General features: G+C 71.6%; 41 protein-coding genes and 1 tRNA gene (1 of these 42 running past the window's edge). 17 read left to right on the top strand and 25 right to left on the bottom strand.

From position 1 onward, the window contains the following. The 10 genes from VHW64_RS06630 to dnaA form a co-directional block, all read right to left on the bottom strand. A partial coding sequence (locus VHW64_RS06630; protein ID WP_329649724.1) for a hypothetical protein occupies window positions 1-1,334 on the bottom strand: 1,334 nt, incomplete at its 3' end. Window positions 1,335-1,416: 82 nt separating this feature from the next. Continuing rightward, window positions 1,417-1,493, bottom strand: a tRNA-Ile gene (locus tag VHW64_RS06625). Window positions 1,494-1,577: 84 nt separating this feature from the next. Continuing rightward, entirely contained in the window at window positions 1,578-2,330 is a 753-nt protein-coding gene (locus tag VHW64_RS06620) for a DUF3566 domain-containing protein (protein WP_329649723.1), read from the bottom strand. Window positions 2,331-2,336: 6 nt separating this feature from the next. Further along, a complete protein-coding gene (gyrA, locus tag VHW64_RS06615; RefSeq protein ID WP_329649722.1) occupies window positions 2,337-5,015 on the bottom strand; it encodes a DNA gyrase subunit A in 2,679 nt (892 codons plus the stop codon). Window positions 5,016-5,067: 52 nt separating this feature from the next. Further along, window positions 5,068-7,221 carry a DNA topoisomerase (ATP-hydrolyzing) subunit B gene (gyrB, locus tag VHW64_RS06610; protein WP_414690463.1) on the bottom strand — a complete coding sequence of 718 codons (2,154 nt, stop codon included), beginning with the start codon at window positions 7,219-7,221 and terminating at the stop codon, window positions 5,068-5,070. 229 nt (window positions 7,222-7,450) lie between these two features. Beyond that, window positions 7,451-7,996, bottom strand: a complete 546-nt coding sequence (locus VHW64_RS06605; protein ID WP_329649721.1) for a DUF721 domain-containing protein — start codon at window positions 7,994-7,996, stop codon at window positions 7,451-7,453. Then, entirely contained in the window at window positions 7,986-9,143 is a 1,158-nt protein-coding gene (gene recF, locus VHW64_RS06600) for a DNA replication/repair protein RecF (protein ID WP_329649720.1), read from the bottom strand. Before recF ends, VHW64_RS06605 begins: the two co-directional genes overlap by 11 nt. A 15-nt stretch (window positions 9,144-9,158) precedes the next feature. Further along, window positions 9,159-10,070, bottom strand: coding sequence for a phosphogluconate dehydrogenase (NAD(+)-dependent, decarboxylating) (gnd, locus tag VHW64_RS06595; protein WP_329649719.1), 912 nt, complete (start codon window positions 10,068-10,070; stop codon window positions 9,159-9,161). Window positions 10,071-10,095: 25 nt separating this feature from the next. Next, complete coding sequence (gene dnaN / locus VHW64_RS06590) at window positions 10,096-11,253, bottom strand: DNA polymerase III subunit beta (RefSeq protein WP_329649718.1); 1,158 nt, start codon at window positions 11,251-11,253, stop codon at window positions 10,096-10,098. A gap of 415 nt (window positions 11,254-11,668) precedes the next feature. After that, the gene (gene dnaA, locus VHW64_RS06585; protein ID WP_329649717.1) at window positions 11,669-13,117 is read right to left on the bottom strand and encodes a chromosomal replication initiator protein DnaA; all 1,449 of its coding nucleotides are present in this window, start codon (window positions 13,115-13,117) and stop codon (window positions 11,669-11,671) included. Between the two features lie 500 nt (window positions 13,118-13,617). On the opposite strand from dnaA, the gene rpmH reads away from it, so the two are divergent. The 8 genes from rpmH to VHW64_RS06545 all read left to right on the top strand — a co-directional run bounded on the left by rpmH (window position 13,618) and on the right by VHW64_RS06545 (window position 19,084). After that, window positions 13,618-13,755 (top strand): 50S ribosomal protein L34, encoded by a 138-nt coding sequence (gene rpmH, locus VHW64_RS06580; protein WP_135267396.1) that lies wholly within the window; start codon window positions 13,618-13,620, stop codon window positions 13,753-13,755. Between the two features lie 75 nt (window positions 13,756-13,830). Beyond that, complete coding sequence (gene rnpA / locus VHW64_RS06575; protein ID WP_329649716.1) at window positions 13,831-14,205, top strand: ribonuclease P protein component; 375 nt, start codon at window positions 13,831-13,833, stop codon at window positions 14,203-14,205. A gap of 6 nt (window positions 14,206-14,211) precedes the next feature. Further along, window positions 14,212-14,448, top strand: a complete 237-nt coding sequence (yidD, locus tag VHW64_RS06570) for a membrane protein insertion efficiency factor YidD (protein ID WP_329649715.1) — start codon at window positions 14,212-14,214, stop codon at window positions 14,446-14,448. A gap of 3 nt (window positions 14,449-14,451) precedes the next feature. Continuing rightward, complete coding sequence (gene yidC, locus VHW64_RS06565; RefSeq protein ID WP_329649714.1) at window positions 14,452-15,579, top strand: membrane protein insertase YidC; 1,128 nt, start codon at window positions 14,452-14,454, stop codon at window positions 15,577-15,579. A gap of 89 nt (window positions 15,580-15,668) precedes the next feature. Further along, window positions 15,669-16,205 (top strand): protein jag, encoded by a 537-nt coding sequence (locus VHW64_RS06560; protein ID WP_414690465.1) that lies wholly within the window; start codon window positions 15,669-15,671, stop codon window positions 16,203-16,205. 97 nt (window positions 16,206-16,302) lie between these two features. Further along, on the top strand, window positions 16,303-16,944 hold the full coding sequence (rsmG, locus tag VHW64_RS06555; RefSeq protein WP_329649712.1) for a 16S rRNA (guanine(527)-N(7))-methyltransferase RsmG: 642 nt from the start codon (window positions 16,303-16,305) through the stop codon (window positions 16,942-16,944). Between the two features lie 275 nt (window positions 16,945-17,219). After that, window positions 17,220-18,161, top strand: coding sequence for a ParA family protein (locus VHW64_RS06550; RefSeq protein WP_414690462.1), 942 nt, complete (start codon window positions 17,220-17,222; stop codon window positions 18,159-18,161). After that, complete coding sequence (locus VHW64_RS06545) at window positions 18,158-19,084, top strand: ParB/RepB/Spo0J family partition protein (RefSeq protein ID WP_329649711.1); 927 nt, start codon at window positions 18,158-18,160, stop codon at window positions 19,082-19,084. Before VHW64_RS06550 ends, VHW64_RS06545 begins: the two co-directional genes overlap by 4 nt. Window positions 19,085-19,190: 106 nt before the next feature. Here the strand turns inward: VHW64_RS06545 and VHW64_RS06540 are convergent, their stop codons facing one another. After that, entirely contained in the window at window positions 19,191-20,405 is a 1,215-nt protein-coding gene (locus VHW64_RS06540; RefSeq protein ID WP_329649710.1) for a pyridoxal phosphate-dependent aminotransferase, read from the bottom strand. 56 nt (window positions 20,406-20,461) lie between these two features. Between VHW64_RS06540 and VHW64_RS06535 the strand changes: the two genes are divergently transcribed. Then, window positions 20,462-21,109, top strand: a complete 648-nt coding sequence (locus tag VHW64_RS06535) for a GNAT family N-acetyltransferase (protein ID WP_329649709.1) — start codon at window positions 20,462-20,464, stop codon at window positions 21,107-21,109. Here VHW64_RS06535 and VHW64_RS06530 read toward each other — a convergent pair. The 8 genes from VHW64_RS06530 to VHW64_RS06495 form a co-directional block, all read right to left on the bottom strand. Further along, on the bottom strand, window positions 21,003-21,599 hold the full coding sequence (locus VHW64_RS06530) for a DUF2231 domain-containing protein (protein ID WP_329649708.1): 597 nt from the start codon (window positions 21,597-21,599) through the stop codon (window positions 21,003-21,005). The two genes, VHW64_RS06535 and VHW64_RS06530, sit on opposite strands and share 107 nt — an antisense overlap. Window positions 21,600-21,773: 174 nt before the next feature. After that, complete coding sequence (gene trxA / locus VHW64_RS06525; protein WP_414690461.1) at window positions 21,774-22,115, bottom strand: thioredoxin; 342 nt, start codon at window positions 22,113-22,115, stop codon at window positions 21,774-21,776. 93 nt (window positions 22,116-22,208) lie between these two features. Continuing rightward, window positions 22,209-23,216: a thioredoxin-disulfide reductase gene (trxB, locus tag VHW64_RS06520; protein ID WP_329649731.1), complete on the bottom strand. Its 1,008-nt coding sequence runs from the start codon at window positions 23,214-23,216 to the stop codon at window positions 22,209-22,211. A 94-nt stretch (window positions 23,217-23,310) separates the two neighbouring features. Further along, window positions 23,311-23,988, bottom strand: a complete 678-nt coding sequence (locus tag VHW64_RS06515; protein ID WP_329649706.1) for a hypothetical protein — start codon at window positions 23,986-23,988, stop codon at window positions 23,311-23,313. Next, a complete protein-coding gene (gene sigM, locus VHW64_RS06510; RefSeq protein WP_329649705.1) occupies window positions 23,985-24,707 on the bottom strand; it encodes an RNA polymerase sigma factor SigM in 723 nt (240 codons plus the stop codon). Before sigM ends, VHW64_RS06515 begins: the two co-directional genes overlap by 4 nt. A 3-nt stretch (window positions 24,708-24,710) precedes the next feature. Next, window positions 24,711-26,540, bottom strand: coding sequence for a protein kinase family protein (locus tag VHW64_RS06505; protein ID WP_329649704.1), 1,830 nt, complete (start codon window positions 26,538-26,540; stop codon window positions 24,711-24,713). A 66-nt stretch (window positions 26,541-26,606) separates the two neighbouring features. After that, window positions 26,607-28,301: a murein biosynthesis integral membrane protein MurJ gene (murJ, locus tag VHW64_RS06500; RefSeq protein WP_329649703.1), complete on the bottom strand. Its 1,695-nt coding sequence runs from the start codon at window positions 28,299-28,301 to the stop codon at window positions 26,607-26,609. Beyond that, window positions 28,298-30,508: a DUF6049 family protein gene (locus VHW64_RS06495; protein ID WP_329649702.1), complete on the bottom strand. Its 2,211-nt coding sequence runs from the start codon at window positions 30,506-30,508 to the stop codon at window positions 28,298-28,300. The genes murJ and VHW64_RS06495 overlap by 4 nt, the downstream gene beginning before the upstream one ends. A gap of 501 nt (window positions 30,509-31,009) precedes the next feature. On the opposite strand from VHW64_RS06495, the gene VHW64_RS06490 reads away from it, so the two are divergent. After that, on the top strand, window positions 31,010-32,485 hold the full coding sequence (locus tag VHW64_RS06490) for a CCA tRNA nucleotidyltransferase (RefSeq protein WP_329649701.1): 1,476 nt from the start codon (window positions 31,010-31,012) through the stop codon (window positions 32,483-32,485). A gap of 23 nt (window positions 32,486-32,508) precedes the next feature. On the opposite strand, the gene VHW64_RS06485 is transcribed toward VHW64_RS06490, so the two are convergent. Together VHW64_RS06485 and tmpA are read right to left on the bottom strand one after the other, a co-directional pair. Further along, a complete protein-coding gene (locus VHW64_RS06485; RefSeq protein ID WP_329649700.1) occupies window positions 32,509-33,075 on the bottom strand; it encodes a phosphonate degradation HD-domain oxygenase in 567 nt (188 codons plus the stop codon). After that, entirely contained in the window at window positions 33,072-34,196 is a 1,125-nt protein-coding gene (tmpA, locus tag VHW64_RS06480) for a 2-trimethylaminoethylphosphonate dioxygenase (RefSeq protein WP_329649699.1), read from the bottom strand. The genes VHW64_RS06485 and tmpA overlap by 4 nt, the downstream gene beginning before the upstream one ends. A gap of 75 nt (window positions 34,197-34,271) precedes the next feature. Between tmpA and VHW64_RS06475 the strand changes: the two genes are divergently transcribed. Further along, window positions 34,272-36,383 carry a RecQ family ATP-dependent DNA helicase gene (locus VHW64_RS06475; protein WP_329649698.1) on the top strand — a complete coding sequence of 704 codons (2,112 nt, stop codon included), beginning with the start codon at window positions 34,272-34,274 and terminating at the stop codon, window positions 36,381-36,383. Window positions 36,384-36,506: 123 nt separating this feature from the next. Here VHW64_RS06475 and VHW64_RS06470 read toward each other — a convergent pair whose 3' ends face one another. Next, a complete protein-coding gene (locus tag VHW64_RS06470) occupies window positions 36,507-37,592 on the bottom strand; it encodes an inositol-3-phosphate synthase (protein WP_329649697.1) in 1,086 nt (361 codons plus the stop codon). 15 nt (window positions 37,593-37,607) lie between these two features. Beyond that, window positions 37,608-38,255, bottom strand: a complete 648-nt coding sequence (locus VHW64_RS06465) for a PadR family transcriptional regulator (RefSeq protein WP_329649696.1) — start codon at window positions 38,253-38,255, stop codon at window positions 37,608-37,610. A gap of 224 nt (window positions 38,256-38,479) precedes the next feature. On the opposite strand from VHW64_RS06465, the gene VHW64_RS06460 reads away from it, so the two are divergent. The 3 genes from VHW64_RS06460 to VHW64_RS06450 are packed head-to-tail and all read left to right on the top strand — an operon-like array spanning window position 38,480 to window position 43,039. After that, a complete protein-coding gene (locus VHW64_RS06460; RefSeq protein WP_329649695.1) occupies window positions 38,480-40,843 on the top strand; it encodes a transglycosylase domain-containing protein in 2,364 nt (787 codons plus the stop codon). Further along, entirely contained in the window at window positions 40,840-42,312 is a 1,473-nt protein-coding gene (locus tag VHW64_RS06455; RefSeq protein ID WP_329649694.1) for a glycosyltransferase family 87 protein, read from the top strand. Before VHW64_RS06460 ends, VHW64_RS06455 begins: the two co-directional genes overlap by 4 nt. Window positions 42,313-42,319: 7 nt before the next feature. After that, complete coding sequence (locus tag VHW64_RS06450; protein WP_329649693.1) at window positions 42,320-43,039, top strand: TIGR02206 family membrane protein; 720 nt, start codon at window positions 42,320-42,322, stop codon at window positions 43,037-43,039. Between the two features lie 68 nt (window positions 43,040-43,107). Here the strand turns inward: VHW64_RS06450 and VHW64_RS06445 are convergent, their stop codons facing one another. Together VHW64_RS06445 and VHW64_RS06440 are read right to left on the bottom strand one after the other, a co-directional pair. Continuing rightward, window positions 43,108-44,157 (bottom strand): alanine racemase, encoded by a 1,050-nt coding sequence (locus tag VHW64_RS06445; protein WP_329649692.1) that lies wholly within the window; start codon window positions 44,155-44,157, stop codon window positions 43,108-43,110. Window positions 44,158-44,164: 7 nt separating this feature from the next. Then, entirely contained in the window at window positions 44,165-45,346 is a 1,182-nt protein-coding gene (locus VHW64_RS06440; RefSeq protein ID WP_414690464.1) for a lipid II:glycine glycyltransferase FemX, read from the bottom strand. Between the two features lie 286 nt (window positions 45,347-45,632). Here VHW64_RS06440 and VHW64_RS06435 point away from each other — a divergent pair, with 286 nt between their 5' ends. The 3 genes in view from VHW64_RS06435 to VHW64_RS06425 are tightly spaced (at most 37 nt apart) and all read left to right on the top strand, a layout consistent with a single transcriptional unit that may run on beyond the window. Continuing rightward, window positions 45,633-46,115, top strand: coding sequence for a hypothetical protein (locus VHW64_RS06435; RefSeq protein ID WP_329649690.1), 483 nt, complete (start codon window positions 45,633-45,635; stop codon window positions 46,113-46,115). Window positions 46,116-46,152: 37 nt separating this feature from the next. Further along, entirely contained in the window at window positions 46,153-47,763 is a 1,611-nt protein-coding gene (locus tag VHW64_RS06430; protein ID WP_329649689.1) for a S8/S53 family peptidase, read from the top strand. 4 nt (window positions 47,764-47,767) lie between these two features. Next, window positions 47,768-49,391: the 5' portion of a CHAT domain-containing protein gene (locus VHW64_RS06425; RefSeq protein ID WP_329649688.1), read on the top strand. The gene runs 827 nt beyond the window's last position; only the first 1,624 of its 2,451 coding nucleotides appear in the window; its start codon is at window positions 47,768-47,770; the stop codon falls past the right edge of the window.

The following is a 49,391-nucleotide window of genomic DNA, read 5'->3' as shown; positions in this document are numbered from 1 at the left end:
GTGACCACGGTGTAGCCGTCGGCCTTGAGGTAGGCGGCGTACGACTCGACGGGCTCGTAGTCCCAGTAGGGATCGCTCGGCTGGATGACGATGGTGCGGGCGTGCAGCTCGTCGGCCGCGTGCTCCACGTGGCTGATGGTGGCTTGGAACTGCGACGTGGTCGCCGCGTTCTTCTGGGCCACACTCCGGCCGTAGGCAGCGCCGACCGTCAAGGGCAGCGCCAGGACGACGGCCAGCAGCACGGTGAGCCGGCGCGCCTGGGGCGAGCGTCGAACAAGCCACCCCGCGTAGCCCCACAGCAGCACCATCGTGAGGACCAAGGGATACAGGTAGCGACCCTCGATGTCGCGAGCGGCGCCGGCGTTGAGGTAGATCTGCGGCAGCGCCAGCATCAGCACGCCAACCAGGACCAATGCGGCCGGCTTCATGTCTCGGGAGCCAGAGCTCTTCTGGAGCACGACGATCAGGCCCACCAGGATCGGCAGTGCCGCACCGACGGTCTCGTAGAGCGCGACGTGACCGAGAAAGCCGGCCACCGACCCGACGGTGTGCACCTGCGGATAGAGCGATCCGTACCTGTGGACCTTGAGCTCGATGGCGGTGAGGTCGACGAGGGCGGCGGCCCAGACCCCGCCCGCCACGGCCCAGTCCCGTCGGGTGAGCCGCGACCAGCCGAGGACGACCATGACCAGGCACAGGCCCGGGCCGACGGTGACGAAGCTCTCCTTCGCCAACCCTGCCAGCGCCAGCAGGAGATAGCCGGCCCACGCTTCGTGGGGCCGGGTTCGCCCGCGCAGAGCCGGGACCAGCACGAGCATGACCCCGGCCGCGGTCAACGGCATGGCGTAGGCCTCGTTCGGTCCCAGTCGGGTCCAGGTCTCGACCTGCGGGCCGCAGAACGGCAGCGCCGAGATCATCGCGGCCAGGACCGGGTGCAGCACCTTGCTGAGGACGACGTACAGACAGACGAGCGTGATCGTCGCCAGCAGGAGCCGGTCGACATACCACATCGTCGGATGGCGGCCCCACAGCGCTGCCTCGAGCGCCTGGCCGGTCCAGTAGAGGGGACGGAAGCGACCCACGGGCTCGGAGGTGAGGTTGCCGACGGTCGCCGGGAGGTGTGCCCAGGGCAGGCGTCCGCTCGGCGCGGTCATGTCGATGATCGCGTGGTCGTCAGCCATCCCGAACGGCGCCCGCAGGGTGGGCCACAGGGTCCACCACAGCCACCCGACCACGCCCACCAGGGGCAGCCACCAGGTACCTCGTGACGCCGGGCGCGGACGCACCGCTGCGCTGATGCGCGAGATCAGCTGCTGGCTCCCCGGAGTTGGCACGGTCGCAGCGTAAGGTTTTGCGTTCCGCCCGGCAGCGATACCGAGACATTCCCGCTCACGGATGGTTCCGAGATCGATCGAATGGTGGGCCTAACAGGACTTGAACCTGTGACCTCTTCCTTATCAGGGAAGCGCTCTAACCGTCTGAGCTATAGGCCCGGGAGTGGTCGGCAGACCGGTGCGAGACATTACCGCAGCCGCGAGAGGCCGACCGAATCGGTGGTCTCGGGGGTCGGGGCTCGCTCAGCTGTCCTCCGACAGGGTGACCTCGATGCCACCGAGCAGCGAGGCGGCCATGTTGTAGAGGAACGCCCCCAGCGTCGCGATCGCGGTGATCAAGATGACGTCGACGACCGAGACCAGCATGGTGAAGCCGAGGACCCGCGACATCCCGAGGTAGTCGCGGATGTCGAACGTCGAGACGTTGTTGCCGCTGGAGACGGTGTCCGAGACGGTGTTGTTGATCGAGGTCCACACCCCGGCGGCGTTCAGCACCGACCACACCAGGAAGACCGAGACCACGGTCACGATGCCGAAGGCGATCGAGAGCAGGAACGACACCTTCATCACCGACCACGGGTCGATCCTGCTCAGCCGCAGGCGCGCTCGCCGCGCGGTGCGCACCGGCGCAGGCGCCGCGCCGGTACGGCCTTTGGTCGCCGAGGGCCGGCCGACCTGGACGGGGGCCGTCGGCTCCGGCAGCGATGAGTCGGGGACGGGCGGCGCGGTGCGCGTCTGCGGCTCGGGGGCGAGGACCGGGGCAGGGGCTGCGGCAGCGGCCTCGGCGGTGGAGTGGTCCTCGCGCAGCTCGGGTGGCATCGGCGGGAGCACTCGGGCGGACTCGCGGGACGGAGCCGGGCTACGACGCTCGGCGGATGCGGCGGTGATCCGTCGCTGGAGGCGCTCGGCCAGCGGGACTCGCGTGGTGTCGTGACGGTCTCCGCGCTGGTCGGGGCGCGTCTGGACAGGGGTCTGCTCGGCAGAGCGCTCTGTCATCAGCCCTCACTCTCCTGGATCGACTGCGGGTCCGGCCTCGGACTCCGACGACACCGGGGAAGACGTCGTCTCGCTCTCGATTGTTGCATCCGGTGCCACATCCGGCGATTCTCCGTCCGTCGCCGCGACGTCCGAGGCTTCCTCGAGCACCTCGTCCGGCGACTCGACCGAACGGGTGACCACCGCCACGGCGTCTCCCTCCTTCGGCGTCACGAACTTCACGCCCATCGTGGCGCGTCCGGTCGCCCGGAAGTCTTCGTTGATCGGGCTGCGAACAACCTGACCACCTTGGGTGATGGACAGGATCTCGTCGCCGTCGACCACGATGAAGGCGCCGACCAGACCACCGCGGTCCTCGTTCGCCAGCGACATCGTCTTGATCCCGAGGCCACCGCGCGACTGCTGGCGGTAGTCGGTGATCCGCGAGCGCTTCGCGAAGCCCCCGTCGGTCATCGTGAACACGTACTGCGGCTTGACCGCGGCGAGAGCCTCGGCCGCGACCTGCTCGGCGCGGAACACCGACATCGAGAGCACCTCGTCGCCGGTGCGGAACTTCATCCCGGTCACCCCCGACGTCGCGCGGCCCATCGGTCGCAGCTGGGTGTCGTCGGCCGGGAACCGGATCGACTGACCCTTGCGCGAGACCAACAGGATGTCGTCGTCGGGCGAGACCAGCTCGGCGCCGATCAGCTCGTCGTCGTCCTCGCGGAAGTTGATCGCGATGACCCCGGCCTGGCGCGGGGAGTTGTAGTCGCCGAGCCGGGTCTTCTTGACCAGGCCGTTGCGGGTGGCGAGCACGAGGTACGGCGCCTGGTCGTAGTCGCGGATCGCCAGCACCTGGGCGATGTCCTCGTCGGGCTGGAAGCTCAACAGGCCCGCGACGTGACCGCCCTTGGCGTCGCGCGAGGCCTCCGGCAGGTTGTAGGCCTTGGTGCGGTAGACCCGCCCGGCAGTGGTGAAGAACAGCAGCCAGTGGTGGTTGGTCGTGGCGATGAAGTGCTGGACCACGTCGTCACCGCGCAAGGTCGCGCCGCGCACGCCCTTCCCGCCGCGCTTCTGCGTGCGGTACTGGTCGGCGCGGGTGCGCTTGGCGTAGCCGCCGCGGGTGATGGAGACGACGAGCTCCTCGTCGGGGATCAGGTCCTCCATCGAGAGGTCGCCGTCGGCGGCGATGATCTGGGTACGCCGGTCGTCGCCGAACTTCTCGACGATCTCGGCGAGCTCCTCGGAGACGATCGAGCGCTGACGCGGGACGTTGGCCAAGATGTCTCGGAGATCGGCGATGGTCAGCTCGATCTCGGCCAGCTCGTCGATCGTCTTCTGCCGTTGGAGGGCGGCCAGCGCACGCAGCTGCATGTCGAGGATGGCCGTCGCCTGGATCTCGTCGATCTCGAGCAGCCCCATCAGCCCCTGCCGGGCCTCGGCGACATCGGGCGAGCGCCGGATCAGGGCGATCACCTCGTCCAGCATGTCGAGGGCCTTGACCAGCGCGCGCAGGATGTGGGCGCGCTCCTCGGCGCGCCGCAAGCGGTGCTCGGTGCGCCGCCGGATGACGTCGATCTGGTGCTCGACCCAGTTGCTGATGAACTGGTCGACCGACAGGGTGCGCGGCACGCCGTCGACCAGCGCCAGCATGTTGGCGCTGAAGTTGGTCTGGAGCTCGGTGTGCTTGAACAGGTTGTTGAGCACCACACGGGCCACCGCGTCGCGCTTGAGGACCACCACGAGCCGCTGACCGGTGCGGGAGGAGGTGTCGTCACGCACCTCGGCGATGCCCTGGACCCGGCCGGAGTCGGCGAGCTCGGCGATCTTCAGCGCGAGGTTGTCGGGGTTGACCATGTAGGGCAGCTCGGAGATCACCAGCGTGGTGCGGCCCCGGGCGTCCTCGTCGATCTCGACGACGGCCCGCTGCTGGATCGAGCCGCGACCCGTGCGGTAGGCCTGCTCGATGCCCTGGCGGCCCACGATCAGCGCACCCATCGGGAAGTCGGGGCCCTTGATCCGCTCGATCAGGGCGTCCTGGAGCTCCTCTCGCGAGGCGTCGGGATGCTCCAGCGCCCACAGCGCGCCATCGGCCACCTCACGGAGGTTGTGCGGCGGGATGTTGGTGGCCATGCCCACGGCGATGCCCGCCGAGCCGTTGACCAGCAGGTTGGGGAAGCGGGCCGGCAGGATCGCCGGCTCCTCGGAGCGGCCGTCGTAGTTGGGACCGAAGTCGACGGTCTCCTCGTCGATGCCCCGGACCATCTCCATGGCCAGCGGCGCCATCCGGCACTCGGTGTACCGCATCGCGGCGGCGGGGTCGTTGCCGGCCGAGCCGAAGTTGCCCTGGCCGTGGATCAGCGGAGCCCGCATCACCCAGGGCTGGGCGAGCCGGACCAGGGTGTCGTAGATCGCGCTGTCGCCGTGGGGGTGGTACTGACCCATCACGTCGCCGACGACGCGGGAGCACTTGGAGTACCCGCGGTCGGGCCGGTAGCCGCCGTCGTACATCGCGTAGAGCACGCGCCGGTGCACCGGCTTCAGCCCGTCGCGCACCTCCGGCAGGGCCCGACCCACGATGACCGCCATCGCGTAGTCGATGTAGCTGCGCTGCATCGACTCCTGGAGGTCGATCGGCTCGACGCGACCACCGCCGTCACCGCCGGCGCCGCCGCTGATCAGGTTGCTCGGGGTCTCGGTCATTCTGAGGCTCTCTACCCTTGTCTAGTCTTGGCGTTAGATCGTCGTATCCGGGCTAGATGTCGAGGAACCGGACGTCCTTGGCGTTGCGCTGGATGAAGCTGCGCCGCTGCTCGACGTCCTCGCCCATCAGGATCGAGAAGATCTCGTCGGCCCTGGCGGCGTCCTCGAGGGTGACCTGGAGCAGGATCCGCGCCGACGGGTCCATCGTCGTCTCCCACAGCTCGTCGGCGTTCATCTCGCCGAGGCCCTTGTAGCGCTGGACGGGGTTCTCCTTCGGCAGCTTCTTGCCCTGGGCCTTGCCGTCCCTCATCAGGGCGTCGCGCTCGGTGTCGGAGTAGACGAACTCGTGCTCGTTGGGCTTGTTCCAGCGGAGCCGGTAGAGCGGGGGCTGGGCCATGTAGACGAAGCCGTGCTCGATCAGCGGCTTCATGAACCGGAACAGCAGCGTGAGCAGGAGCGTGTTGATGTGGTGACCGTCGACGTCGGCGTCGGCCATCAGCACGACCTTGTGGTAGCGCAGCTTGTCGAGGGTGAACTCCTCGTGGATGCCGGTGCCGAGCGCGGAGATGATCGACTGGACCTCGGTGTTGGCCAGCACCTTGTCGATGCGGGCCTTCTCGACGTTCAGGATCTTGCCGCGGATCGGGAGGATGGCCTGGATGCGCGGGTCGCGGCCCTGCTTGGCCGACCCGCCGGCCGAGTCGCCCTCGACGACGAAGACCTCGCACTCCTCGGGGTTGGTCGACTGGCAGTCGGCCAGCTTGCCGGGAAGGCCGCCACCGCCCAGCAGGCCCTTGCGGCCCCGGGCGAGGTCGCGCGCCTTGCGAGCGGCGATGCGGGCGCTGGCCGCGGCCTGCGACTTGCGGACGATGTCCTTGCCCTCGCTGGGGTTCTCCTCGAGCCAGGCACCGAGCCGGTCGTTGACGACCCGCTGGACGAAGCCCTTGGCCTCGGTGTTGCCCAGCTTGGACTTCGTCTGGCCCTCGAACTGCGCGTCGGTGAGCTTGATCGAGATGATCGCGGTCAGGCCCTCCCGGATGTCGTCACCGGAGACGCGGTCCTCGCGCTTCTTGATCAGCCCCCACTCCTCGCCCCAGTGGTTGACCAGGGAGGTCAGGGCCGCACGGAAGCCCTCCTCGTGGGTGCCTCCCTCGGGGGTGTTGATCGTGTTGGCGAAGGTGTGCACCGACTCGTTGAAGCTGGTGTTCCACTGCATCGCGACCTCGAGGCTGAGGTCCTGCGTGCCCCCCTGCGCGCCGGCCGCCTGCTCGGCCTCGAAGGAGATGATCGAGGGGTTGGCCGGCGTCTTGCGCTTGTTGAGGTAGTCGACGTAGTCGACCAGACCACGGTCGTAGCGGAAGGTCTGCTCGATGCCGCCGCCCTGGCCCTGGTGGATCGCGTCGGCACCGGACTCGTCGATCTCGCTCGGCACGGTGTCGTCGCGCACCGCCTCGAGCACCTCCTCCGCGACGGGCCGCTCGTCGCGGACGACGATCTCCAGACCCTTGTTGAGGAAGGCGTACTCGCGCATGCGGGCGGCGATCGTCTCCAAGGAGTACGTCGTGGTCTCGAAGACGTCGGACGAGGCCCAGAACGTGACCGTCGTGCCGGTGCGCTCGTCCGGCTCGAGCTCGCGGAGGTCCTCCAGGTCGCCCTCGGGCACGCCGACGCTGAAGCTCTGCCGCCACTCGTGGCCACGGTTGCGCACGTCGACCACGAGCCGCGACGACAGCGCGTTGACGACCGAGACGCCGACCCCGTGCAGACCGCCGGAGACCTTGTACCCGCCGCCGCCGAACTTGCCTCCGGCGTGCAGGACGGTCAGCACCGTCGTCACCGCCGGCAGCTCCTGGCCCTCGGCGGTGTCGGTGGGGATCCCGCGGCCGTTGTCCTCGACCCGGATGGCGCCGTCGGCCAGCAGGGTCACGACGACCCGGTCGCAGTACCCGGCCAGCGACTCGTCGACCGCGTTGTTCACGATCTCCCAGACCAGGTGGTGCAGGCCGCGCTCGCCGGTCGACCCGATGTACATGCCCGGGCGCTTGCGGACCGCCTCCAGCCCCTCGAGCACCGTGATCGCGGACGCGTCGTACTCCACGCCGTTGGGCGGCTCGGGCAGGACTGCGGCGGTCGGGCGAGGCGTGGTGGACTCGGTCGTGGACTGCTCGGGAGCCTCGCTCACACGCACCTCTTCGGCTGGGGCCACGCAGGCCTGACAGGGAACAGGCCGCGCAGCAGTTCAGCTCGCGGCCTACGGATCCATACTAGCCCTTCAGGGCCCGTCTTCCACGTTGCGGTCCCCAGCCGGGGGGTGTCTGTGGATGAAAATCGGCCCCACACGGCTCGCTAACCCGGCTGGGAGCGCCCAGCGGGGGGTCGGACGGGTCCCTATACGTCCGCCCGGGCCGCAGATCGGCATATCAGGGCGCCCGTGCTCATCCGTAGGTGTCGCGCGGCCCGCGTCCGTCGCGGACCGACCTGGGGCCGTGCTTCCACGACGGCGCGTGCGGCCCGAGCACCTCGATGACCACGACCGTGCCGTGCCCGAGGTCGTCGTTGAGCCGGCGTACGACGGCGGGTGCCAGCAGCTTCAGCTGGGTCGCCCACGCCGTCGAGTCGGCGCGCACGACGAGCTTGCCGTCGGCGAAGGACTCGGCGCGGCTGTGCGCTCCGACCTCGGCCCCGACCAGCTCCGGCCAGCGGGCGAACATCGCGGCGACCTTGAGGTCGACCTGCCAGCCGTGGTCGTCGACCACGCGGGTCAGCGCGATGTCGAGCGTCTGCGGGTCTCGGTCGTCCGGGTGGGCCCCGGAGAGCCGGCCGGCCCCCGGCGCCCGGCGCGCGCTGCGGCGTACGGCGGCCTTCCGCCTCGGTGTGGACCGGGCGGTGACCCGGGCCAGGGTGCGGGCCAGGTCGAGGCCGTCGGCGGGGCGGTCGGCCCCGGTCTCCTCCGGCGGCGCCTGCTCGTCGTCAGCGGTCACGGGTCACCTCGCCCCCGGCGACGACGTAGCGGCTGCCGGCCAGCTTCTCCGGCACGTCGGCCGCGACCGCTGCGGTGACCAGGACCTGCTCGGCGCCGGCGACCAGCTCGGCCAGCTGCCCGCGACGCTCGGAGTCGAGCTCGGCGAAGACGTCGTCGAGGATCAGGATCGGGTCGTCGCCGTCGGCGCGCAGCAGGTCGTACGACGCGAGCCGAAGCGCCAGCGCGAACGACCAGGACTCGCCGTGCGAGGCGTAGCCGCGGACCGGCAGCCGGTGCCCCGAGGGTGCGCCGTCGCCGAGCGTCAGGAGCAGCTCGTCGCGATGCGGGCCGACCAGCGAGACCCCCCGGTCGAGCTCGTCCCCACGCCGGCGCTCGAGCTCGGCCAGGATCCGCTGGCCGAGGTCGGACCGGTCCGTCAGCCCCTGGATCTCCAGGCTCGGCTGGTAGTCGAGCCCGGCGTCGTCGCTGGTGGCGCCCCGGGCGACGGTGGCGTAGGCGTTCCCGACGTGGGGGCGCAGCTCGGCGACCAGGCGCAGCCGCTCGGCCAGGATCTCGGCCCCGGTGCGGGCGAGGTGGGCGTCCCAGACGCCGAGCGTCGACGAGGCGTCACCGGCTCCGGAGGAGCCTCGTCGCGCGTTCCCGGCCGTCTTGAGCAGGGAGTTGCGCTGCCGGAGCACGCGCTCGTAGTCCTGGCGCACGCCGGCCAGTCGCGGCGTACGCATGACGAGTAGGTCGTCGAGGAAGGCACGCCGTCCCGCCGGGTCGCCCTTGACCAGCGCGAGGTCGTCCGGCGCGAAGACCACCGCGCGCAGCAGGCCGATCAGCTCGCGGGCCCGCGGCAGCTCCGCGCGGTTGACACGGGCGCGGTTGGAGCGCCCGGGGTTGATCTCGACCTCGAGCACCGCCTCGCGTCCGTCACGCACGACGGCGGCCCGCACCAGCGCCCGCTCGGCCCCGGCCCTGACCAGCGGCGCGTCGCTGGCCACGCGATGAGAGGCCAGCCGCGAGAGGTAGTCGACGGCCTCGACCAGGTTGGTCTTGCCCTGGCCGTTGCGTCCGATGAACGCCGTGGCGCCGGGCTCGAGGGACACCTCGGCGTGGGCGTAGGAGCGGAAGTCGGCCAGCGAGAGGTGCGCGACGTACACCGGGCTCAGCCAGGCTCAGCCGGTGGGCGAGGCGTCGCCGCCAGGAGGCGCCTCGGTGCGCACGGCATGTCCGCCGAACTGGTTGCGCATCGCGGCGACCGCCTTCATCGCCGGGCTGTCGTCCTGCTGGGAGACGAAGCGCGCGAACAGGGAGGCCGCGATCGCGGGCATCGCCACGGCGTTGTCGATCGCCGCCTCGACCGTCCACCGGCCCTCCCCGGAGTCGGCGGCGTAGCCGGCGATCTTGTCGAGGTGGGCATCCTCCTCGAGCGCCGCGACGAGCAGGTCGAGCAGCCAGGACCGGATCACCGTGCCCTCGCGCCACGACTGGAAGACCTCGGTGACGTTCTCCACCATCTCGACCTTGTCGAGCAGCTCCCAGCCCTCGGCATAGGCCTGCATGATGGCGTACTCGATGCCGTTGTGGACCATCTTGGAGAAGTGGCCCGCACCGGGGGCGCTGCCCGCGTGCACGAAGCCGAACTCGCCCTCCGGCTTGAGCGCGTCGAACGCGGGCTGCACCTTCGCGACGTTGTCGTCGGAGCCCCCGCACATCAGGGCGTAGCCGTTCTTCAGACCCCAGACACCGCCGGACACACCGCAGTCGACGAAGCCGACGCCCTTGGCGGCCAGCAGCTCGGCGTTGACCTGGTCGTCGGTCCACTTCGAGTTGCCGCCGTCGACCACGAGGTCGCCCTCGCCGAGCAGGTCGCCGAGCTCCTTGACCGTGTCGCGGGTCGGGTCGCCGGCAGGGACCATCACCCACACGACCTTGGGGCTGGGGAGCTGACCGACCATGTCGGCCAGCGTGGTGGCGTCGGAGACGTCGGGGTTGCGGTCGTAGCCGACGACGGTGTGGCCGGCGTTGCGCAGGCGGGTGCGCATGTTGCCGCCCATCTTGCCGAGGCCTACGAGTCCGAGTTCCATGCGAACGCTCCTCCAGGAGTGGGGGTCAGGAGAGCAGGCGGCGCGGCATCAGGAGGTACCGGAAGCCGGTGTCCCTCGTCGAGGCGCCCGTGGGGTCACTGTCACCCATCGAACCACTGATGACAACAGGCTTGGTCGACACGGTGAAGGCGAGGTCGACCTCGGCCTCGTCGATGACCTGGAGGCCGTCGAGCAGGAACTGCGGGTTGAAGCCCGTCGTGATGTCCTCGCCGTTGATCGCCGCCTCGATCGACTCGCTGGCCTGGGCCTCGTCGCCGGACCCGGCGTCGAGGGTGAGCGTGCCGTCGGAGAAGGCCAGCTGGACCGCGGTGTTGCGCTCGGCCACCAGGGCCACGCGCTTGAGCGACTCGACCAGGGCTGCCTTGTCGACCGTGGCGACCGTCTGGTGCTCGCTGGGGAACAGGCTGCGCACCTTGGGGAACTCGCCGTCCAGGAGCCGGGTCGTCGTACGCCGGGTGCCACCGGCCGCGGAGCCCTCGAAGCCGATGATCCCCTCGCCGCTGCCGCCCGAGGACAGGGCGATCGTCACCTCGCTGCCGGCGGTCAGGGAGCGGGCGGTGTCACCCAGGACCCGCGCGGGGACCAGCGCCGCGACCGACTCGTCGGGGTTGTGCGGCTGCCACTCGAGCTCGCGCTGGGAGAGCCGGAAGCGGTCGGTGGCCAGCATGCTGATCGAGGAGCCGGAGATCTCGATCCTGACGCCGGTGAGCACCGGGAGCATGTCGTCGCGACCTGCCGCGGTGACGGCCTGCTGCACGGCGTGCGCGAAGAGCTCGCTGTCGACCGTGCCGGTCGCGGTCGGCATCTGGGGAAGGCTGGGGTAGTCCTCGACCGGGAGCGTCTGGAGGCTGAACCGGGCCGAGCCGCAGGTCAGGGCGACGCGCGTGCCCTCGAGCACCATCTCGACCGGCTTCGCGGGCAGGCTTCGGCAGATGTCGGACAGGAGTCGTCCGCTCACCAAGACGGTGCCCTCGTCGGAGACCTCCGCGCTCAGCGTCGCCCGAGCCGACGTCTCGTAGTCGAACGTCGACAGCACGAGGCCGTCGTCGCTGGCCTGGATGAGCAGGCCGGAGAGCACCGGGACGCTCGGACGGACCGGGAGGCTGCGCGCCGCCCAGGCGACGGCATCCGCGAGTACGTCGCGGTCGACGCGGAACTTCACTTCGGGTTCCTTCGACGGGGCTCGAGGACGGAACGGTCGTCGGACCGCACCGAGGCAATGGTGGACTGTGCATCCTGCCACGCGCCCACCCCACGCGGGAGTGGAGGCCTGAATGTGCCGGTCATCCCCAGGTCGGACGGATGTCGGGGGTTGCCGAGGATCGAGTCCCAGGTAGAGGTGAGTGGCAGTCGTAGCATCGGTGGAAACTGTGGAGGACGCCCATCACCGCAGGTCATCACGGGAATTCCCGTCCACAGGGCCTGTGCGCTCACCCGTGCGTTGCGAAGCGTGCCTGTGGTCGGACGACATCGAGGGAGCCCGACGCCAGAGGTCGTGCACAGGGGTTGTGGACGACGCGCCGGACGGACGCACAGGGTGGCCCACATCTTCCACGCGTGTCATTCGCAGGGGCCGCTCAGGCCGACCGGGCCTGGAGCTTCACGCGGTTGGTGAGCTCGCTGACCTGGTTGAACACGGCGCGGCGCTCGGCGAGGAGCTGGTTGATCTTGCGATCGGCATACATCACCGTGGTGTGGTCGCGGTTGCCGAACTGCGCGCCGATCTTGGGCAGGGACAGGTCGGTGAGCTCGCGGCACAGGTACATCGCGATCTGCCGGGCCATCACGAGATGCCGACCGCGGCTGGGTCCGGTCAGCTCCTCGATCGAGAGCCCGAAGTACGCCGCGGTCTGGGCGATGATCAGGGCCGCGGTGATCTCGGGCTCGCCACCCTCGGGGATCAGGTCCTTGAGAACGATCTCGGCCAGCGTCATGTCGACCTCCTGGCGGTTGAGGTTGGCGAAGGCCGTGACCCGGATCAGCGCGCCCTCGAGCTCGCGGATGTTGGTCTGGATCTTGCTGGCGATGAACTCCAGGACGTCGGCGGGGGCCGAGAGCCGGTCCATGGCGGCCTTCTTGCGCAAGATCGCGATCCGGGTCTCGAGGTCGGGGGGCTGCACGTCGGTGATCAGGCCCCACTCGAAGCGGTTGCGCAGGCGGTCCTCCAGGGCTTCGAGCCGCTTGGGTGCCCGGTCGGAGGTGAGCACGATCTGCTTGTTGGCGTTGTGGAGCGTGTTGAACGTGTGGAAGAACTCCTCCTGCGTCTGGGTCTTGCCCTCCAGGAACTGGATGTCGTCGATCAGGAGCACGTCGACGTCCCGGTAGCGCCGCTTGAAGCGGTCCTGCCGGTCGTCGCGGATCGCGTTGATGAACTCGTTGGTGAACTCCTCGCTCGAGACGTAGCGCACCTTGGCGCCGTTGTAGAGCGAGCGCACGTAGTGGCCGATCGCGTGCAGCAGGTGGGTCTTGCCCAGGCCGGAGTCGCCGTAGACCAGCAGTGGGTTGTAGGCCTTGCCCGGCGCTTCCGCCACGGCCACCGCAGCGGCGTGGGGGAAGCGGTTGGAGGAGCCGATGACGAACGTCTCGAACGCGTACTTCGGGTTCAGCCGCGTCTCGCCGGTCGCCGCGCGGATCGGCTCGCGGGCCACCGGGACGTCCGGGGCGACATGGAGATCTGTCGCTGAGTCGATGGATGGACTTGTCGACTCTTCGACGACGACCGGCATGGCGACACGCTCGGAGAGCGCCGGGTTGACGGTGACCGCGAGCCGGATCTCACGGCCGAAGCTCTCGGTCAGGGCGTCCTCGAGCTGTCCGCGCAGGCGGCCCTCGAGCTGGGTGCGCGTGAAGTCGTCGGCGACGGCGATGATCGCGGTGTTCCCGTGCCACCCGGTGGGTTCGCTGACCCGCACCCAGGCCTGCTGGTTGGGCTGGAGCTCCTCGATGACACGCTGCCAGGCGGCGGCGAGGTCGGCGTCGTTGTCCACAGGTAGTCCCGCTCTCTGCTGATCGCACGTGTGCGGCATCGGTTCCACAGGTTTGTCCACACCTTGTGAACGCGGCTGTCGCCTTGTGGAAACAGCCGGCCGAGACATTCACGACCGACCGGCAGGGACCGAATCACCGCAGGTCAGGCGCCCCTCGGAGGAGGGAGGCCGACGGAGTCGGAGCACTGCGGGGAAGGGCCGAGGCGAACGCGGGGAAACTCGACGAGGTCCGAACATAACGCCGCCGGGACACCCCGGGCAAGGCGCTATCCACAGGTCGCCAGGCCTGGGTCGCGGCCTGATTTGACCTGCTGGATCGGCCGCGCGTACCGTTTCTCGGTCACCCGGTGTCGACGGGTGCCGCATGTCCATGCTCCCTCCTTCCGCACCGGACGCCGGGGGCGCGTGGACGGGCGGTGCCGGTCGAGGCCTCGAGAGCCACGTAGGGCTCTTCGGGTTTCGATCAGGCCCGTCCGGTTTCATCGGGCGACCAGACCGGAGCACCGGCGTGAACGTCCCTGACCCATCGGAGATAACTCGTGAGCAAGCGGACCTACCAGCCGAACAACCGCCGACGCCACAAGGTGCACGGATTCCGGCTGCGCATGCGCACTCGCGCCGGCCGTTCCATCCTGTCTGCGCGTCGCCGCAAGGGTCGCAAGAGTCTGGCCGTCTGATCCGCCCGGCCCGGCCCCGATCTTGTCGGCCCGCTGTCGTCGGCCCGTGCTCGTCGACTCCGTGCACCCACGCCCGTGCTAGCCGCTGCCCAACGACTCACGCGCGGTGAGGACTTCCGTCGCGTCTCGCGCCGAGGACGGCGCGGCAGCAGCGGCACGCTCGTGGTGCACCTGCTCGCCGGCGGACCCGCGGCGTCGTCCGCCGGCGCGCGCGCGGGGTTCGTGGTCGGCCGTGCCGTCGGTCCGTCGGTGCTGCGGCACCTCGTCCAGCGCCGGCTACGACACCTGTGTCGCGACCGGCTGGCCGCGCTCCCGCCCGGCAGCGAGCTCGTCGTGCGCGCCCTCCCGGGGGCCGCGCACGCGTCGTACCCGGAACTCGCCGCGGACCTCGACCGTTGTCTGGAGCGAGCCCTGGCCGATCGCGGCCGCGGGCCGGGGACGGTGAGCTGACCAGCGATGCGCTATCTGCTGATCGGCCTGCTTCGGGCCTACCGGGTGCTCATCAGCCCCCTCTACGGCCAGGTGTGCCGCTACCACCCCTCGTGCTCGGCGTACGCCCTGGAGGCGGTCACGGAGTACGGCGCCGTGCGCGGCTGCTGGCTGGCCCTGCGTCGACTGCTTCGCTGTCACCCCTGGGCCGCCGGGGGCTACGACCCCGTCCCTCGTCGCACCTCCACCACGCAAGGAGCCTGATCCGTGGGATTCCTCGGCACCATCGGCCACCTCATCCTCACCCCGCTGTACTACGCGGTCTCGGCGGTCCTGCTCGGATGGCACTGGGTGCTCAGCCTCGTCCTGCCGGCCGACGGCGGCGCGTCGTGGGTGCTGTCGATCATCGGCCTGACCGTCGTCGTGCGGGCGGCGCTGATCCCGCTGTTCGTCAAGCAGATCAACGCGAGCCGGAACATGCAGCTGATCCAGCCGAAGGTCAAGGAGCTACAGAAGAAGTACGGCCACGACCGGGAGAAGCTGGCCCAGGAGACGATGGCGCTGTACCGCGAGAGCGGGACCAACCCGTTCGCCTCGTGTCTACCGCTGCTCGTGCAGTCGCCGATCTTCATCGCGCTGTTCCGGCTGCTCGACCAGGCCTACAAGCACGGCTCGACCAACGGTCTCCTCACGGCCTCGCAGGCGGCCAGCCTGGGTCACGCCGAGCTGTTCGGTCACATCCCGATCTCGGCGACGTTCCTCAAGCACCAGGGACTCGCGAGCGTGCAGATCCTGGCGGCGTTCCTGGTGGTGGCGATGACCATCACGACGTTCACCACCCAGCGGCAGCTGATGACCAAGAACATGCCGAAGGACGCGATGAGCGGCCAGTACGCCCAGCAGCAGAAGACGCTGCTGTACGTCCTGCCGCTCGTCTTCGCCGTCGGCGGTGTCGCCTTCCCGATCGGCGTCCTCTTCTACTGGACCACGACCAACTTGTGGACGATGGGCCAGCAGTTCTACGTGATCCGGCGCAACCCGGCGCCCGGCACCCCGGCGTTCGAGGCCAAGCAGAGGCGCGATCGAGCCAAGGGTCACGCGGTCGCGGAGCCCGAGACCGGCGCGACGCCCGAGGTGCCGGAGGAGCCGGAGCCGCCGCGCCAGCCGCGCCAGCAGCCCAAGCGCCAGTCGAAGCAGCAGCGGAAGCGGTCCAGCGGCGGAGGCAAGCCCGGGGGCGCCGATCCGGGCAAGACGGACGGCAAGAGCGACGGCAAGAGCGACGGCAAGAGCGACGGCAAGGGCGACGGCAAGAGCGACGGCAAGAGCGACGGCAAGGACCAGGACAAACCCGATGCCGAGGACGACGACGGCACGAGCGAGGGAAAGACGGCATGAGCGACACGGAGTTCACGGAGAGCGTCGAGAGCACGGAGGGCGCGGAGACAGACGACGCGCAGGACGGCGTCGACGACGAGGCGGCGGTCATGGAGCTCGAGGGAGGCGCGCAGGATGAGCAGGCCCCTGGCGAGGAGCCGTCCGACGCTACGCCCTCCGGGGGTTCGCTGGAGGACCAGCTCGAGCGTGAGGGCGACATCGCCGCGGACTACCTCGAGGAGCTGCTGGACATCGCCGATCTGGACGGCGACCTCGACATGGATGTCGAGAGCGACCGTGCGCTGGTCTCGATCGTCGGCGCCGACCTCCAGCAGCTGGTCGGTGACCAGGGCCGAGTGCTGGACGCTCTCCAGGAGTTGACGCGGCTCGCGGTGTACCGCGAGACCGGCGAGCGTTCGCGGCTGATGCTTGACGTCTCGGGCCACCGGGCGGCGAGGCGGCTCGAGCTCGAGGAGCTGGCTGCCGCCACGGTTGCGGGAGTGAAGGAGACCGGCGAGCGCGCGGCGCTGCGCGCCATGTCGCCCTTCGAGCGGAAGGTCGTCCACGACGCGGTCGCTGCCGCGGGGCTCGTCTCGGAGTCCGAGGGCGTGGAGCCGCGTCGGTACGTGGTGGTCCTCCCTGCCTGACGGCGGCGCCCGCGGGTGGGATTCCGGCGAGGTTTCACGTGAAACATCTTCACGTGGAACATGGCCGGCTCCCGATCGCGCGGTTGCCGTGCAGCTCGTGCCTGCGGAGCGGCTGACGCTGCTCGAGAGGTACGGCGGTCTGCTCGCGTCCGACGGCATCACGAGAGGGCTGATCGGCCCCCGGGAGGTGCCGCGGCTGTGGGAGCGGCACCTCCTGAACTGCGCGCTGCTGGCGCCGTTGATCGGCGACGGCGCATCCGTCGCCGACCTGGGCTCGGGCGCCGGGCTCCCCGGGATGGTGCTGGCGATCGCCCGGCCGGACCTGCGGATCACCCTGGTCGAGCCGATGGCCCGACGGGTGGAGTTCCTGGAGGAGGTTCGCGCCGAGCTCGGCCTGGACGTCCGCGTGGTGCGGGCCAGGGCCGAGCAGTGGGAGGGGCCGGCAGCCTTCGACGTGGTCACGGCCCGGGCGCTCGCACCGCTGGCGAGGCTGCTGGCCTGGGGCATGCCGCTGGTGGCCTCCGGCGGATGCCTCTTGGCGATGAAGGGCTCCTCGGCGGCCGATGAGATCGCGGCCGCGCAGTCGGAGCTGACCCGCCGGCGCGCGGGGGCGGAGCTGGTGACATCGTCGGTCTCGGGCTGCCAGCCGATCACGGTCGTCCGAGTGGTCCGCGAGACCGGATCGGGGATAGGTTGGCGCTCGGAGAGCGCCCGTCGACATCGAAGGGAACGCGCGTGAGTCAGGACTCCACCGCGGGGGCGGTGCGCGAGACGGTGACCGGGCTCGGGTGGCCGGAGGGCGGCTCGACCGATCCGGAGTTTTCCACCGGGCTGGGGTGGCCGGCTGAGCGTGAGCATCCACAGGTTGCCCCCAGTTATCCACAGGCGGCTGTGGGTGAGCCGGACCAGGAGGTCGAGGATGTTTCACGTGAAACACCGGAGACCGTTTCACGTGAAACGGCTCAGCCGAGCGCAGTTGCCACTGGGACCACCGACGCGATTGCGCATGCACGCGTGATCCGAACAGCCGGTGAGATCGCCAGCAGCGGCCCCGTGCTCGACGACGAGAGCACCCCCTTGGCGCGCATGGTGGAGGACACCATCCGCGCCCGCAAGGAGGCCGCGAACCGTCCGCCCATGCCTCGCCCGCACTCGACCCGGGTCCTCGTCGTGGCGAACCAGAAGGGCGGCGTCGGCAAGACGACCACGACGGTGAACATCGCGGCCGCTCTGGCTCAGCTGGGCCAGAGCGTGCTCGTCATCGACCTGGACCCCCAGGGCAACGCCTCCACAGCGTTCGGCATCGACCACCAGCGGGGCGCCCCCTCGACGTACGACGCGCTCGTCGACGGCGAGAGCCTGGCGGACCTCAGCTCACCGGTGGCGGACCTGCCACGACTCGACGTCGTGCCGGCGACGATCGACCTGGCGGGTGCCGAGATCGAGCTGGTCAGCGTCGTCGCCCGGGAGAACCGCCTCCGACGAGCGATCAACGCTCACCCGAGAGTCGGCAGCGCCGAGGCCGCAGGAGACGACCGCTACGACTACGTCTTCGTCGACTGCCCGCCCTCCCTGGGGCTGCTCACCCTGAACGCCTTGGTGGCAGGGGACGAGATGCTGATCCCGATCCAGGCGGAGTACTACGCGCTCGAGGGGCTTGGCCAGCTGCTGGAGACCGTCGAGATGGTCAAGGCCCACCTGAACCCGGGTCTCGTCGTCTCCACGATCGTGGTCACCATGTACGACGCGCGCACCAGGTTGGCCTCGGGGGTCGCCCAGGAGGTCCGCGAGCACTTCGGCGACCAGGTCCTGAAGACCTCGATCCCGCGATCGGTCCGGGTCTCCGAGGCGCCGTCGTACGGCCAGACCGTGATGACCTACGACCCCGCATCCTCCGGCGCCCTCTCCTATCTGGAGGCGGCGAAGGAGATGGCGGAGAGGGGTGCTCCGCGATGACCCAGGACAAGCAGCGCCGCGGGCTCGGCCGCGGTTTGGGCTCGTTGATCCCCACCGCCCCCGACATGCCGTCCGGCGGCGGGGTCGCGACCGACGTGCTGCCCGCGCCGGCGGGTGCCTACTTCGCGGACCTGCCGATCGACCAGGTCGCGCCCAACCAGGTGCAGCCACGCCAGGTCTTCGACGAGGACGCGATGGCCGAGCTCGTCCACTCGATCATGGAGGTGGGACTCCTCCAGCCGGTGGTGGTCCGGCAGACGGGCGAGGACGCCTACGAGCTGGTGATGGGCGAGCGCCGCTGGCGCGCCGCACAGAAGGCCGGCCTGGAGAAGATCCCGGCGATCGTGCGGCAGACCGATGACGCCGACATGCTGCGCGACGCCCTCCTGGAGAACCTCCACCGGTCAGCGCTGAACCCGCTGGAGGAGGCGGCCGCCTACCAGCAGCTGCTCGAGGACTTCTCCTGCACGCACGACGAGCTGGCCTCGCGCATCGGACGCTCACGCCCGCAGATCAGCAACACCATCCGGCTGCTGAAGCTCTCACCGGCAGTTCAGCGACGGGTTGCCGCCGGGGTCATCTCCGCAGGGCACGCCAGGTCGCTGCTCGGCGTCGAGGACCCCGAGCAGCAGGACCGGCTGGCAGCGCGCGTGGTCTCCGAGGGGATCAGCGTGCGGGGCCTCGAGGAGCTGGTGGCCGTCGGAGAGACCGGCTCGAAGGAGGCGCCAGCACGCCGTCGCCGCCCGACGGCGCCGGGCCTCCAAGACATCGCCGAGCGGCTCTCGGACCGACTCGAGACGCGGGTCAAGGTCGACCTAGGTCAGCGCAAGGGGCGGATCACCGTGGAGTTCGCCTCCCTGGACGACCTGCGGCGGATCGTCGACGTGATGGACCCGCGCAACCGGACCGACCGACCCATCTGAGCCCCGCCCATCTGAGCCCCGCCCATCGGAGCCCCCGACGGTGCGGCGGGATGGTGAGGACCAGTTGTATCGCTTTATCGACAAAGCGATACGTCGAGATGTCGCCTCAGCGTCTGCCCGCGAGGAAGTGCGCGATCCGGCCGATCGCCTCCTCCAGGACCTCGACGTCGGGGAGGGTGACGAGCCGGAAGTGGTCGGGCTCGAACCAGTTGAACCCGGTGCCGTGGGTGACCAGGATCCGCTCCGCACGCAGGAGGTCGATCACGAAGGCCTCGTCGTCGTCGATGGGGTACACCTGCGGGTCGAGCCGGGGGAAGCAGTAGAGCGCGCCGCGGGGTCGCACCGAGCTCACGCCCGGGATCGCGTTGAGCAGCCTGTCCGCGAGCATCGTCTGCTCGTGGAAGCGCCCGCCGGGCGCGACGAGATCCTCGACCGACTGGTAGCCCCCGAGCGCGGTCTGGATGGCGTGCTGCGCGGGGACGTTCGCACACATCCGCATGTTGGCGACCAGCGTGAGGCCCTCGAGGAAGTCGGTGGCGAGCTCGCGAGGACCCGAGATCATCACCCAGCCGGCTCGATAGCCGCACACCCGGTAGGCCTTGGACAGGCCGGAGAAGGTCAGGCAGAGCACGTCGTCGCCCGCGAAGGTGGCTGCATGGTGGTGCACTGCGTCGTCGTAGAGGATCTTCTCGTAGATCTCGTCCGCCATCACGACCAGGTCGTATCGGCGCGCGATGTCGACCAGCCCGCGCACCGTGGCCGCGCTGTACACGGCACCGGTGGGGTTGTTGGGGTTGATGATGACGATGGCGTGGGTGTGTTCGGTGATCTTCGCCTCGACATCGGCCAGGTCGGGGTCCCAGCCGTCGGTCTCGTCGCAGCGGTAGTGCACGGGGGTGCCACCCGACAAGGTGACGGCTCCGGTCCACAGCGGGTAGTCCGGCGCCGGCACGAGGATCTCGTTGCCGTCGTCGACGAACGCCTGGAGCACCATCGAGATCAGCTCCGAGACGCCGTTGCCGATGTAGACGTCGTCGACGGTCACCTCGCGCAGGCCGCGCTCCTGGTAGTAGTGAGCCACCGCGGTGCGCGCGGGGTAGATGCCCTGGGAGTCGCTGTAGCCCTGCGCCTCGGGTAGGTGGTGGACCATGTCGGCGACGATCGCGTCCGGCGCCTCGAACCCGAACGGTGCCGGGTTGCCGATGTTCAGCTTGAGGATCCGATGGCCCTCGGCCTCCAGCCGCTGTGCCTCGACCAGGATCGGCCCCCGGACGTCGTAGCGGACGTGTTGGAGCTTCTTGCTCTGACGGATACGGCGCACCGGCTCATCCTCCCAGGCCGCAGGCGGGCCATGCCGGCCGCGCCTACCATGGACACATGTCGCGCAAGGTCGTCCGGATGACGCTGGACCATCTGGCCGAGCTGGACGCACCCTGCCGCGAGTGCGTCTTCTGGGAGCTCGATCCCGTTCGGCGCCAGCGCGTCGAGGAGCCGGCCGCCGAGAAGGAGGCCTGGATGTCCGCGGTCCTGCGCGACTGGGGCTCCTGCGGTCGGGTGATGATGGTCGACGACCGCGCGGTGGGCTACGTGCTCTATGCCCCGCCTGCCTACCTGCCGGGCGCCGGCGCCTTCCCCACGGCTCCGGTCTCCTCCGACGCCGTCCTGCTCTCCGCGGTGTACGTCGAGCCGGCGGCGCGGGGCGGCGGGCTGGGTCGGATGCTCGTCCAGGGGATGGCCCGCGACCTCATCCAGCGCGGCGGCGTGGCCGCGGTCGAGGCGTTCGGTGACACCCGGGGCCCGGGGCGTCCCGGGGTGCGCACGTGCGTGACACCGGTGGACTTCCTGTCCAGTGTCGGCTTCAAGACCCAGCGCGCCCATGCCACGACGCCGCGGATGCGGATGGACCTGCGGACGGCGCTCAGCTGGAGGGACGAGCTCGAAGGAGCCCTGGACCGGCTGCTGGGGGCCGTGCGGCCGGCGCCCAAGACGTCCGCGGACCACCCACGGACCACGACCCGCTCCTGATCGCAGCGGAATCTCGCCCGGACCTGCCCCAGACCGCCCTCGCACCGGCGTCGCCGGTGAGGACGACGAGCACCAGCACGGCCACCGAGGCCAGCGGCACCAGGACCGTCACCGGCCAGGCCAGCAGCCGGACGCCGCCCCGGTGGTCCCTGTCCGGGAGCGGGTTGTCGTGAGGCAATGCCCACCACGCCAGCACCACCAGCCCCGCCAGCACCCACGTCGCGGCCTGGAGGAGCCCGGCGTCGTGCTCGTGGGTGCGGATCAGTGCGGTGTTCTCATGCAGGTGAGCCTTGAGCTGGTCACCGGTCATCGCCGCCAGCTGGACGGCGCCCGCCGCCACCAGCGAGACCACCGCGGCGGGATTGCGTGTCTGCCAGCGCCGCGCCGGCCACACGGCGTACGCCGTGGCCAGCGCGGCAGCCAGGGGCACGAGCACGACGGCCGCGTGCACCACGAGCGGATGGGCCGGGATCCCATGGACGGTGATCATGGGCAGGACACTAGGAACGCTCCCCTGACGGATACCTGACCGCCGGCACCCGGGGTCTGACCGGCTTGGGCCGAGGTGGGCAGCGTTGCCTAGCGTGGGCGGCTGGCGAGCAAGCTCGCTACGCCGTTCGCTGCGGTGCTCAGGGGCCGCTTCGCGGGCCCTGAGCGTCCTCGCTCAGGCGATGAACTCCTCGAGCTCGCGCAGCAGCGCGGACTTCGGCTTGGCGCCGACGATGGACTTCACGACCTCACCGCCCTGGTAGACGTTGAGGGTCGGGATGCCGGTCACCCGGTAGGACGACGGCACGACCGGGTTCTCGTCGACGTTCATCTGCACGAACGTGATCTTGTCGCCGTGCTCGCTGGCGAGCTCGTCGAGGATCGGGGCCACCTGACGACACGGCCCGCACCACTCGGCCCAGAAGTCGACCAGGACCGGCTTGTCGGACTTCAGCACGGTGGCCTCGAAGTCGGCGTCGGTGACGGCAGAGAGGTTGCCCACGGGAGTTCCTTCCATTCGTTCGTTCGGCGGCCCTCCGGGCCGCTCGACGAGTCAACATCATGCCGCCGACGGATGTTCCCCCGGCGCAGGCGCGGCGGGGGAGCGGCGTCAGACCGTGGCGACGGCCGGCTCGCCCGTCGCAGCGGTGGCCGCGGCGTGGTCCAGGTCGGCGAGGTAGCGCTCGGCGTCCAGCGCCGCGGCACATCCCGTGCCGGCGGCAGTGACCGCCTGCCGGTAGTGGTGGTCGACCAGGTCGCCGCAGGCGAACACGCCGGGCAGGTTCGTCTCGGTCGCCGGGTGGGCGGCCACGACGTACCCGTCGTCGTCCAGGTCGACCTGGCCCTCGAGCAGCTCCGAGCGCGGGTCGTGGCCGATCGCGATGAACAGGCCGGTGACCGGCAGCTCGCTCTCCGAGCCGTCGACCGTGCTCCGCACGGTGACCGACTCGAGCCGGTCGTCGCCGTTGACGGCGGCGACCTCGGAGTCCCACAGGAACTCCAGCTTGGGGTCGGCGAACGCGCGCTCCTGCATGATCTTGGAGGCCCGCAGCTCGCCGCGACGGTGGATCATCGTGACCTTGCTGCCGAACCGCGTCAGGAACGTCGCCTCCTCGACCGCTGAGTCCCCACCGCCGACGACCGCGATGTGCTGGTCGCGGAAGAAGAAGCCGTCACAGGTGGCGCACCACGAGACACCGCGCCCGGAGAGCTCCTCCTCGCGCGGCAGCCCGAGCTTGCGGTAGGCCGAGCCGGTCGCCAGGATCACCGCGCGTGCGCGAAAGCTCCCGGTCGCCGTGCGGACGGTCTTGATGTCGCCGGTCAGCTCCATGGACACCACGTCGTCGGGCACCAGCTCGGCACCGAAGCGCTCGGCCTGGGCGCGCATCTCGTCCATCAGCGCGGGACCCATGATGCCGTCGCGGAACCCGGGGAAGTTCTCCACCTCGGTGGTGTTCATCAGCGCGCCCCCGGCGGTGACGGAGCCCTCGAAGACGAGCGGGTGCAGCGACGCGCGCGCGGCGTACACCGCGGCGGTGTATCCCGCCGGTCCGGACCCCACGACGATCACGTCGCGGACGTCGCCGTCCGCGGGTGTGGAACGAGTGGACTGCGTCATGAGCTGCTCCCAGCTGCCGGTCGAGCTCTGGTCGGCCACCGGCGGGGTTGTCGACCACTGTCTAGAACGCATCGTAGGCGAGCGGGATTCCCGGTCAGTGCCCCCGCAGGGTCGTGGAGCGCACCGGCTCACCCTGGCCGCAGAGGTAGAGGTCCACGACCTGCCGGCCGCCCTCGGCACGGTGGTAGACCAGCGCCGCCCGCGCGTGGCGGTACTCTGCGGGCACGACGTGGGCGGCGGCGCCCGGGTCGGCGCACGCGGTGCTCCGCGGCGAGGCGAGCTGGTCGGCGTAGGCGAGCCGGTCTCGCGCCTCGCGAGCGTCGTCGGCGAAGTGATGAGGGCGGACCAGCACCCTGCCGTCGAGCAGCCGGAGGCCCGTCCTGCCGTCGGTCGCCCCGGTCGCCCCCGGGGTTGCCTTCTGGCTCTGCGGACGTGGGGACGCCGGCGCGTTGTCCATGGTGCTGCCGGCGGTGCCGCCCGAGGGCGAGGCGCCGTGCAGCGAGATGTGGGGCGCGATCACGAAGGCCGCGACGACAGCCGCCGCCGCGGTGAGCCACCCCGCCACGGCACGGCGTCGGCGACGGGACCCGATCGGGACGACGGACGCTCCGCCGTCGCCCCTTGGACGCTCGGCCAACCCGGCGAGCACGTCGTCCAACCGGGCTGCCACGTCGGCGGGCATCGGCTCGTCGTGCCGAGCCTCGGCCAGGAGGCGGCGGACGTCGGCGATCTCGGGTGCGTCCGGCCCGTCGGGCGCGGGGTCGTCGGTCATGGGACACCTCCTTCGTCGGCGTGGGCTGGGCGGTCGCCCGGGATGACGCCGGGAGGGGCGTCGGGGGCGACCCGGGTGGGACGCGCGGACCCGGAGGCCGGTTCCTGGTGAGCCGGGTGGCCCGGCGTTGCGTCACCGTCGGCGAGCCGGGCGCGGAGCAGCTGCGCCAGCCGCTCCCGGCCGCGCGAGCAGCGCGACTTCACCGTGCCCTCGGCGCACTCCAGCATTGCCGCGACCTCGGCGACCGAATGGCCCTCCATGTCGACCAGCACCAGCGCGGCCCGCTGCTCGGCGGGCAGCACGGCGAGGGCGGCGAGCAGTGCGCGACGTCGGTCGGCCGCGACCGCCGCGGCCTCGGGGTCGTCGTGCGCGCCGGCGGCGGCGGCGACCGAGCCCCGGCCGCTCTGCTCGTCGAGGTCGTCCGGCAGTGGCTCGGCGCGGCGTACCTTGGCGGCCCGGATGCGATCCAGGCAGGCGTTGACCACCACGCGGTGCAGCCAGGTGGTGACCGCGGCGTCGCCGCGGAAGCTCCCGGCCCGCCGGTACGCCGACACCAGGGCGTCCTGGAGCCCGTCGGCCGCGTCGTGCGGGTTGCCCATCGTGCGCAGGGCCACCGCCCAGAGCCGGTCGCGGTGGCGGGCGAAGAGCAGGCCGAACGCGTCGGGGTCACCGGCGACGTGCGCGGCCAGGAGCTCGGCGTCGCTGGCCTCCTCGCTCACGGCTCAGTCACCCTTCACGACGGCCTCGGCGACGCCGCCGCGGAAACCGCCGCCGGCCACCTTCGGCAGCCGGGTCAGCCAGACCACGACGTACCGCCCGGTGGTGGGATGCGCCAGCGTGATCCTGCCGCGGACCGAGGTCAGGGTGGCGCGACCGGCGACCTGGAGGCCGACGAGGTCGGTGGGCCGGTCGGGCGAGACGTAGATGCTGATGCCGGTGGGGGCGCCGACGGTGGTCAGGTCGACCTCGGTCACGTCGTGGCTGGCCCCGAGGTCGAGGACCAGGCCGACGCCGGTCTTGAGACCCTGGGGACCGAACTGCTGGTCGTAGCGCAGCGTCGTCCAGGCCGTGCCGGGCCGACCGTCGACGGCCGACGGTGCCTCGGCGGCGTTCTCCCCGCCCGACCCCTGCGGGTCGAAGTCGCTGGCGGTGAGGCCGGTGACCGGGGTGGCGGAGGCGCTGCCCGAGGGGGCTCTCGACCGGGCCGGACCCTCGCTGCTCTGGCCGGGAGTGGTGCCGAGCGGGGTCTTGCCGCGGCCGAGGTTGAACGCGACCACCACCGCGACCAGCACCAGCACGCAGGCCGCGATGATGCCCGCGAGGCGGAGCATGCTGGTCCCTGGCCGGGCCCGGTCGTCCTCGGGCTCCTCGTCGGCGTACGCCGGCAGGAGGCCGCTGCCGGTGGTCGTGCCCGCGCCCTCCCACGGCCAGAAGCCACCGCCGCCGGCGACCTGGGTGGCCGGCGCGGCGCGCGGCCGGCGGACCGGTTGCCCGTCCTCCGGGTCGGGAGCGAAGAGCGGGCGCTCTGGCTGGGGCTCGAAGTCCGGCGGGGGCGGCGGCTTCTCGGCGTGATGGGGCAGCCAGCTGACCTCGTCGGTGTCCTCGTGGAAGATCGGCAGGCCCGCCTGGGTGGCCAGACCGTCGGCGGGCGGATCGGCCGGCGAGCCGGCCGGGTCGTCGACCCCGAGGTGAGGCTCGCCCGGCCCTGCTGTCCCGGGCGGCTCCGCGCTCTCGCGGGCCGGCGGGTCGGGCAGCGGCGGGAGCACCACCGGACCCTCCCCGCGCGCCGGATGCTCGATGCGCGCGAGCCAGAGCTCCGCCGCGGTGGCGGAGGGACCGAGGAAGATCCGCAGCTCGTCGGCCAGCACCGCCGCGCTCACCTCGGTGTCACCGCCGTGGTTGAGCACGTGGTCGCACAGGGCGTCCAGGGTGCGGGGGATGCCGGCCCGGACCTGGCGGGGGCGCAGCACGTGCCCGTGGCTGGACGGGGCGCGGGGGACGCTCGACGCGGTGACGCCCGCCCACCTGCCGGTCAGGGCGGCGTACAGCAGGCCGGCGAGGTCGGCGACGTCGGTCGAGACCCGGCCGGCCGGCAGGCCGTGCAGCGCGGCGTCGACGGCGAAGCCGATCAGGCGGACGGAGCCGTCGTTGGCGATCAGGACGTTCTCCGGGACGAGCCGCCCGTGGGCCACCTGTGCCTCGTGGGCCAGGGCGAGGGTGTCTGCGACCTCGGAGACGATCCAGGCCGCCACGGTCGGGGAGAGCGGCCCGGCGTCGGCGAGCATCAGGTCCAGGCTGGTCCCGGAGCCCCACTCGTTGACCACGAAGCAGCGCTCGGCGGCCTCGTCGATGTCGAGCACGCGGAGCATCCGGCGGTCCAGGACCGTCGCGGACGTGCGCGCGGCAGCACGGAGCCCAGGAGCCCGGTCGTCGGCGCAGGCGATGATGTGGACCGCGACGTCGCGGTGCAGCACCGTGTCGAACGCGCGCCAGAAGCGGCCGCCCCCGCTCTCGGTGAGCAGGTCGGTCAGGCGGTACCGGTCGGCGAGCACGTCACCGGGCCGGGTGTGCTCTGGAACCAGGTCGAATCCCTCCCGTCACGCAAGCCACGCCCCATGTTAGGAGGCGGCGTGCCGACCCCGCTGCCGCCGCAGGATGGTGTCCACGACGGTGCCGACCTCCCGGATCCGCATCAGGCCGGCGAGGGCGACGAACAGCACGACGTCGACGGCGCCGAGGACGACCACGCGCAGCGCTGCCAGGACGTGCGAGACGTCGTCCCCTCCACCTGGCAGGAGGTGACGCAGGACCGCGGTGATACCCGCGGCGACTCCCGCGGCGATCAGGAGCCGGACTCCGAAGCGCACCAGCCGCGGGGTCTCGAGCCCGCCGAGGCGCCGTCGGAGCATGGCGTAGGAGGTCACCGACCCGAGGAGGTACGACGCCCCGTAGGCGATCACGAGGGCCGGCGAGGTCTGTGCGGGGGTCGCGTGGCTCACGAGGACGACCGCCACCACCACGTTGGTCAGCCCGATCGCGCACTGGATCCAGAACACCGTGCGGTTGAGCTCGAGGGCGTAGAAGCCGCGCAGCATCAGGTAGTGGACGGTGAAGAACACGATGCCCGGCCCGAACAGGATCATCGAGGGCACGTAGTGGTCGAAGGTCGCCGAGGTCGAGGCGTAGCCGAAGAGCACCTTCGCGGCGTCGTAGGCCAGGAGCGGGAGCCCGAGCGCGAACGGCACCACCACCGCGAGCGCCGTGCGCAGCGTGCTGGCCAGGGTGCCTGCCAGGCCCGCGAGGTCGCCCGCGGCCGCCTTGGCCGACAGCCGGGGCAGGATGGCGGTGGCCAGCGAGACCGTGACGATGGCGTGCGGGACCATGACGAACAGGAACGCCGCGGCGTAGACGGTGTAGCCGGTGGCACTGGCACCGGCGTGATGATGATGTCCCTGTCCGCAGGCCACCTGGGCGGTGCCGCCCGAGGCCAGCCGGACCACGACGGTGTAGGCGACCTGGTTGACCACGACGAACAGCACGGTCCAGATCCCCAGGCGCAGGGTGTGGCCCAGGCCGCTCCCGCGGAAGTCGAAGCGCGGCCGGAAGCCGACCCCGGCCGCCCGCAGCACGGGAATCAGGATCAGGACCTGGGCGACGATTCCCAAGGTGGCGCCACCGCCCAGGACCAGCTCCTGGGTGCCGGTGTACGCCGCGCAGCCCTGGTGGTGGGGCAGGTCACCGAACCAGACCAGGTAGAGCACCAGCACGGCCACCGAGATCGCGTTGTTCGCGATCGGGGCCCACATCATGGGGCCGAAGCGGCCGCGGGCGTTGAGGACCTGGCCCAGCAGCACGAACATCCCGTAGAAGAACACCTGCGGCAGGCAGTACCGCGCGAACGCGATGGCCGACGCCCGCTGGGCGGCCAGGGCCGGGGCGTCGTACGCGCCGTTGAGGTAGAGCCTCATCACCAGCGGCGCGGCGACGACGAGCAGGACCGTGACGACGCCGAGGAACAGCAGGGCCAGCGTGATCACCCGGCTGGTGTAGGCCTCGCCGCCGTCGGGGTCGTCGCGCTGCGCGCGCACGAGCTGGGGCACCAGCACCGCGTTGAACACGCCGCCGGCCAGCAGGATGTAGAGCATGTTGGGGATCGTGTTGCCGATGTTGAACAGGTCGGCGTGGAGCCCGTTGCCGATCGCCGCCGCCAGCAGCACGTTGCGCACGTAGCCGCTGGCGCGCGAGACGACCGTGCCGCCGGCCATGACGGCCGACGACGTCAGGACTCCGCGGCTCTCCCCGGCGTCGCTCACGAGGCCCTGGCCCGCAGGATCCGTCGGGTCAGCCGGACCGCGATCGCGGCGAAGAGGAGGAGGACGCCGGCCCCGATGATCACCCAGATCAGCCCGCTGACCTGCTCGGCGCGCATCGGGAACGGGTCGCTGGCACCGAGGGGGCGTCCGTTGGGGCTGGTGAGCTCGAGGCGCACGTTGTGGACGCCGCGCTGGTGGGTCGTCGCGCTCAGCAGCACGCTGGCCCGGCCGTTCGCGGGCAGCTCGACGGTCGTGCCGCCGGTGATCCTCACCCGAGGGTCGGCGGCGGCGTGGACCTGGACGGTGACCGGGACGTCGAGGCCGTTGCTGAGCAGCACCGAGAAGTGCCCCGAGGCGCTCGCCAGGGTCACCGACTCCGGTGCCGCCAGGTCGATCTCAGACAGGCTTCCGCTCACCCAGCGGTCGACGACCCGCATCCGCGCCAGAGCGATGTACGGCTCACGCTCGGCGGCGTACGACGCGTTGCCGGCGACCTCGTCGAAGAGCTGCCGTTGGAGGGCGTGGCCCCGGCCGAGCACCGACTGGAGGGTGTCGCCGCGCGCCACGATGTCGTCGGCGGAGGAGTAGAGGCGCGGCCCGAGCGTCGGCTGACCGGTGGGGACGGCTCGCAGCTGGTCGGCGTCGAGCGCCGCCGGCTTGCCCGAGGTGACGTCGTCGAGGGTCGTCAACCGCAGCCAGGGCACGTCCAGGCCGGTGAAGAAGCTCGGGCGGATGCGGTGCCGCACCCCTGCCGGGAGCTCGACCACGAGCGGCTGCCGGCCCTGGAGCACCCGCAGGGCCGCGTCGGCCAGGACGCGCTGGCGGAAGGCCAGCGGGCCGTGCGGGTTGACCGGTCCCGGACCGCCGGCGGTCGTGGCGCTCGACTCCAGCAGCAGGCGATGACCGTCGAGACCGTTGACCGTGTGCGTCGACCGGGAGACGCCGGTGTCGGGCAGGAGCACGTCGGTGGTGTCCGGCAGGGCGGTCACCGCGGCCCCGGTGGTGCGTCCGTCCGGTGGGGCGATCGCCGGCGACTCCGGCAGTCCCCAGGCGCTCATCGCCTGGCTCGACCGTCGGAACGCCGCCTTCAGCAGGGTCAGGTCGTGCTCGACCGCGGGCTCGACCGCGAGGTCGCCGTAGGGGAGTCCGAGGACCTCCTGGCTGTCTTGTCCCAGCAGGCTGTGCATGGACCCCAGCCAGGCCTTCGCGGACTGGCGGGTCGTGCTGCTGGGGGTGCTGCCCGACGTGCCGCTCGCGCCGGAGCCGCTGCCCGACCCACCGGCACCCGTGGCGGAGTCGCTGGGCGAGGCGCTCGACGACGGCCCGTCCTGGTCGCCCTTGACCTGGATGGCCAGGGTGCGCTTCGGGTTGCCGCGGGCGAGCCGGCGCACCACGTCGGGCACCGCCGGGTCGACCAGCCAGGTCAGCGGCTGGCCGCTCGCAGCCGATCCGGTCTCGACGAGGTCGTGCAGGGTGCCGGCGCGTAGGCTGCGCCCCCACGTCTCGGGGTCGACCACGGTGCCGTCCGGGCCATGGGTGACCGCGGACCGCACCGGGACGACGAGCGCGGCGTTCTCCTGCTGACCGTGGACGGCCGACTTCGGGACGTAGGACAAGAACGTGCGGTCGCGTCCGACAGCCTCGCGAGGACCCCCGCTGCCGTCGTCGCCCAGCACGTGCACCCCGAACCAGTAGACGCCGGGTCCGGCCAGCGGGAGGGTGTCGTGCGGGAGCCTGACCCTGAACCTCGCCGACGCTCCGGGTGCCAAGGCGGCGATGCTGGCGAAGGTCCCCGGCTTGGTGATGCGGTGGCCGACGTCGGCAGTCAGCGGCGTCTGCACCGCCGCGGCGAGCTCGGCCGCGGTGGTGATCGGGCTGGAGCCCATGAAGCCGTGGACGTTGATGGCGGTCCAGGTCCGGTGCGAGTCGTTCGTGACGGTCCCGGTGATGACGATCGGGCCCTTGTCCGGCACGTAGTCCGGCGAGATCGACCTGATCTTGGGGACCAGCGGCTGCGACGGCGCGCCGGCACGTGCGGCGCCGCGGGTGACCGCGGCGACGTCGCGCAGAGCCGTGGGAGCCTGGGTCGCCGCAGCCGGGGCTGCGGTCACCAGGCCCGCCGAGACGAGCATCAGCACACCGACCCCGGCACCGATCGCCGCGCCCAGCGCTGCCCGGGCATGCGGCAGCGAGGACGGGCGGAGCACTCCCCGATCGTAGGGCCTGGCCGACCGCCGGCCCGCGGGCGTCGAAGTGCTCGACGCGAGACGGCTCAGCGGTGAGGGGCAAGAGGGACGTCGAACCGTCCTGGCCGTTTGGCGCAAGCAGTCGAGTGCTCCGGACGTGGAAGCGCATCGTGACGGCATGACCGCCGATCCCGGGGTCGACGAGCTCTGGTTTCGTCGGCATCGGGGGCACGCACGATGGCGACATACCTGATCCGCTCGCTGCGCAGCTGCCGGGCGAGCTCGCACGACTGTCTGCCGCAGCACGAGGCTGGTCGGTGGGCCGGTCCGCGGCCGGGAAGACCGTGAGGCGCCCACGTACTGGCCGACAGCCGCAATCGGGGGGACTAGGCAACTGCTCTGGCGGAGACCGTTCGTCTCCGCCCACCTGGCGTCCATGGATCTCGGCACCCGGACGAGGATCGGGCGCTTCCCTAGGACGGCATCTGAGGTCGCACGGCGCCACCACTACGCTGTCCCATCGTGTCCGCCCCGACCGACGACGCAGCAGCAGGCCCTCCGTCAGGTGGGGTCCGTCTCGCCGACGCCGAGCGCGACGTCGCCGCCGAGCTCGACCGGATCGCTCCGGTCCTCGACGAGCTGGGGCGCCTCTTCGGCGACGCCGGGCACGAGCTGGCCCTGGTCGGCGGACCGGTGCGCGACGCGATGCTCGGTCGTCCGCACAACGACCTCGACCTGACCACGTCGGCGCACCCCGACGAGATCCAGCGACTCCTCGACGGCTGGGCCGACGCGACGTGGGACATCGGCCGCGCCTTCGGCACCATCGGGAGCCGCAAGGGGCCGTTCCAGGTCGAGATCACGACCTACCGGTCCGACAGGTACGACGCGTCGTCCCGCAAGCCCGCCGTCGCCTTCGGGGACACCCTCGAGGCAGACCTGGGCCGGCGCGACCTCACCGTCAACGCGATGGCGGTGCGGGTGCCGTCGCGCGAGTTCGTCGACCCCTACGGCGGGGTGGTCGACCTCGCCCACGGGCTGCTGCGCACCCCGGGGCTGCCGGAGGACTCGTTCTCCGACGACCCGCTGCGGATGATGCGCGCCGCGAGGTTCGCCGCGCAGCTCGGGTTCGACGTCGACCCGGCGACGGTCGCCGCGATGACCTCGATGGTGGCCCGGATCCGGATCATCTCCGCCGAGCGGGTCCGCGACGAGCTGGTCAAGCTGGTGCTCGCGCCATACCCCAGGCTGGGGCTCAGCCTGCTGGTCGAGACCGGCCTCGCCGCGGTGGTGCTGCCCGAGCTGCCGGCGCTCGCCCTGGAGCGAGACGAGCACCACCGGCACAAGGACGTCTACGAGCACAGCCTGACCGTCCTGGAGCAGTCGATCGGCCTGGAAGGGCGCCTGGGCGGCCCCGACTTCGTCTCGCGCTTCGCCGCCCTCATGCACGACGTCGGCAAGCCGCGCACCCGGCGCTTCCTCGGCGACGGGTCGGTCACCTTCCACCACCACGACGTGGTCGGGGCCAAGCTGACCCGCAAGCGCATGCAGGCGCTGAGGTTCTCCGGTGACCTCGTCGACGCGGTGTCCCGGCTGGTGGAGCTGCACCTGCGCTTCCACGGCTACGGCGACGGCCAGTGGACCGACTCCGCGGTGCGGCGCTACGTGCGCGACGCCGGCGACCAGCTCGAGCGGCTGCACGTGCTGACCCGGGCCGACTGCACGACCCGCAACGAGCGCAAGGCCGAGCGGCTGCGGCGCACCTACGACGACCTCGAGGCGCGGATCGAGCGGCTGTCCGCCCAGGAGGAGCTGGCCGCGATCCGCCCCGACCTGGACGGCACCCAGATCATGGAGATCCTGGGGATCCCGCCGGGCCGCGAGGTCGGCGCGGCGTACCGCTTCCTGCTCGAGCTGCGGCTCGACGAGGGCCCGCACTCCTACGAGGACGCCAGGGCCGCGTTGCTGGCCTGGTGGCAGAGCACCCCACGGGGCTGAGGCCGGCCCGCGCGGGCGGCCTGTCAGCCGGGCTGCCGGCTGAGCAGCCGAGACAGCAGGGGGCGGAAGTGGTCGAACTCCGGCGTGGGTGAGCCGGGGTCCTTGGCCGCGTCGTCCCAGCGTCGCAGCGACACGGCGTCCGCGTGGTAGGCCTCGGCCTCGAAGGCCCGCTGCTGCGCGTCGTCCATCGGGCCGCCCTGGACGCCGAGGGTGTAGAGCGACGCGGGCGAGAGCGACCCGACGTACGCCGGGTCGACCGCACACAGGTAGCGCTTGGCGGCGACGTGGAGGCGGACCGGCTCGGTGACGCCGGGCGGGAACCACTGGGTCAGCCAGGCGGCGCCGGTGTCGCTGTGCCGGTTGTCGGTGCCGGCCATGAGGTCGCGCCCGGTCACCTCGCCCTGGAAGTGCCCGACGTCGTGGAGGAGGGCCGCGGCCACGAGCTCGTCGGGAGCGCCGGCGCCCTCCGCGAGCGTCGCTGCCTGGCACATGTGCTGCGCCTGGGTGACCGCCTCGCCGAGGTAGTCGCCGGCACCGGGTCCGGCGAAGAGGTCGGCGAGCCGGTCGACGGGTCCCGGGGCGTCGGTCATCCGGCGTTCTCCAGGACGCGGAGGCTGCTGCCCAGGGCGTCCAGGTCGGCGTAGCAGCCCTGGAGGTGCCGGGCGCCGTTCTCGGCGAAGGCGGTGCGGGCGTGCAGGAGCCGGGTGTTGTCGAAGATCAGGCAGTCGCCCGCGTCGAGCCGGAACGTGACCATCAGCTCGGGCCGGGCGATGACCTGGGCGAAGCGGAGATAGGCGGCGTAGAACCGGGCCGCGTTGTCGCCCGCGAGGGGCAGCGCCTGCATCGACCGGCTGTTGAACCGGACCTCGCGCACGTGCCCGGCGGCGTCGACGTCGATCAGCGGACGGTCGGCGCGCAGGCTCGCCCGCGCGTCGGACCAGGCGAAGGGGACGAGGGTCGCGGTGAGCAGGTCGAAGGCGTCCCGGTCCTCCTCGCGCAAGATCGCGGCCGCCCGGAAGCCGTCGACGAGGCCGGACTCGCCACCCTCGGCGGCGTTGCTCAGGCAGTGCAGCAGCTGGAGCGTCGGGACCGGGTCGCGGTAGGGGTTGTCGGTGTGCGGCGCGATCGCGCGTCCGGTGAACGCCAGGTTGGTCGGGGACGGCTCGACTCGCACGTCGAACAGCCGGCCGTAGTTGGTCTCCCGCGGGAACCCGAAGGTGCGTGCGATCTCGAGGACCGTCTCCTCGGCCGTCGGGGTGTCGTGCAGGACGGCGAAGCCGAGGTCGCGCACGGCGCGCAGGACCCGCGCGTGCTCCGACGGGACGTCGAGGTAGTCGCGCCAACGAGCTGTCGGAAGGTCCGCCTCGACCTCGCCGGCGGTCCAGGTCCGCTTCGACGCCTCGGTCCGCCCGTCGCCGTCGACGTCGCCGGGGCCGTCTTGGTCGGCCACGGAGCCTCGCGCGGCGAGCCACGACTCCGAGAACACCGCCTGGTGTCCGTCCGGCTCGAAGGTCACCGTCACCGAGCCGGCCGACCGTTCGCTGCTGCGCACCGCGAGGTCGTCGGGAAGGTCGGTGATCGCGAACAGCTTCTGGCCGTTGCCGGGGTCTCGACAGTCCGGGCACGGGCAGTTGTCGCGCAGCCAGACGGCTGGGAACACCGAGCTCGGGTCGATCGTCGGCGGCTGGCTCTGGTCGCCCCCGTAGGCCATGGCCTCAGCGTAGCGAGAAAGCAGGTCCGGGTGCTCCCCGGACTGGTCGTCGCCGCTCACTGCTAGACAGGACGCATGACCGCCACGACGACCGACCGCGACGCCGTCCGAGCGGACGCCGAGCGCCACCTGCGGGCGCTGGTGGGTCGCGACGACGCGCGGCTGCGCGACGACCAGTGGTCGGCCATCGAGGCGCTGGCCGTCGACCGCCGCCGGGCGCTGGTGGTCCAGCGCACCGGGTGGGGCAAGTCCGCGGTGTACTTCGTGGCCACGCTCCTGCTGCGGGCGGAGGGTGCCGGACCCACGGTGATCGTCTCGCCGCTGCTGGCCCTGATGCGCAACCAGATCGCGGCGGCCGAGCGAGCGGGCATCCGGGCGGTGACGATCAACTCCACCAACGTCGAGGAGTGGCAGGAGGTCCAGGGCGCCGTCCGGGCCGGCGACGTCGACGTGCTCCTGGTCAGCCCCGAGCGGCTCAACAACCCCGGCTTCCGCGACGACGTCCTGCCCCGGCTGGCGGCGACCTGCGGGCTCCTCGTGGTCGACGAGGCCCACTGCATCTCCGACTGGGGCCACGACTTCCGACCCGACTACCGACGCATCCGCACGCTGCTGGGCGAGCTGCCGACCGGCATCCCCGTCCTGGCGACCACCGCCACGGCCAATGCCCGGGTCAGCGCCGACGTCGCCGAGCAGCTGACCGCCTCCGACGGGTCCGGTGAGACCCTGGTGCTGCGCGGCTCGCTCGACCGGGAGTCGCTGCGCCTGGGGGTCCTTCGCCTGCGGACCTCCGAGGAGCGGCTGGCGTGGCTCGCCGACCACCTCGGGGAGCAGCGCGGGTCGGGCATCGTCTACTGCCTGACGGTGGCCGCGACCCAGCAGGTCGCCGACTACCTGCGTTCCCGCGGGCACGACGTCGCGGCGTACTCCGGGCAGACCGAGCCCACTGAGCGGCTGGCCCTGGAGCAGCGGCTGGCGGCCGGCGAGATCAAGGCCCTGGTCGCGACCAGCGCGCTCGGCATGGGGTTCGACGCGACGCTGGGGTTCGTCGTCAACCTCGGTGCGCCCCAGTCGCCGGTCGCCTACTACCAGCAGGTCGGCCGCGCCGGACGTGGCACCGACGACGCCTCGGTGGTCCTCCTGCCCCAGCCGGACGACCGCGACATCTGGGCCTACTTCGCCTCCCTGGCGTTCCCGCGGGAGGAGCAGGTCAGGCACACCTTGCGGGTGCTGGCCGAGGAGGGCGGCACGACCAGCACGGTGACCCTGGAGACCCTGGTCGACCTGGGCCGGAGCCGGCTCGAGCAGATGCTGAAGGTGCTCGACGTCGACGGTGCCGTGCGCCGGGTGCGCGGTGGGTGGGAGTCGACCGGGCAGGAGTGGAGCTACGACGCCGACCGGTATGCCCGGGTGGCCGAGGCGCGGAGCCGTGAGCAGCGGGCGATGCTCGACTACCTCGACACCGACCGCTGCCGGATGTGGTTCCTGCGGCACCAGCTCGACGATCCCGACGTCACCGAGGCCACCCGCTGTGGGCGGTGCGACACCTGCGGCGGCCTCGAGCTGCCTACCTCCGTCTCGTCGGAGGCGGTGGACGAGGCACGCACGAGGCTGGCCCGTCCCGGCGTCGTCGTGGAGCCGCGCGCCCTGTGGCCCAGCGCGCTGGCCAACCTCGGCCTCGACCTGCGCGGCCGCATCCGCGAGGGCGCCGAGCCTGGTCGGGCCGTGGCCCGCCTGACCGACCTGGGTCACGGGCAGACGCTGCGCGACCTCTTCGCCGAGCCACCCCGAGACCAGCGGGTCCCCGAGTCGTTGGCGCGGGCGGTCGTCGAGGTGCTGCACGACTGGCGCCCCCACGTCGAGGGCATCGTCGTGGTGGAGTCCCTGACCCGGCCCGAGCTCGGCGAGGACCTCGCCTCCGGGCTCTCGCGCTTCCTGAAGAGGCCGGTGGTCGGCCGGTGGCTGGTCGCCGACCGCTCGGTCGCACCCGGGCAGGGCGCGATGAACTCCGCGCAGCGGGTGGCCGTCGTCGCCCGTCGCTGCCGGCTCGAGGGCGACATCCCGGCCGGCCCGGTGCTGCTGGTCGACGACCAGGTCGTGACCGGCTGGACCCTCACCCTCGCCGCCCGTGCGCTGCGGGCGGCCGGTGCCACCGAGGTGCTTCCGCTCGTCCTCGCGACGCGCTGACACCTCACGCCCCGCGCACCCGCTTCCGGCCGGGGCCGCAGCAGGAGGCGCGGAAGAACGACAGGCCCGACCGGGCGTGTTGCGTCGTCCTTCCGCGCCTTCTTCGCACCGTCTAGAGGCGGGTCACTCCTCGCCCCTGATGAAGGCCTCGACGCGGGCGCGGCCCTCGTCGTCCGGCAGCTGCACCGGCGGGCTCTTCATGAGGTACGACGAGGCGGAGATCAGCGGACCGCCCTGGCCGCGGTCCTTGGCGATCTTGGCCGCCCGCACCGCGTCGATGATGATGCCCGCGGAGTTGGGGGAGTCCCAGACCTCGAGCTTGTACTCCATGTTCAGGGGGACGTCGCCGAACGCGCGACCCTCGAGCCGGACGTAGGCCCACTTGCGGTCGTCGAGCCACTGGACGTAGTCGGACGGGCCGATGTGGACGTTGCGGTCCTGCACCTTGCCGCCGAGCGAGCCGTGGAGGTTGGAGGTGACCGACTGGGTCTTGGAGATCTTCTTGGACTCCAGGCGGTCGCGCTCGAGCATGTTCTTGAAGTCCATGTTGCCGCCGACGTTGAGCTGGTACGTACGGTCCAGCGCCACGCCCCGGTCCTCGAACAGCTTGGCGATCACGCGGTGGGTGATGGTGGCACCGACCTGGCTCTTGATGTCGTCGCCGACGATCGGGACGCCGGCGTCGGCGAACTTCGCCGCCCACTCGGGGTCCGAGGCGATGAACACCGGCAGCGCGTTGACGAAGGCCACGCCGGCGTCGATCGCGCACTGGGCGTAGAGCTTGTCGGCCTTCTCAGAGCCCACCGGCAGGTAGGAGACGAGCACGTCCGCCTTGGTGTCCTTGAGCACCTGGACGACGTCGACCGGCTCGCTCTCTGACTCCTCGATGGTCTCGCGGTAGTACTTGCCCAGCCCGTCGAGGGTCGGACCGCGCTGGACGATGACGCCGGTGGGCGGCACGTCGCAGATGCGGATCGTGTTGTTCTCCGAGGCCTGCGTCGCCTCGGCGAGGTCGAAGCCGACCTTCTTGGCGTCGACGTCGAACGCCGCGACGAACTCGACGTCGGCCACGTGGTAGTCACCGAAGGTGACGTGCATCAGGCCGGGCACCGTGCCCTCGGGGTCGGCGTCCTTGTAGTACTCGACGCCTTGGATCAGGGACGTCGCGCAGTTGCCGACGCCCACGATTGCTACTCGAACCGAACCCATGGGGGCTGTTCCTTCCTAACGGGTGCTTCCAGTGGTCGCGTCGGCCGGCGGGGCCGCGCTCGGGGTGATCTGCTCCGGGTCTTGGCCCGACCCGGTGGGGGACTGCTCGGGCTGGAGGACCGCCGGGCTCGACGCGCGCTCGGCGTTGATCAGGTCGGTCAGCCAGGCGACCTCGCGCTCGACGGCCTCGATCGAGTGCCGACGCAGCTCGGACAGGTACCGGTCGTCGCCGGTGCCGGCACGGCTGGAGTGGCGAGCCCGGTCCAACCGCTCCTGGAGCCGGGACAGACGCCCCTCCAGGACGCGCATGCGGACGTCGGCCTCGGTGCGCGAGAAGAAGGCGAACCGGGTGTTGAAGGTGTCGTCCTCCCACGCCGCCGGGCCGGTGTCGGTGATCTGCTCCCCGAAGTAGGCACGCCCGGCCGGGGTGATCTGGTAGACGATCCGCAGGCGCCGCGAGACTCCGGGAGACTCCGCGGCGACCTCGGTGACCCAGCCGGCTCGAAGCAGTCGCTTGAGCGCGGGGTAGAGCGAGCCGTAGGACAGCAACCTGCCCCAGCCCAGCAGCAGGTTGAGCCGCTTGCGCAGCTCGTAGCCGTGCAGGGGAGACTCGTGGAGCAGGCCGAGAACGGCCACCTCCAGCGACTCCGCCTTGCGCGCCACGCCTGCTCCCCTCGGTTGGACACATGTCGGGTCGACATGTCATAGCGTTCTATCGAAACAACGTATCAGATCGATATATCAATGCCCAACCGAGCGTCGTTTCGACCCCCTTCGGTGCGGCCCCGTACCCTCGACCCGATCCCGAACGCACCGCCGGACATCCCCCGACGCACCCCCCCGGCGCAGCCCCCGACGCAGCCCCCGACGTACCTGGAGCCCACCCCGTGAGTGCCAAGCGCAGGGCCGATGGCCCGGCCCTCAAGCGCAAGCCGAAGCTGTCCGCCGGCCGGGCCAAGCCGGGCGGGAGTGGTGGGAGTGGTGGACCCGCACGAGCCAAGACGGGCCCGGACGGCAAGCCCGGCAAGGTCCGCAGTGTCGCGAGGCGGCGCATCCTCAAGACCCTCAAGTGGCTGCTGATCTCGCTGATCGTGGGCTGCCTGCTGATCGTGGCTGCGTTCGTCTACCTCTACAAGACGACGCCGATCCCGAACCCCAACAAGGACTTCGAGACGCAGTCGTCCTTCGTCTACTACGGCGACGGCAAGACCGAGATCGGCCAGTACGCCACGCAGAACCGGTCGATCATCCCGCTCTCACAGATGCCGGACACCCTCCAGAACGCCGTCATCGCGGCCGAGGACCGGACGTTCTACACCAACCACGGCATCGACCCCAAGGGCATCATCCGGGCGGCGTTCAACGACGCCCGGGGCGGCGCCACGCAGGGTGCTTCGACGATCACCCAGCAGTACGTCAAGATCCTCTACCTCACCCAGGAGCGGTCGCTGAGCCGCAAGGTGCACGAGGCGATCCTGTCGCTGAAGCTCCAGAAGGAGAAGAGCAAGCAGGACATCCTCCAGGGCTACCTCAACACCATCTACTTCGGGCGCGGTGCCTACGGCGTGCAGGCGGCGGCCCAGGCGTACTTCGGGGTCGACGCCAGCGACCTCTCGCTCAAGCAGGGCGCGGTGCTGGCCAGCGTGCTGAACAACCCCACGCAGTACGACCCGGCCAACGGCAAGTCCAACAAGCAGGCATTGCTGAGCCGCTACCGCTACGTGCTGTCCGGGATGGCCACGATGGGCAAGCTCAGCCCGGCCAAGGCGGCCAGGGCCGAGCGCCACCTCCCGGCCTTCCCCGTCTTCAAGGAGTCCAGCCAGTACGGCGGGCAGAAGGGCCACGTGCTGACGCTGGTGCGCCAGCAGCTGCACGACCTGAACTTCACCGACGACGAGATCGACGGCGGTGGCCTCCGGGTCTACACGACGCTGACCCAGAAGGCCATGAACGCCGCGGCCGCCGGCGTCCGGGAGGTCCGGCCCAAGCTCTCCCTCAAGCAGCTGCACGTCGGCGTGGCGACGGTGCAGCCGGCCACCGGCGCGCTGCTCGGCTTCTACGCCGGACAGAACTTCCTCCAGTCGCAGATCAACTGGGCCGAGGCAGGGGGCATGGTGGGGTCGACGTTCAAGCCGGCCTCGCTCGCGACGGCGATCGCCAACGGCTACTCCCTGAAGAGCACCTGGGACGGCAACTCGCCGTACACCTTCCCCGACGGCCTCGAGGTCCACAACGAGGGCGACAGCACCGGCACCAACTACGGCTCGGCGATCTCCTCGGTCACGGCCATGGAGCAGTCGGTGAACACCGCCTTCGTCGACATGTCGGCGAGCATCCCGAACGGGCCCGCGAAGATCCTCACGCAGGCCGAGAAGATGGGGATCCCGCCGGAGGAGCCCGACGCGCACTACCCCGGCATCCCCGACTCCTCGCGCGACCTCGACGCCGACGCCCTGATCACCTTGGGCAAGGCCCGGATCAGCGCCATCAACATGGCCAACGCCTACGCCACCATCGCCAACGGCGGCCAGCGCGCCGACGTGCACGTGATCTCCAAGGTGACCGACAGCAAGGGCAAGGTGCTCTACCAGTACAAGCCGCACACCACCGAGGCGATCAAGCCCGACATCGACCGCGACGTCAGCTACGCGATGCAGCAGGTCGTGCTGCACGGCACCGGCACCAACGCCCAGGCCATCGACCGCCCGGCCGCCGGCAAGACCGGCACCGCGACGAACGCCAACGGCGACGTCTCGTCGTCGTGGTTCGTCGGCTTCACGCCCCAGCTGGTCACCGCGGTGATGTACGTCCGCGGCGACGGTGACAACGCCCTCAACGACTGGCTGCCGCCCTACAACGGCGCGGCCGGATACTTCGGAGCGGGCTACCCGACGGCGACCTGGGCAGCGGTCATGAAGGCCGACCTGGTCGGCGTCCCGGAGCAGAGCTTCCCGCTGCCGGCCTACGTCACCGGGACGCCCCCGGAGAGCGGGCACTCCGCGCCTCCGCCGCCCCCCACGCATCACACGCAGTCCTCCGCGCCGCCGACCTCCAGCGCCCCCACGTCGTCGGCGCCGACCTCGAGTGCACCCACGTCGTCGGCTCCGACCAGCCCGACCACCTCGCCCACCAGCGGCACCACGTCGTGCCCGCCGAGCGACTCCTGTGGGACGGACGGACCGTCGGCGAGCGCCGCCGCGACCGACGGGCCGCGCCCGAGCGTCATGGCCTCGCGAGAACCCTGGTGGTGAGCGACGGGGACGACGCCCGGGTCACCGAGGTGCGACCCACCTCCGACGACCCGATCGCCGCGGCCCTGAGCCGAGGCATCGGCGGCCCGGTGGGAGACCGTGCGGGCCGGCACCCGTGGTGGACCCCGGTGCGAGTCGTCCTCGCGCTCACCGCTCTGTGCTTCGCCCTCGGGCTGGCGCAGAAGGGTCCGTGCTACTCCTCGCAGTGGACCGACTCGCAGGCGCGCTACTCCGACATGTGCTACTCCGACCTGCCCTACCTCTACGTCGGCCGCGGCTTCGCCGAGCTCGACTGGCCCTACTCCGACTCCCTCGACGTCCGCGACCGCTACGACGTGATGGAGTACCCCGTCGGCATCTCCTACTACGCCTACGGCGCGGCGTACGTGACGCACTGGCTCAGCGGCTCGCCCGACGTCACCCCGCGTGGCGGCATGTCGCAGGGGCAGATGTACGGCGACCACGCCATCGTGCGCGAGAGCCTGCTGTTCACCGCGGTCAACGCCGTGGGCTTCGGGATCTGCGCGCTGATCGCGGCCGGGCTGATGTCCGGCGTCAACCGGCGCCGCCCGTGGGACGCCGTATTGTTCGCGGTCTCGCCGGTGCTGCTCTTCGACGGCCTGATCAACTGGGACCTGCTCGCGGTCGCCTGCGTCGCCGGGGTGCTGTGGGCGCACGCGCGGGACCGGCCGCTGCTGACCGGCGCGCTGATCGGTCTGGGCACCGCCCTGAAGCTCTACCCGCTGTTCCTCCTGGGCGGGCTCGTGGTGATCTGGGGGCGGCAGCGGCGCTGGCGTGACCTGGCCGTGGCCGTCGCCGGCGGCGCGGCGACGTGGGCCGTGGTCAACGCGCCCGGGTACCTGTCGAGCCCGCACGACTGGAACGTCTTCTGGTCGTTCAACGCCAAGCGCGGAGCCGATCTGGGGTCGGTGTGGCTGGTGGCCCAGCAGATGTTCGGCACGACGTACGCCCCGCACACGATCAACATCGTCTCGTGGGTCTTCTTCAGCCTGTGGTGCGCGGGCGTGCTGGTGCTCGGGCTGCGCGCTCCGCAGAGCCCGCGACTGGCACAGCTGGGCTTCCTCCTGGTGCTCGGGTTCCTGCTCGTCAACAAGGTCTACTCCCCGCAGTACGCCCTGTGGCTGCTGCCGCTGGCGGTGCTCGCGCGCCCGCGCTGGCGCGACCAGCTGATCTGGCAGGCCGGCGAGGTCTACTACTTCGCCTCGGTGTGGTGGTACCTCGGCGGGTTCCTGAACCCCGGCGGGGGCGGTGAGCCCGGCTTCTACTGGCTGGCCGTCGGCCTCCGGCTGGCGGCGCAGCTCTACCTCGGCGTCGTGGTCGCCCGCGACATCTGGTTCCCCCAGCACGACGTGGTGCGTGCGGGGCGCGGCCCGGCCGAGCACCTCTCGCTGTGGCCTCCGGCCGAGCCGGGCCGGCTCAGCCTCGGCCGGACCCCCGACCCGGTGTGAGGCTGGCGTGGCGAGCTCGACCGAGTTCACGGCGTACTCGCCCTCGCATCTGGTCGTCCTCGCGATCTTCGCCGGCGGGACGCTGGCGCTGGTTGCCGCCGGTCCGCGGCTGCGTCGCTCGGGCGCCCAGCGCCCGCTCGCACTGACGCTGGCCTGGGGCTGCGTCGTCTTCGGTCTGGCCTCGTCGGTGCTCGCGCTGTTCCCCTTCCGGGTCCACCATTCCCTGCCCCTTCAGATCTGCGACTTCGCCTGGGTCGTGGTCGCCTGGGCGCTGTTCGGGGGTGCGCCCGGTGGACGGGTGGCGCCGAGCCCGCTCGCGGCCGCGCTGACCTACTACTGGGGGCTCACCCTGTCGGTGCAGGCGCTGGTGCAGCCGACGCTGTCGCAGGCCTTTCCCGACCCGAACTTCTTCGCCTTCTGGGGCAAGCACGTCCTGATCGTGTGGGGCGCGGTCTACCTGTGCCTGTCGCTGGGGCACGGCCCCGACTGGACGTCGTACCGCCGCGCGGTGGCGTGGACGCTGGGCTGGCTGCTCGCGGTCTTCTGTCTCAACGCGGTGCTCGGCTCCGACTACGGCTACGTCAACGGCAAGCCCAGCCAGGCCACCGTGCTCGACGTCCTGGGTCCGTGGCCCGGGTACGTCGTGGCGGAGATGGCGATCGTGCTCACGCTCTGGGCGCTGATCACGCTGCCGTGGACCGGCCTGCCCCGGCGCCGTTCCGGATAGTACGGATCAGGAGGCTCGTTATAGGGCCCGGAGGACCAGCCTGGTGATCCGTACTATCGGGAAGGCCGTCAGACGAGAACGACGTGGTCGAACCCGGTGGTGGTGTAGCGCACCCGCACCTCGACCTCGTCGCCGATCACGGGCACGCGGGGACCGTGGGGCAAGAACAGCATCGAGGCCTGCATGTGGGGGGGCTCGGCGAACAGGCGCTGCTTGCCGTCGATGGTGAACGGCGAGCGCACGAAGCCGGCCGCGTCGAGACCGCCGCGCGCCAGGCTGGCCGCGCGGGCCCGGATCGAGTGGTCGCCGGTGGGCGCCTCGAGGCCGATGCCGTGCGCCGTACCGCCCGAGACCACCACGATGTGGCCGGCCTTGGGGACGCTGCGGCCGCGGTAGCCGAAGACGTCTCCGCGCTCGACCTCGTGCACGTCGAGCACGGTGGCGGTCACCCGCAGTGCCCCGCGGTCGCCGAGCCACAGCTCGGTGCCCACCCGCGGGCGCACCTCGAAGTCGGCGTACGACGTGCGCAGCGAGGCCAGCTCACCCGACGTCAGGTGGCTCACCCACAGCCGCCGGGTCGCCAAACCGGAGGCCACGACGTCGTTGACCAGGCCGAGCACCTCGCGCAGGTGTACGCCGGCGGCCAGCGGCAGGTGCAGGGCCACTCCTTCGACGCGGGCCGGACGCCGGTCGAGGAGCCCCGCGGCGGAGCGCAGCTCATCGGCTGCCATGCCGTGGCGGCGCATGCTGGTCATCCGCTCGAGCACCACCCGCGCGTCGGGGTCGACCTCGAGGATCGCCAGCAGGTCGGACAGCCGGCTGACCGTGTGGATCACCCGCCGGGTCGGCAGGCCCTCGGGCAGTGCGGATCCGGTGGGACGCCAGGGGGTGAGCACGAGGAGGTCGCCAGGGAAGCGCTGCGCGACCTCCGGTAGCTCCTCGTAGGTGCCGACCGCGATCGTGTCGGCGCCGAGCCACTCGGCCTTGCGGGCGAGCCGACCCAGCCCGAAGCCGTAGCCGTTGCCCTTGGCGACCGGCGTCAGCCCGGCGGTCCGGTCGGCGACCTCGCGCAGGTGTCGACGCCAGCGGTCGCCGTCGACGGTGAGGGTCAGGCTCATCGTGCGCTCATCCCCGCCGACCCGGGACCCTGGCCAGTGCCCGCCGAGTCAGGGAGCGCCGGTCGAGGTAGAGCCCGAAGCCCTTGTAGAGCGCCCGGTTGAGCGGCAGGTCCCACTCGCCCACCACCTCCACCGCCTCGCCGCCGGTCCCGGCCTTGAACTGGATCAGTCCGACGTGGGCGTCGTCGGCGTCGAGGGTGTCGGTGATGCCGCGCAGGTCGTAGACATCGGCCCCGCCGGCGATCGCGTCGCGGATCATGGCCCACTGCACGGCGTTCGACCCGCGGACCTCGCGCTTGTCGCTGGAGGAGGCGCCGTAGGAGTACCACGTGTGCCGCCCGACGCGGACTCCGATGGTGGCGGCGACGAGGTCTCCCTCGTGGTGGGCCAGCCAGATCGCGATCCGCCCCGCGTCGTCGGCGCCCAGCGCGTCGTACATCGTCTGGAAGTAGGACAGGGGCCGCGGGGTGAAGTGGTCGCGCCCGGCGGTGTGGACGTAGAGGTCGTGGAAGGCCTTGAGATCCTCCGCGGAGCCGGCCGAGACCACGACGCCGGACTTCTCGGCCTTGCGGATGTTGCGGCGCCAGAGCTGGTTCATCCCGGCCAGGACGTCGTCCTCGGTGCGGCGTACGCCGTCGTCGCCGACCAGGGGGAGGACGAACGTATAGCGCGGCTGGCCGGCGGCGAACCCGCCCTCGGCCGCCTGGCGACGCCAGCCCAGCGCGTCGAGCTGCTGGACGATGCGGGCGCCGGTCGCGGACCGTGCGGACGGCGCCAGCTCGGTGAGGCTGTGCGCGTCCGCGTCGGCGATCCCGGCCTTGACCTGCTCGGCCGACCAGCGCCGCGTCACCACCGGCGGTCCGATCCGCACCCCGAACGCGCCCTGGCTGCGCAGGTGCTCGGTCATCGGCGCGAGCCACTCCCCGAGGTCGTCGCCGATCTCGGGCCGGGTCCAGTCCAGGACCGGCCCCTCGGGCAGGTAGGCGAGGTAGCGCGGCAGCCGGGGGAGCTTGCGGTAGAGCACGAGGCCAACGCCGACCAGCCGGTCGCCGTCGAACCAGCCCAGCGACTCGCCCCGCCACTCCGACTTCACCGACGCCCAGGCCGGGGTCTGCAGGAAGCTCGCCCACGCCTGCTCGCGCACGAACGCGCGGTGTTCGTCGGCGGAGATCGCGCGGACCGAGGGGATCACGGCGACGAGGCTACCGGGGGTGTATCAGAGGCGTGCCGCGGTGCTCTTGAGGGAGGTACCGCCGCACCACCAGCGCGAAAACCCGTTCCATCCGCCAGCACAGCAAGGACAGCACGACGGTGGACCTCGCACCGCAGCCCCAGCCAGTCCCGGACGTTCCCGCTCTCGGGTGCCGTCGACGACCCTGCCGACCGCCCGATCGGCGGCATTGCCGGGGCCTGACCACTCGGGCATGCTCCTGCGCGGGTCCAGGCCACGCAGCGATGTCTCGAGGAGGTATCCGATGAACGACCCGAACCTCGCCGACGAGCGCCTGCTCCTCGACGTACGCCGGGCCGTCGACGCCTTCGACCCGGTGCCGTCGGGAATGGTCGAGCGGATGGTCGCGGTCACCCGCGACGTCGCCGACCACGATCCCGACCTCGAGCTCCAGCTGATGTTGGTGGTCGAGCGCTTCGCCGACCTGGTCGGAACCCGTGGGGGAGCCCGCTCGTACACCTTGCGCTTCGGTGGCGAGGGGATCGACCTGCTGGTGCGGGTCGGCGTCTCCGAGGAGGAGGGTCGCGCGCGGCTGGACGGCTGGGTCGTCCCGGCCGCAGGTGGCCCGGTCGCGATCCACGAGGTCGGCGGCGAGGGCCGCACGTTCGAGGGGATGGCGGCCGAGACCGGCAAGTTCGAGTTCCCCGACCTGCCCACGGGGTTCTACCGGGTGTCGCTCAAGCTCGCCGACGAGCAGACTTTCGGCACCCCCGCTTTCGAGATCTGAACGCCCGCTCCGCCCCGACGACCGCAGGAGAACGTCCATGGCCTCTCGACGCAACGTGCCCCTCACCCCCCATCCGCGGATGCCGGCCGGTCCCAGGCTGACCGCGGCGCAGGCTCGCATCGTCGACCCGTCGCAGGTGGTCGACGGCGTGTCGGGTCGGCCGACGGCGTACGTCGCGACGAGGCTCATGATCGCCAAGGGCCGCGGCTATCCGCGCCACCTCGCCCAGCTCCGTGAGGTGGCGGCGCAGCACGGGTGGGAGGTCGCCGAGGACCCGGAGGACGTGCGCGCCGCGGGGCTCAGCCTCGGGGTGCGCACCGTCACCGTCTCGGGGCCACCCAGTGGCGAGCAGCCCGACGCCTGGCTGCTCCTGCAGTACCTCCGCCGGCACCGCAAGGGAGACCTGCGCGGCGTCGACCTCGACCATGTCGTGTCGACCCAGCCGTTCCGGCCCAACCCGTGGGAGATCCCGCACCCGTGGGAGATCCCCCATCCCTGGGAGATCCCGCACCCCGACGTCGCCTCCGCCGTGTCTGCGGGGCTGCTCAGCTACGGCATCCCCGGCAGCGGGGGCCGGCAGCCGATCGCGTACTCCGGCCCACCACCGCAGCGCCGGACCGACGCGGAGATCCGCGGCCGCCGCCCGGTCGTCGCGGTCCTGGACACCGGGTGCTTCCCGCACGCGTGGTTCGACCCGCGTGACCGGCGTGGCCGCGACCGGGCCGTCGTACGCACCGACGTCACCTTGGACGGCCTGCCGATCGGCGACACCGACCCGGACACCGACATCGAGGTGCACGGCGACCTGACCGGTCCCTTCGACGGCTCCATCGACCGGATCGCGGGCCACGGCACCTTCATCGCCGGCCTCGTGCACCAGGCGTGCCCCGATGCCGAGATCCTGTCCTGGCGGGCGATCCCGGCCAAGGACCCGCTCGTGGAGTCCCAGTGGCTGACGCTCCTGGCGCAGGTCATCGAGCTGGTGCGGCGCCACCGCGCGGGCGAGCCGGGGGGGCACGCGATCGACGTGCTGAGCCTGTCGATGGGGTACTACCACGAGGACCCCTCCGACGAGCTCCTCGACCCGATCCTGCTGACGATGGTCGACAAGCTCCAGCAGCTCGGCGTGGTCGTCGTCTGCTCGGCGGGCAACGACGCCACCGACCGCCCGTGCTACCCCGCGGCGTTCGCACCATGGCGCAACGGCCGCGGCCGGCTCAAGGTCGACGGCAACCGGGTCCCCGTGGTCTCGGTCGGAGCCTTGAACCCCAACTCGACGGACGCGCTGTTCACCAACGGCGGCACCTGGGTGCGGGCGTACGGTCCCGGTGCCTCGGTCATGAGCACGATGCCGCCGTTCGAGGGTGGGCTCGACCCGATCGCCTCGACCCGGGTCCACGGCCGGGCCCGCGAGTCCGTCGACATGGACGACTACCGAGCGCTCACCGATGGCGACGGGAAGCAGCGCGGGGGGTTCGGGCTGTGGAGCGGCACGTCGTTCGCGGCCCCGATCGTGGCCGGCCGGATCGCGGCCAGCCTGGCGGCCAAGCTCACCGACCGGCCGGGCTACCGAGACACGCCGGCGGCTGCCCGGCGTCGCGGCTGGGATGCCGTGGAGGACGTCACGGACATCGCGCGGCCACAATGAGGGGGTGCGGAGCGCCCAGGAGCTGTACCAGGAGGGGCTAGCAGCCCTGGTCGGTCGGCGCCTGCCGGCGGCGCGCCGGTTGCTGGAGCGCGCTCGGACCAGTGCCAGCGAGCCGGATCTGGTCGCCCGCGTCGACGCGAGCCTGGCGTTCCTCAACGCCGAGACGGGTGACCTGCTGGGTGCGCTCGCCCAGTGCGACCGAGCCCTGCGGTCCCGCGGCGTCACGTTCGAGACCTCCGGGGTGCTGCACAGCCAGCGAGCCCTGATCCTGATGCGCCTGGGGGACACCACCGCGGCGCTGGAGGCGTACGCGATCGGCATCGCGATGCTCACCGACGAGGTCGAGCTGGGGAAGGCGCTGGCCAACCGGGGTGGGGTCTTCCTCGCTCGCGGGGACGGTCAGCGTGCGGCGGCGGACTTCGAGGAGTCGGTGCGTCTCCTGCGCGCCGCCGGGAGCCCGGTGGAGGCCGCGATGGCCGAGCACAACCTGGGGTACGCCGACCTGCTGCGCGGTGACCTCGTCTCGGCGCTGACACACATGGACCAGGTGCGCCCGACGCTGCTCCCGCTGAGCCCGATCGGCGTCGCCATCTGCAACCAGGACCGCGCCGAGGTGCTGATGGCCGCGGGCCTGACCCGGCGAGGAGTGACGGCTCTCGACGAGTCGGCCCGGACCTTCGGCGCACACCGCCTCGCCCAGCGTCGGGGCGAGGCCGAGCTCACCATCGCCCGTGCCTCGCTCGGCGTGGACCCCGAGCGCGCGCTGGCTGCCGCCCGGGCGGCACGGTCGAGGTTCGACCGGGTGCGCACCCCCGCGCTCCGGGTGCGGGCCGAGGCGCTCGTCCTCGGGGCCGAGGTGCGTCTGGGCCGCACCCGACCGTCGCTGCTGGCCCGGGCCGACGACCTGGCCGAGGACCTCGCCCGTCAGAAGCTGCCCTGGTGGGCGATCGACATCCGGCTGGACGCCGCACTGATCGCCGCGCGCCGTGGCGACCTGGCCCAGGCGCGCGACCGGCTGGCGGCGATCCGCGTCCCCGCGCGGGCGCCGCTGCCGGTGCGCCTGCGTGAGCGCGATGTGCGAGCGGCGCTCGCGGAGCGGACGGGACGTCGTACCGATGCGCTCGCGCACCTGCGGCGGGGACTCGCCGAGCTGCACGAGTGGCAGAGCTCGTTCGGGAGCCTCGATCTCCAGACGATGGTCACCGGGCACGGGCGGCGGCTCGCCGTCCGTGGCCTGCGCGTCGCGGTGGCGACCGGTCGGCCGGGGGTGCTCTACGAATGGTCGGAACGGGCCCGGATGCTGGCCAGCCGCGTGCAGCCGGTCAGGTTCTCCGGTGACGCGCAGGCCCAGGCCGATCTTCAGCAGCTGCGACGGCTGGCGAGCATCGAGCAGCTCTCGCCAGCGGGGGTGTCCCAGCAGGCCGAGCTGCGACAGCGGGTGCGCGAGCGCGCCTGGCAGCACCGCGGGTCCGGGGAGTACGACGACCCGGCCACGCTGGCGGAGGTCCAGCGACACCTCGGCCCGGGTCGAGCGCTGGTCGCGCACGTCGTGACGAGCCGTGACGTCGCGGCGCTGGTGGTCACCGCGACCTCGGCCCGGGTGGTCGTGCTCGGACGGCGTGAGTCGC

Source organism: Nocardioides sp. (genome assembly GCF_036267815.1).
Classification (GTDB): domain Bacteria; phylum Actinomycetota; class Actinomycetes; order Propionibacteriales; family Nocardioidaceae; genus Nocardioides.
Note: the sequence above shows the minus strand (reverse complement) of the source record. Positions and strands in the feature narration are given on the sequence as shown.

Excerpts from the sequence above, each read along its gene's own strand:
- VHW64_RS06620 (WP_329649723.1), bottom strand. The coding sequence starts at position 2,330 with ATGACAGAGCGCTCTGCCGAGCAGACCCCTGTCCAGACGCGCCCCGAC.
- gyrA (WP_329649722.1), bottom strand. The coding sequence starts at position 5,015 with ATGACCGAGACCCCGAGCAACCTGATCAGCGGCGGCGCCGGCGGTGAC.
- gnd (WP_329649719.1), bottom strand. The coding sequence starts at position 10,070 with ATGGAACTCGGACTCGTAGGCCTCGGCAAGATGGGCGGCAACATGCGC.
- dnaA (WP_329649717.1), bottom strand. The coding sequence starts at position 13,117 with ATGCCGCACACGTGCGATCAGCAGAGAGCGGGACTACCTGTGGACAAC.
- yidD (WP_329649715.1), top strand. The coding sequence starts at position 14,212 with ATGCGCTATCTGCTGATCGGCCTGCTTCGGGCCTACCGGGTGCTCATC.
- VHW64_RS06560 (WP_414690465.1), top strand. The coding sequence starts at position 15,669 with ATGGAGCTCGAGGGAGGCGCGCAGGATGAGCAGGCCCCTGGCGAGGAG.
- VHW64_RS06545 (WP_329649711.1), top strand. The coding sequence starts at position 18,158 with ATGACCCAGGACAAGCAGCGCCGCGGGCTCGGCCGCGGTTTGGGCTCG.
- VHW64_RS06535 (WP_329649709.1), top strand. The coding sequence starts at position 20,462 with ATGTCGCGCAAGGTCGTCCGGATGACGCTGGACCATCTGGCCGAGCTG.
- VHW64_RS06530 (WP_329649708.1), bottom strand. The coding sequence starts at position 21,599 with ATGATCACCGTCCATGGGATCCCGGCCCATCCGCTCGTGGTGCACGCG.
- trxA (WP_414690461.1), bottom strand. The coding sequence starts at position 22,115 with ATGGAAGGAACTCCCGTGGGCAACCTCTCTGCCGTCACCGACGCCGAC.
- trxB (WP_329649731.1), bottom strand. The coding sequence starts at position 23,216 with ATGACGCAGTCCACTCGTTCCACACCCGCGGACGGCGACGTCCGCGAC.
- VHW64_RS06515 (WP_329649706.1), bottom strand. The coding sequence starts at position 23,988 with ATGACCGACGACCCCGCGCCCGACGGGCCGGACGCACCCGAGATCGCC.
- VHW64_RS06485 (WP_329649700.1), bottom strand. The coding sequence starts at position 33,075 with ATGACCGACGCCCCGGGACCCGTCGACCGGCTCGCCGACCTCTTCGCC.
- tmpA (WP_329649699.1), bottom strand. The coding sequence starts at position 34,196 with ATGGCCTACGGGGGCGACCAGAGCCAGCCGCCGACGATCGACCCGAGC.
- VHW64_RS06475 (WP_329649698.1), top strand. The coding sequence starts at position 34,272 with ATGACCGCCACGACGACCGACCGCGACGCCGTCCGAGCGGACGCCGAG.
- VHW64_RS06470 (WP_329649697.1), bottom strand. The coding sequence starts at position 37,592 with ATGGGTTCGGTTCGAGTAGCAATCGTGGGCGTCGGCAACTGCGCGACG.
- VHW64_RS06445 (WP_329649692.1), bottom strand. The coding sequence starts at position 44,157 with ATGAGCCTGACCCTCACCGTCGACGGCGACCGCTGGCGTCGACACCTG.
- VHW64_RS06435 (WP_329649690.1), top strand. The coding sequence starts at position 45,633 with ATGAACGACCCGAACCTCGCCGACGAGCGCCTGCTCCTCGACGTACGC.
- VHW64_RS06430 (WP_329649689.1), top strand. The coding sequence starts at position 46,153 with ATGGCCTCTCGACGCAACGTGCCCCTCACCCCCCATCCGCGGATGCCG.